General features: G+C 72.8%; 51 protein-coding genes and 2 pseudogenes (1 of these 53 running past the window's edge). 39 read left to right on the forward strand and 14 right to left on the reverse strand.

The window, feature by feature from the left end:
- Window positions 1-63 precede the first annotated feature (63 nt).
- The gene (locus tag ACWD6N_RS19165) at window positions 64-1,029 is read right to left on the reverse strand and encodes a glutathione S-transferase family protein (RefSeq protein WP_354963264.1); all 966 of its coding nucleotides are present in this window, start codon (window positions 1,027-1,029) and stop codon (window positions 64-66) included.
- 106 nt (window positions 1,030-1,135) lie between these two features.
- On the opposite strand from ACWD6N_RS19165, the gene pcaF reads away from it, so the two are divergent.
- From pcaF to ACWD6N_RS19220, 11 genes and pseudogenes are all read left to right on the forward strand, one after another.
- The gene (gene pcaF / locus ACWD6N_RS19170) at window positions 1,136-2,341 is read left to right on the forward strand and encodes a 3-oxoadipyl-CoA thiolase (RefSeq protein WP_354963263.1); all 1,206 of its coding nucleotides are present in this window, start codon (window positions 1,136-1,138) and stop codon (window positions 2,339-2,341) included.
- A gap of 152 nt (window positions 2,342-2,493) precedes the next feature.
- Window positions 2,494-3,307: pseudogene (locus ACWD6N_RS19175) on the forward strand (SAM-dependent methyltransferase).
- Window positions 3,308-3,311: 4 nt separating this feature from the next.
- A complete protein-coding gene (locus ACWD6N_RS19180; protein WP_450005004.1) occupies window positions 3,312-5,477 on the forward strand; it encodes a putative bifunctional diguanylate cyclase/phosphodiesterase in 2,166 nt (721 codons plus the stop codon).
- A 55-nt stretch (window positions 5,478-5,532) separates the two neighbouring features.
- Window positions 5,533-6,033, forward strand: a complete 501-nt coding sequence (locus tag ACWD6N_RS19185; protein WP_354963260.1) for a DUF456 domain-containing protein — start codon at window positions 5,533-5,535, stop codon at window positions 6,031-6,033.
- A 287-nt stretch (window positions 6,034-6,320) separates the two neighbouring features.
- A complete protein-coding gene (locus tag ACWD6N_RS19190) occupies window positions 6,321-7,907 on the forward strand; it encodes an amino acid permease (protein ID WP_387325472.1) in 1,587 nt (528 codons plus the stop codon).
- A gap of 115 nt (window positions 7,908-8,022) precedes the next feature.
- Window positions 8,023-9,387 carry a glutamine synthetase family protein gene (locus tag ACWD6N_RS19195; RefSeq protein WP_354963258.1) on the forward strand — a complete coding sequence of 455 codons (1,365 nt, stop codon included), beginning with the start codon at window positions 8,023-8,025 and terminating at the stop codon, window positions 9,385-9,387.
- A gap of 24 nt (window positions 9,388-9,411) precedes the next feature.
- Complete coding sequence (locus ACWD6N_RS19200; protein WP_354963257.1) at window positions 9,412-10,767, forward strand: aldehyde dehydrogenase family protein; 1,356 nt, start codon at window positions 9,412-9,414, stop codon at window positions 10,765-10,767.
- Window positions 10,768-10,772: 5 nt separating this feature from the next.
- The gene (locus ACWD6N_RS19205; protein ID WP_354963256.1) at window positions 10,773-11,540 is read left to right on the forward strand and encodes a 3-oxoacyl-ACP reductase; all 768 of its coding nucleotides are present in this window, start codon (window positions 10,773-10,775) and stop codon (window positions 11,538-11,540) included.
- Entirely contained in the window at window positions 11,537-12,283 is a 747-nt protein-coding gene (locus ACWD6N_RS19210; protein WP_354963255.1) for a gamma-glutamyl-gamma-aminobutyrate hydrolase family protein, read from the forward strand. The genes ACWD6N_RS19205 and ACWD6N_RS19210 overlap by 4 nt, the downstream gene beginning before the upstream one ends.
- A 47-nt stretch (window positions 12,284-12,330) precedes the next feature.
- Complete coding sequence (locus ACWD6N_RS19215; RefSeq protein ID WP_354963254.1) at window positions 12,331-12,882, forward strand: pyridoxamine 5'-phosphate oxidase family protein; 552 nt, start codon at window positions 12,331-12,333, stop codon at window positions 12,880-12,882.
- Between the two features lie 192 nt (window positions 12,883-13,074).
- Window positions 13,075-16,732 (forward strand): annotated as a pseudogene (locus tag ACWD6N_RS19220) (SpoIIE family protein phosphatase).
- 60 nt (window positions 16,733-16,792) lie between these two features.
- Here the strand turns inward: ACWD6N_RS19220 and ACWD6N_RS19225 are convergent.
- Window positions 16,793-17,107: an STAS domain-containing protein gene (locus tag ACWD6N_RS19225; protein WP_354963252.1), complete on the reverse strand. Its 315-nt coding sequence runs from the start codon at window positions 17,105-17,107 to the stop codon at window positions 16,793-16,795.
- A gap of 95 nt (window positions 17,108-17,202) precedes the next feature.
- Here ACWD6N_RS19225 and map point away from each other — a divergent pair, with 95 nt between their 5' ends.
- Together map and ACWD6N_RS19235 are read left to right on the forward strand one after the other, a co-directional pair.
- On the forward strand, window positions 17,203-18,060 hold the full coding sequence (gene map / locus ACWD6N_RS19230; protein ID WP_354963251.1) for a type I methionyl aminopeptidase: 858 nt from the start codon (window positions 17,203-17,205) through the stop codon (window positions 18,058-18,060).
- A complete protein-coding gene (locus ACWD6N_RS19235) occupies window positions 18,057-18,770 on the forward strand; it encodes a VIT1/CCC1 transporter family protein (RefSeq protein ID WP_354963250.1) in 714 nt (237 codons plus the stop codon). The genes map and ACWD6N_RS19235 overlap by 4 nt, the downstream gene beginning before the upstream one ends.
- Window positions 18,771-18,776: 6 nt before the next feature.
- Here ACWD6N_RS19235 and ACWD6N_RS19240 read toward each other — a convergent pair whose 3' ends face one another.
- From ACWD6N_RS19240 to ACWD6N_RS19270, 7 genes are all read right to left on the reverse strand, one after another.
- Window positions 18,777-19,514, reverse strand: a complete 738-nt coding sequence (locus ACWD6N_RS19240) for a nucleotidyltransferase domain-containing protein (RefSeq protein WP_354963249.1) — start codon at window positions 19,512-19,514, stop codon at window positions 18,777-18,779.
- Window positions 19,515-19,630: 116 nt separating this feature from the next.
- Complete coding sequence (locus ACWD6N_RS19245; RefSeq protein ID WP_354963248.1) at window positions 19,631-20,131, reverse strand: nitroreductase/quinone reductase family protein; 501 nt, start codon at window positions 20,129-20,131, stop codon at window positions 19,631-19,633.
- Between the two features lie 64 nt (window positions 20,132-20,195).
- Window positions 20,196-22,997 (reverse strand): FtsX-like permease family protein, encoded by a 2,802-nt coding sequence (locus tag ACWD6N_RS19250; RefSeq protein WP_354963247.1) that lies wholly within the window; start codon window positions 22,995-22,997, stop codon window positions 20,196-20,198.
- A complete protein-coding gene (locus tag ACWD6N_RS19255; RefSeq protein WP_387325455.1) occupies window positions 22,994-23,728 on the reverse strand; it encodes an ABC transporter ATP-binding protein in 735 nt (244 codons plus the stop codon). The genes ACWD6N_RS19250 and ACWD6N_RS19255 overlap by 4 nt, the downstream gene beginning before the upstream one ends.
- Window positions 23,725-24,327, reverse strand: coding sequence for a PadR family transcriptional regulator (locus ACWD6N_RS19260; protein WP_354963246.1), 603 nt, complete (start codon window positions 24,325-24,327; stop codon window positions 23,725-23,727). The genes ACWD6N_RS19255 and ACWD6N_RS19260 overlap by 4 nt, the downstream gene beginning before the upstream one ends.
- Window positions 24,328-24,379: 52 nt before the next feature.
- On the reverse strand, window positions 24,380-24,817 hold the full coding sequence (locus ACWD6N_RS19265) for a ferritin-like domain-containing protein (protein WP_354963245.1): 438 nt from the start codon (window positions 24,815-24,817) through the stop codon (window positions 24,380-24,382).
- Complete coding sequence (locus ACWD6N_RS19270; protein WP_354963244.1) at window positions 24,814-25,341, reverse strand: hypothetical protein; 528 nt, start codon at window positions 25,339-25,341, stop codon at window positions 24,814-24,816. The genes ACWD6N_RS19265 and ACWD6N_RS19270 overlap by 4 nt, the downstream gene beginning before the upstream one ends.
- 154 nt (window positions 25,342-25,495) lie before the next feature.
- On the opposite strand from ACWD6N_RS19270, the gene rimP reads away from it, so the two are divergent.
- The 17 genes from rimP (at window position 25,496) to ACWD6N_RS19355 (ending at window position 43,296) form a co-directional block, all read left to right on the forward strand.
- Complete coding sequence (gene rimP, locus ACWD6N_RS19275; protein ID WP_354963243.1) at window positions 25,496-26,182, forward strand: ribosome maturation factor RimP; 687 nt, start codon at window positions 25,496-25,498, stop codon at window positions 26,180-26,182.
- Entirely contained in the window at window positions 26,179-27,222 is a 1,044-nt protein-coding gene (gene nusA / locus ACWD6N_RS19280) for a transcription termination factor NusA (protein WP_089017218.1), read from the forward strand. Before rimP ends, nusA begins: the two co-directional genes overlap by 4 nt.
- 16 nt (window positions 27,223-27,238) lie before the next feature.
- Window positions 27,239-27,571 carry a YlxR family protein gene (locus ACWD6N_RS19285; RefSeq protein WP_354963242.1) on the forward strand — a complete coding sequence of 111 codons (333 nt, stop codon included), beginning with the start codon at window positions 27,239-27,241 and terminating at the stop codon, window positions 27,569-27,571.
- Window positions 27,572-27,664: 93 nt separating this feature from the next.
- Entirely contained in the window at window positions 27,665-30,679 is a 3,015-nt protein-coding gene (gene infB, locus ACWD6N_RS19290) for a translation initiation factor IF-2 (RefSeq protein WP_354963241.1), read from the forward strand.
- 90 nt (window positions 30,680-30,769) lie between these two features.
- Complete coding sequence (locus ACWD6N_RS19295) at window positions 30,770-31,066, forward strand: DUF503 domain-containing protein (RefSeq protein WP_354963240.1); 297 nt, start codon at window positions 30,770-30,772, stop codon at window positions 31,064-31,066.
- 126 nt (window positions 31,067-31,192) lie between these two features.
- Entirely contained in the window at window positions 31,193-31,678 is a 486-nt protein-coding gene (rbfA, locus tag ACWD6N_RS19300) for a 30S ribosome-binding factor RbfA (RefSeq protein WP_354963239.1), read from the forward strand.
- Window positions 31,675-32,733, forward strand: a complete 1,059-nt coding sequence (locus tag ACWD6N_RS19305) for a DHH family phosphoesterase (protein WP_450005005.1) — start codon at window positions 31,675-31,677, stop codon at window positions 32,731-32,733. Before rbfA ends, ACWD6N_RS19305 begins: the two co-directional genes overlap by 4 nt.
- A gap of 135 nt (window positions 32,734-32,868) precedes the next feature.
- Entirely contained in the window at window positions 32,869-33,276 is a 408-nt protein-coding gene (locus ACWD6N_RS19310; RefSeq protein ID WP_387325442.1) for a hypothetical protein, read from the forward strand.
- A complete protein-coding gene (locus tag ACWD6N_RS19315) occupies window positions 33,276-33,485 on the forward strand; it encodes a DUF6186 family protein (RefSeq protein WP_199723267.1) in 210 nt (69 codons plus the stop codon). Before ACWD6N_RS19310 ends, ACWD6N_RS19315 begins: the two co-directional genes overlap by 1 nt.
- A 544-nt stretch (window positions 33,486-34,029) precedes the next feature.
- Entirely contained in the window at window positions 34,030-35,343 is a 1,314-nt protein-coding gene (locus tag ACWD6N_RS19320) for an MATE family efflux transporter (protein WP_354963236.1), read from the forward strand.
- A 55-nt stretch (window positions 35,344-35,398) separates the two neighbouring features.
- Window positions 35,399-36,283 (forward strand): tRNA pseudouridine(55) synthase TruB, encoded by an 885-nt coding sequence (gene truB, locus ACWD6N_RS19325; RefSeq protein ID WP_387325438.1) that lies wholly within the window; start codon window positions 35,399-35,401, stop codon window positions 36,281-36,283.
- Window positions 36,284-36,410: 127 nt separating this feature from the next.
- Entirely contained in the window at window positions 36,411-37,340 is a 930-nt protein-coding gene (locus tag ACWD6N_RS19330; protein ID WP_354963234.1) for a bifunctional riboflavin kinase/FAD synthetase, read from the forward strand.
- Window positions 37,341-37,541: 201 nt separating this feature from the next.
- Entirely contained in the window at window positions 37,542-37,811 is a 270-nt protein-coding gene (rpsO, locus tag ACWD6N_RS19335; protein WP_074317913.1) for a 30S ribosomal protein S15, read from the forward strand.
- Between the two features lie 226 nt (window positions 37,812-38,037).
- Entirely contained in the window at window positions 38,038-40,431 is a 2,394-nt protein-coding gene (locus ACWD6N_RS19340; protein ID WP_387325434.1) for a polyribonucleotide nucleotidyltransferase, read from the forward strand.
- A 47-nt stretch (window positions 40,432-40,478) separates the two neighbouring features.
- A complete protein-coding gene (locus tag ACWD6N_RS19345; RefSeq protein WP_387325431.1) occupies window positions 40,479-41,876 on the forward strand; it encodes a M16 family metallopeptidase in 1,398 nt (465 codons plus the stop codon).
- 107 nt (window positions 41,877-41,983) lie between these two features.
- Window positions 41,984-42,757, forward strand: coding sequence for a 4-hydroxy-tetrahydrodipicolinate reductase (gene dapB / locus ACWD6N_RS19350; RefSeq protein ID WP_387325428.1), 774 nt, complete (start codon window positions 41,984-41,986; stop codon window positions 42,755-42,757).
- A 233-nt stretch (window positions 42,758-42,990) separates the two neighbouring features.
- Entirely contained in the window at window positions 42,991-43,296 is a 306-nt protein-coding gene (locus ACWD6N_RS19355) for a GNAT family N-acetyltransferase (protein ID WP_450005006.1), read from the forward strand.
- Between the two features lie 117 nt (window positions 43,297-43,413).
- Here ACWD6N_RS19355 and ACWD6N_RS19360 read toward each other — a convergent pair whose 3' ends face one another.
- Entirely contained in the window at window positions 43,414-45,522 is a 2,109-nt protein-coding gene (locus ACWD6N_RS19360; RefSeq protein WP_387325422.1) for an amylo-alpha-1,6-glucosidase, read from the reverse strand.
- A 145-nt stretch (window positions 45,523-45,667) separates the two neighbouring features.
- Here ACWD6N_RS19360 and ACWD6N_RS19365 point away from each other — a divergent pair, with 145 nt between their 5' ends.
- From ACWD6N_RS19365 to ACWD6N_RS19380, 4 genes are all read left to right on the forward strand, one after another.
- On the forward strand, window positions 45,668-46,657 hold the full coding sequence (locus ACWD6N_RS19365; protein ID WP_354963228.1) for a LacI family DNA-binding transcriptional regulator: 990 nt from the start codon (window positions 45,668-45,670) through the stop codon (window positions 46,655-46,657).
- A 25-nt stretch (window positions 46,658-46,682) separates the two neighbouring features.
- The gene (locus tag ACWD6N_RS19370) at window positions 46,683-47,933 is read left to right on the forward strand and encodes a sugar ABC transporter substrate-binding protein (RefSeq protein ID WP_354963227.1); all 1,251 of its coding nucleotides are present in this window, start codon (window positions 46,683-46,685) and stop codon (window positions 47,931-47,933) included.
- An 87-nt stretch (window positions 47,934-48,020) separates the two neighbouring features.
- Window positions 48,021-49,142 (forward strand): carbohydrate ABC transporter permease, encoded by a 1,122-nt coding sequence (locus ACWD6N_RS19375; protein ID WP_354963226.1) that lies wholly within the window; start codon window positions 48,021-48,023, stop codon window positions 49,140-49,142.
- 1 nt (window position 49,143) lies between these two features.
- On the forward strand, window positions 49,144-50,031 hold the full coding sequence (locus ACWD6N_RS19380; RefSeq protein WP_387325418.1) for a carbohydrate ABC transporter permease: 888 nt from the start codon (window positions 49,144-49,146) through the stop codon (window positions 50,029-50,031).
- Window positions 50,032-50,076: 45 nt separating this feature from the next.
- Here ACWD6N_RS19380 and ACWD6N_RS19385 read toward each other — a convergent pair whose 3' ends face one another.
- From ACWD6N_RS19385 to ACWD6N_RS19395, 3 genes are all read right to left on the reverse strand, one after another.
- Window positions 50,077-50,457, reverse strand: coding sequence for a VOC family protein (locus tag ACWD6N_RS19385; protein WP_354963224.1), 381 nt, complete (start codon window positions 50,455-50,457; stop codon window positions 50,077-50,079).
- Between the two features lie 78 nt (window positions 50,458-50,535).
- Complete coding sequence (locus ACWD6N_RS19390) at window positions 50,536-51,510, reverse strand: sigma-70 family RNA polymerase sigma factor (RefSeq protein ID WP_387325414.1); 975 nt, start codon at window positions 51,508-51,510, stop codon at window positions 50,536-50,538.
- An 80-nt stretch (window positions 51,511-51,590) separates the two neighbouring features.
- Window positions 51,591-52,187: a GNAT family N-acetyltransferase gene (locus ACWD6N_RS19395; protein WP_387325411.1), complete on the reverse strand. Its 597-nt coding sequence runs from the start codon at window positions 52,185-52,187 to the stop codon at window positions 51,591-51,593.
- A 35-nt stretch (window positions 52,188-52,222) separates the two neighbouring features.
- Between ACWD6N_RS19395 and ACWD6N_RS19400 the strand changes: the two genes are divergently transcribed.
- The gene (locus ACWD6N_RS19400) at window positions 52,223-53,497 is read left to right on the forward strand and encodes a glycosyltransferase 87 family protein (RefSeq protein WP_387325408.1); all 1,275 of its coding nucleotides are present in this window, start codon (window positions 52,223-52,225) and stop codon (window positions 53,495-53,497) included.
- On the opposite strand, the gene ACWD6N_RS19405 is transcribed toward ACWD6N_RS19400, so the two are convergent.
- Entirely contained in the window at window positions 53,396-53,947 is a 552-nt protein-coding gene (locus tag ACWD6N_RS19405; RefSeq protein WP_387325405.1) for a GNAT family N-acetyltransferase, read from the reverse strand. The genes ACWD6N_RS19400 and ACWD6N_RS19405 overlap by 102 nt on opposite strands.
- An 80-nt stretch (window positions 53,948-54,027) precedes the next feature.
- Between ACWD6N_RS19405 and ACWD6N_RS19410 the strand changes: the two genes are divergently transcribed.
- The 4 genes from ACWD6N_RS19410 to dapA form a co-directional block, all read left to right on the forward strand.
- Entirely contained in the window at window positions 54,028-55,257 is a 1,230-nt protein-coding gene (locus ACWD6N_RS19410; RefSeq protein ID WP_387325402.1) for a winged helix-turn-helix domain-containing protein, read from the forward strand.
- Complete coding sequence (locus tag ACWD6N_RS19415; RefSeq protein ID WP_450005007.1) at window positions 55,247-55,891, forward strand: DUF2752 domain-containing protein; 645 nt, start codon at window positions 55,247-55,249, stop codon at window positions 55,889-55,891. Before ACWD6N_RS19410 ends, ACWD6N_RS19415 begins: the two co-directional genes overlap by 11 nt.
- A gap of 301 nt (window positions 55,892-56,192) precedes the next feature.
- A complete protein-coding gene (thyX, locus tag ACWD6N_RS19420; protein WP_354963319.1) occupies window positions 56,193-56,933 on the forward strand; it encodes an FAD-dependent thymidylate synthase in 741 nt (246 codons plus the stop codon).
- A 47-nt stretch (window positions 56,934-56,980) separates the two neighbouring features.
- A protein-coding gene (dapA, locus tag ACWD6N_RS19425; protein WP_387325396.1) for a 4-hydroxy-tetrahydrodipicolinate synthase crosses the window boundary here: on the forward strand, window positions 56,981-57,671 show its 5' portion. Its footprint extends 236 nt past the window's final position; the window shows 691 of its 927 coding nt (coding positions 1-691); it begins with the start codon at window positions 56,981-56,983; its stop codon lies beyond the right edge, outside the window.

Raw genomic sequence — 57,671 nt, forward strand, 5'->3', positions numbered from 1 at the left:
GCGACGCGGCGCGCGACGTCCGCCCGGGCCGCCGGCGCGGTCGAGGTGCCGCGCCGACCCGGCTCAGCCACGCCCGTGCGGCGTGGTCCAGCCGGACTCGTCGGGCCCGAGCGGCACGATGCCGCTCGGATTGATCTGCCGGTGGGTGCCGTAGTAGTGCCGCTTGATGTGGTCGAAGTCCACCGTCTCGCCGAAGCCCGGGGTCTGGAACAGGTCCCGGGCGTACGCCCAGAGCACCGGCATCTCGGTCAGCTTGTGCCGGTTGCACTTGAAGTGCCCGTGGTACGCGGCGTCGAAGCGGACCAGCGTGGTGAACAGCCGTACGTCGGCCTCGGTGATCGCGTCGCCCATCAGGTAGCGCTGCCCGGCCAGCCGCTCGGAGAGCGCGTCCAGCCGGGCGAAGAGTGCCCGGAACGCCTCGTCGTACGCCTCCTGCGAGGTGGCGAAGCCGCACCGGTAGACGCCGTTGTTGACGTCGGTGTGGATCTCGGCCATCAGCGCGTCCATCTCGGGGCGCAGCTCGACCGGGTACAGATCCGGCGCGCCGGGGGCGTGCAGCCGCCGCCACTCGGTGGAGAGGTCGAGGGTGAGCTGCGGGTAGTCGTTGGTGACCACCCGACCGGTCAGCGTGTCGACCAGCGCCGGCACGGTCACCCGGCCGGTGTAGTCGGGGTCGGTGGCCAGGTACGCCCCGGAGAGGAAGCCGACGCCGAGGACCGGGTCGAAGCCGTCCGGGTCGAGGGCGAACGCCCAGCCCCGCTCGTCCCGGATCGGGTCGACGGTGCCCAGCGAGATCGCGTCGTCCAGCCCGAGCAGGCCGCGCACGATCCGGGCCCGGTGCGCCCACGGGCAGGCGCGGCACCAGATCAGCCGGTAGCGGCCGGCCTCCAGCGGCCAGCGGTCCTGCTCGTCCGGGCCGCCGCCGGGCGGGGAGGTCGAGTCCGGGGTGACCCGGCCGGTGAACCGGTTGGGCTGGCGGACGAACGCGCCGCCGCCGCTGGTCTCTGCGCTGAACTGGGCCCGAGCCATGCCGTCAACCTATCGGCTGGGGGGCGCGGATATCCTGGCGGCTGGCAGCCCGCACGACCCCGGTGGGCGCCCCCACCCCCGCCGTCTCCACCCCGAAGGACTCGCGATGACCGTGGCATACCTGGTGGCCGGTGTCCGCACCCCGATCGGCCGGTACGCCGGCGCGCTGGCCGGTGTGCGTCCCGACGACCTGGCCGCGCACGTGATCCGTGAGCTGGTCGCCCGGCACCCTTCGGTGGACTGGGCCCGGGTGGACGACGTCGTGCTCGGCTGCGCCAACCAGGCCGGCGAGGACAACCGCAACGTGGCCCGGATGGCGGCGCTGCTGGCCGGCCTGCCCGAAGAGGTGCCGGGCAGTACGGTCAACCGGCTCTGCGGCTCCGGGCTGGACGCCCTCGCCACCGCCGCCCGTTCCATCGTGGCCGGGGACGCGGAGCTGGTGGTCGCCGGCGGGGTCGAGAGCATGAGCCGGGCGCCGTTCGTCATGCCGAAGGCGACGTCGGCGTACTCCCGCTCGGCCGAGGTGTACGACACCACCCTGGGCTGGCGGCTGGTCAACCCGCTGATGCGGGACGGCTGGGGCGTCGACTCGATGCCGGAGACGGCGGAGAACGTGGCCGCCGAGTACGGCGTCAGCCGGGCCGAACAGGACGCGTTCGCGTACCGCTCGCAGCAGCGCGCGGCCAAGGCACAGGCCGACGGCCGGTTCGCCGAGGAGATCGTGCCGGTCTCGGTGCCGGCCGGCCGCCGGGAGACCCGGCTGGTCGAGGTCGACGAGCACCCCCGGGAGACCTCGCTGGAGAAGCTTGCCGCGCTGCCCACCCCGTTCCGGGAGGGCGGCACGGTGACCGCCGGCAACTCGTCCGGCGTCAACGACGGTGCGGTCGCGCTGCTGGTGGCCAGTGAGGCCGCGGTGGCCCGGTACGGACTCACCCCACTGGCCCGCATCGGCGGCGCGGCGGCGGCCGGCGTGCCACCCCGGATCATGGGGATCGGCCCGGTGCCGGCCACCCGCAAGCTGCTCGACCGTGCCGGCGTCGAGTTGAGCGCGGTGGACGTGGTGGAGCTGAACGAGGCGTTCGCCGCGCAGTCCGTGGCGGTGCTGCGCGAGCTGGGGCTGCCCGTGGACGCCGAGCACGTCAATCCGAATGGCGGCGCCATCGCGTTGGGGCACCCGTTGGGCGCGAGCGGCGCTCGGCTGGCGTTGACCGCCGCCCTGGAGCTGCGCCGTCGCGGCGGCCGCCGCGCCCTGGCCACCATGTGCATCGGCGTCGGGCAGGGCATCTCGCTGCTGCTCGAGTCGGCCGACTGAGCACGGAAAGAGCGCGAAGGGATCTCCCGGACGCGGGAGTCGGCGGCCTAGAGTGGTCCACACCACACGACCCGCGGGTCGACCGGTGGTCGCGCGTGCCAGCCGACGCCGGTGCCGTCCCGCGCCGCGGCGATGAACTGGGGAGCACGCTGATGCCGGACGGGATTCCGACCGAGATCGATCTGACCAGGCCGAGCGCGGCCCGGGTGTACGACTACTTCCTGGGCGGGGCGCACAACTTCGAGATCGACCGTCGGCTGGCCGAGCAGATCGCCAGCATGACGCCGAATCTCGCCGCCACCATGCGTTCGGGTCGGGAGTTCCTGCGCCGGGCCGTCCGGGCTCTGCTCGACGCCGGCATCGACCAGTTCCTCGACATCGGCTCCGGAATTCCCACCGTGGGCAACGTGCACGAGGTGGCCCAGGGGGCGAACCCCAAGGCCCGGGTGGTCTACGTCGACATCGACCCGGTGGCCGTCGCGCACAGCCGGGAACTGCTCGCCGGCAACGACCTGACCGGGGTGATCCACGCCGATCTGCGCGACCCGGAGCGGATCCTCGCCGAGACCCGCCAGCTGGGGCTGATCGACTTCAGCCGGCCGATGGGCATCCTGCTGGCCGGGGTCGTGCACTTCGTCCCCGGACGCCGACCGGCCCGAGGCCATTCTGGCCACCCTGCGGGCGGCCGCCGCACCCGGCAGCTTCCTGGTCATCTCGCACTCCACCTTCGAGGATCAGCCGCAGGAGATGCTGGACGCCCAGCGGCTCTCCGCGCGGACGGACACCGAGATCACGCTGCGTTCCCGCGCTCAGGTCACCGGCTTCTTCGGCGACTGGACCGTCCTCGACCCGGGCGTCGTGCACATGCCGCTCTGGCGTCCCGACTCGCCCTCCGATGTGGACGAGCACCCGGAGCGGTTCGGCGCCTTCGGGGGCGTCGCCCGGTACGACCAGCCCGCCGGCTGATCCCGTGGCCGCCGTCCCGGACCCGACCGGGGTCGACGCCGGCCGGGGCGACGCCCAGGGCTACGCCGCCAACTGGGCCCGCGCGGTACGCCGTCTCGGTTTCGTGCCGCTCAGCGCGGCCGAGACCGAGCGGCTGCTGCTGGTGCACACCGTCCGGCTGGCTCAGGCGGTACGGGCCGAGCCGTTCTCGGCCCGCCCCGCCGAGGAGGTGGGGCGGGCGCTGGTGGAGGCGCACCTCACCGAGCCCCGGGCGCTCGAGTGGTCACTGCGCGCCCTCGGTCAGGACTTCCCCCGCCAGGTGCTGGGCGCGGACGACCAGCCGGCGGACCTGACCGAGCGGATCGCGGCGGTGCAGGGCGGCCTGGCCGCCGGGTTCGCCCGTGCGCTGCGCGACCGCACCTTCATCCAGCAGGAGCGGATCGCCCGGTCGGCCTGGCAGGCGCGGGACGAGGTCGAGCAGGCCCTGCGCGACAGCGAGGCACGCTTTCGGGCGGTCTTCACCGGCGCCGCGATCGGGATCGGCATCGCCAGGGTGGACGGCCAGATCATCGACGTCAACCAGGCGTTCGCCGACATGCTCGGCTACTCGATCAGCGAGCTGTGTGCGACCAACGTGTCCGCCCTGTTCCACGCCGACGACGCCGCCGGGATGTGGGAGCTGTACCAGGAGATGATCGAGGGCAAGCAGGACTCGGCCCGGTTGGAGAAGCGCTACCACCGCAAGGACGGCAGCGTGGTCTGGACCGATCTGGCCGTCTCGCTGATCCGGCACGACGACGGCCGGCCCCGGTTCACCGTCGCGATGATCGAGGACATCACCGAGCGGTACGAACTCCAGCGGCGGCTTCGCTTCCAGGCGCTGCACGACCCGCTGACCGGGCTACCCAACCGGACGCTGTTCTTCGAGACGCTGGGCCGGGTCCTCGACACCGCCGGAACCGGGCGGCGGGTCGGGGTGTGCTTCCTCGACCTGGACGGCTTCAAGGCGATCAACGACAGCCTGGGTCACGACCTCGGTGACCGGCTGTTGGTGATGATCGCCCGGCGGCTGGCCGCGTGCGTGGCGGACCACGGCCACCTGGTCGCCCGGATGGGTGGCGACGAGTTCGTCATCCTGGTCGACGGCGGGAACGACCTCGACGACGCGGTGGCCGTGGCGGAGGCCGCGTTGGCCGCCGTCGCAGCCCCGGTGCACGTCGGTGACCAGCAACTGGCCGTCTCGGCCAGCGTGGGCATCGTGGAGTGCCCCGCCGCCGAGACCACCGCCTCGGAGCTGATGAAGGCCGCGGACACCACGCTCTACTGGGCCAAGGCCGCCGGCCGGGGCCGGTGGGCGGTCTACGACCCGGAGCGCAGCGCCCGGGACATCGCCCGGTCGGCGCTGGTCGCCGGGCTGCCGGCGGCGCTGGACCGGGGCGAGTTCGTGCTGCACTACCAGCCGATCGTGTCGCTGCTGGAGGGCACCATGCTCGCGGTGGAGGCGCTGGTCCGGTGGGAGCACCCGGAGCTGGGCCTGATCGGGCCGGACCGGTTCATCGCCCTGGCCGAGGAGACCGGCCTGATCGTCCGGCTCGGCGAGTGGGTGCTGCGGCGGGCCTGCCGCGACGCCGAGCGGTGGTGGCGGGAGTTCCCCGACGCCCGGTTGGTGGTCAGCGTGAACCTGGCCGCCCGGCAGGCCGACGACCCGGCGATCGTGGAGACGGTGGCCGACGCGTTGGCCACCAGCGGGCTGCCGGCGGAGCTGCTGCAGCTGGAGCTGACCGAGAGCGCCGTGATGGGTAGCGCGGGCGAGCCGCTGCGCAGCCTGCACCGGCTCGCCGGGCTGGGCGTCCGGCTGGCGGTGGACGACTTCGGCACCGGGTATTCCAATTTGGCGTACCTGCGGCGGCTGCCGATCCACTGCCTGAAGCTGGCCGGCCCGTTCGTCGAGGGCATCCGCGCCGACGGAACGGACGCCGTGGCCGACCACCGCGACGAGCGGATCGTCGACGCGCTGGTCCGGCTGGCGCACGCGCTGGAGCTGTGGGTCACCGCCGAGGCGTTGGAGACCGGTGTGCAGGCCGAGCGGCTGCGGGCGCTGCGCTGCGACACCGGGCAGGGCCGGCACTTCGGGGCTCCGGCGCCAGCCGAGGCGATCACTCTCCGGCTGCGCGGCGGGGCGGTGGGGTGAGCGGGGGATCCGTCCGGACCGGCCGGTTCCGGGTGTGGCGACGGAGGGCGACGGCGTGAGCCTGAACGACTCGCAGACGGTGGTGACGGTGGTGGCCGCGCTGGCCATCCTGGCCGGGCTGGCGGGCGTGGTGGTGCCCGGCCTGCCGGCGCTGCCGCTGTGCTGGGGCGGGGTGCTGGTCTGGGCGATCTTCGGCGGCGCGGGCCCGGGTGGTTGGGCGGTGTTCGCCGCCGCGACGCTGGTTGCCGCCGGGGGCACCGTGATCAAGTACGCGTGGCCTGGTCGCAACCTGAAGCGCACCGGCGTGCCGACCTCCACGCTGCTCGCCGGCGCGGTGCTGGGCATCGTCGGCTTCTTCGTGGTGCCGGTGGTGGGGCTGGTGCTGGGCTTCGTCGCTGGGGTGTGGGCGGCGGAACGGCTGAGGCTGGGCAGCAACCAGTTGGCCTGGCCGTCCACGGTGCAGGCGCTCAAGGCCGCCGGCCTGTCCATGCTGGTGGAGTTCACCGCCGGTCTGCTGATCGCCGCCACCTGGCTGATCGGACTCCTCCTGACCTGACCGACGCCCGGGGGCGCGGGGCACTGTCGGGTACGGCGGAACGCCGCACGTGAGAGAGAGTGTGCCCCGCGCCGCCGCGGTCCGGGCGGTCCGAGTGCCCGGGGAGGGTGGGTCAGTGGGCCCGATCGGGCCTGGTCACGGGGTCAAGGATGGCGTCCGGGGTGGGGTCACGGCAACGCAATTAGCCCGACGGCGGTGAGATTCCCACGGTCATCGTATTGACCACCTTGATCAGCGGGACGACACTTTGCGCACTCGTACGCGGAATCACCTCAGGGAGGTGTGCAGTGGCCACGACGCCTGTGCCGACCGCCGAGCATCCGATGGACGACGACGCCCGACGGCTCGCCGAACTCGGCTACAAACAGGAGCTGCGCCGCAAGTGGAGCGGCTTCTCCAACTTCGCCATCTCGTTCTCCATCATCTCGATCCTGGCCGGCTGTTTCACCACCTTCGGCCAGGCCTGGAACAACGGCGGGCCGGTCGCCATCTCCTGGGGCTGGCCGCTGATCTCGCTGTTCATCCTGATCATCGGCTTCTGCATGGCGGAGCTGGTGTCGGCGTACCCGACCGCCGGCGGGATCTACTGGTGGGCCGCGACGATGGGCCGCCCGGTGCACGGCTGGTTCACCGGCTGGTTGAACCTGATCGGCCTGGTCGCGGTCACCGCCTCGGTCGACTACGGCTGCGCGACCTTCCTCAACCTGACCCTGTCGGCGCTCTTCGACGGCTGGGCCGGCACGCTGCGCCAGGCGTTCGTCCTCTTCGTGATCATCCTGGTGCTGCACGGGCTGATCAACATCTTCGGGCACCGGATCATCGACGTGCTGCAGAACGTCTCCGTCTGGTGGCACGTGGCAGGGGCGGCAGCCGTGGTGGCCATCCTGGTCCTCGTTCCGGACAACCACCAGAGCTTCCAGTTCGTGTTCACCGAGCGGTTCAACAACTCCGGCTTCGGTGACGGGGACACCGGCGGGCTGACCTTCTGGTTCTACGTGCTGCCGCTGGGCTTCCTGCTCACCCAGTACACGATCACCGGCTTCGACGCCTGCGCGCACGTGTCCGAGGAGACCCGGGGCGCCTCGCAGGCCGCCGCCCGCGGGCTCTGGCAGTCCATCTTCTACTCGGCGGTCGGCGGCTGGATCCTGCTGCTGGCGTTCCTCTTCGCGGCCACCGACGTCGAGGCGGTCAACGCAGCCGGCGGCTTCTCCGGCGCCATCTTCGAGTCCGCGCTCACCCCGGTCTTCTTCAAGATCGTCATCATCATCTCCACCATCGGGCAGTTCTTCTGCGGGATGAGCTGCGTGACCTCGATGAGCCGGATGGCGTACGCGTTCAGCCGCGACCGCGCCGTGCCGGGCTGGCGGCTCTGGTCCCGGGTGGACCGCAACGGCACCCCGGTCAACGCGATCATCGGTGCCACCCTGGCCGGCCTGGTGCTCACCCTGCCGGCGCTCTACGAGAGCTCCGCCGGCATCCCGATCGCCTTCTACGCCGTGGTCTCCGTCGCGGTGCTCGGGCTCTACCTGTCCTTCCTCATCCCGATCGCGCTGCGCCTGCGGATGGGCGACCGGTTCGTCCCCGGCCCGTGGACGCTCGGACGGAAGTACAAGCTGCTCGGCTGGATCGCGGTGATCGAGATCGCGGTCATCGCCGTCTACTTCGTGCTGCCGATCGTGCCCGCCGGGGTGCCCGGCAACGACGGGTTCACCTGGTCGGCGGTGAACTACGCGCCGCTGGCCGTGGGCGGGGTGCTGCTGGTGGTCGCCGTCTGGTGGTACGTCTCGGCCCGGAAATGGTTCGCGGGCCCGGTTCGTACCGTCGAGGAGCCTGCTCCGGCGGCCGACCCGGCGCCGGTCGACGGCCCGGCCTGACCCGCGCCCGGCGGGACGGGCGCCACTGCCGTCCCGCCGGGTTTGCCACCCTCGCCGCCGGGGGCATTGACGGTGATCCGGTTTGCCAGTAGACCTTGGTGATGGAGGCCCGTGAATGAGGAGAGCTCCGCTCACGCTGGAACAACTGCGGGTCGCTGTCGCCGAGGGTGAGATCGACACCGTCGTGCTGGCCCTGGTCGACATGCAGGGTCGCCTGCAGGGAAAACGGTTCCACGCGCCCTTCTTCCTCGATCAGGTCGTCGAGCACGGCAGCGAGGGGTGCAACTACCTGCTCGCCGTCGACGTGGACATGAACACCGTCGACGGGTACGCGATGTCGAGCTGGGAACGCGGCTACGGCGACTTCGCGATGGTGCCGGATCTCGGCACGTTGCGCCGGATGCCGTGGCAGCCGGGCTCCGCGCTGCTGCTGGCCGACCTGACCTGGCTGGATGGCTCCGGTGACGTGGTCGCCTCGCCCCGGCAGATCCTGCGCCGGCAGCTGGGCCGGCTGGCCGAGCACGGGCTGACCGCGTACGCCGGCACCGAGCTGGAGTTCGTGCTGTACCGCGACTCGTACGAGGACGCCTGGCGGCGCGGCTACCGTGACCTCACCCCGGCCAACCAGTACAACGTGGACTACTCGCTGCTCGGCACCGCCCGGGTGGAGCCGCTGCTGCGCCGGATCCGCAGCGAGATGGCCGGCGCCGGGCTGACCCCGGAGAGCGCCAAGGGTGAGTGCAACCTCGGCCAGCACGAGATCGCCTTCCGGTACGACGAGGCGGTCGCCTGCGCCGACCACCACGTGATCTACAAGAACGGGGCCAAGGAGATCGCCGCCCAGGAGGGCATGGCGATCACCTTCATGGCCAAGCCGAACGCACGGGAGGGCAACTCCTGCCACATCCACTTCTCGCTGCGCGACACCACCGGCGCCTCGGCGATGCTCGGCGACGGGCCCGCGCACCTGTCGGAGACCGGGCAGCGGGTGCTCGCCGGGCTGCTGGCCACGATGCGGGAGTTCAGCCTGCTCTTCGCCCCGAACATCAACTCCTACAAGCGCTACCAGCCGGGGTCGTTCGCCCCGACGGCGCTGCGCTGGGGGGTGGACAACCGCACCTGTGCGCTGCGGGTGGTCGGGCACGGGCAGGGCATGCGGGTGGAGAACCGGGTGCCGGGCGCCGACGTCAACCCGTACCTGGCGATCGCCGGGCTGGTCGCCGGCGCGCTGCACGGCATCGAACGGGAGCTGGAGCTGGGCCCGGAGTGCACCGGCAACGCGTACGACGACCCGGAGGCCGAGCGCGTGCCCGGCACCCTGCGCGACGCCCTGACCCTCTGGGAGCAGTCGACGGCCGCCCAGGACGCCTTCGGTCCCGAGGTGGTCGCTCACTACGCCAATCAGGCCCGGGTGGAGCTGGCAGCCTTCGACGCGGCGGTAACCGACTGGGAGCTGACCCGTGGCTTCGAACGCCTCTGACGACGCAGGAATGGGGGTGCCGGCGTGACGCAGGTGGTGGATCCGGCGTCCGGGGAGAGTTTCCGGGACGTACCCGGGGCTTCGGTTGGGGAGGTCGACGCCGCGATCTCTCGGGCGGACCGGGCGTTCGACGGGTGGCGGGGGGTGGCGCCGGGGGACCGGGCCCGGATGTTGCGGCGGTTCGCCGCTGTTGTCGACGCGCATCTGGACGAGCTGGCCACGCTGGAGGTTCGCAACTCCGGGCACACCATCGGCAACGCCCGCTGGGAGGCCGGCAACGTCCGCGACGTGCTGGACTACTACGCGGGCGCGCCGGAGCGGCTGACCGGGCGGCAGATCCCGGTGCCCGGCGGGCTGGACGTCACCTTCCACGAGCCGCTCGGCGTGGTCGGCGTGATCGTGCCGTGGAACTTCCCGATGCCGATCGCCGCCTGGGGGTTCGTCCCGGCCCTCGCCGCCGGCAACACCGTGGTGCTCAAGCCCGCCGAACTGACCCCGCTCACCGCGCTGCGCCTGGCCGAGCTGGCCCGCGAGGCCGGCCTGCCCGACGACGTGTTCACGGTTGTCCCCGGCGAGGGCGCCGTGGTGGGGGAGCGGTTCGTCAGCCACCCGGCGGTCCGCAAGATCTGCTTCACCGGCTCCACCGAGGTCGGCACGCGGATCATGGCCGGCTGTGCCACGCAGGTGAAGCGGCTGACCCTGGAGCTGGGCGGCAAGAGCGCCAACATCATCTTCGCCGACGCCGACCTGGAACGCGCCGCCGCGACCGCTCCTGGCGCGGTGTTCGACAACGCCGGCCAGGACTGCTGCGCCCGGTCCCGGATCCTGGTCCAGCGCCCGGTGTACGACCGCTTCCTGGAACTGCTCGAACCGGCGGTCCGCGCCGTGCGGGTCGAGGACCCGGCCCGGGACACCGCCGAGATGGGCCCGCTGATCTCCGCCGGCCAGCGCGACCGGGCCGCCGGCTACCTGGCCGGGTCCCGGGTGGCGTTCACCGGCTCCTGCCCCGACGGTCCCGGCTTCTGGCACGCCCCGACGGTGCTGCTGGCCGACTCGCCAGCCGACCGGCACTGGCGGGAGGAGATCTTCGGCCCGGTGGTCTCGGTGCTCCCGTTCGACGACGAGGCCGACGCGGTCCGGCTCGCCAACGACACCGAGTACGGCCTCTCCGGCTCGATCTGGACCCGGGACGTGGGCCGCGCGCTCCGGCTCGCCCGCGCCGTCGACGCGGGGAACCTCAGCGTCAACTCGCACTCCTCGGTGCGCTACTGGACCCCGTTCGGCGGGATGAAGCGCTCCGGCCTGGGCCGGGAGCTCGGTCCGGATGCGCTGCACGCCTTCACCGATGTCAAGAACGTGTTCATCGCGACAGAGGGGTGACGCCAGTGCAGGGTCGGTTGCAGGACCGGGTGGCCGTGATCACCGGTGCGGGCAGTGGGATCGGGTTGGCCACCGTCCGTCGGTTCGCCGCGGAGGGGGCCCGGGTGGTCTGCGTGGACATCGACGCGGCGGCCGGGAAGCGGGCCGCCGAGGAGTGTGGCGGCGAGTTCGTGGCCACCGACGTCGCCGACGAGTCAGCGGTGCGTGACCTCTTCGACGGGGTGGTCGACCGGCACGGGCGGGTCGACATCGCGTTCAACAACGCCGGCATCTCGCCGCCGGACGACGACTCCATCCTGACCACCGGCCTGGACGCCTGGGAACGGGTGCTGCGGGTCAACACCACGAGCGTCTACCTCTGCTGCAAGTACGCCATCGGGCACATGCGCCGCCAGGGCAGGGGCTCGATCATCAACACGGCCTCGTTCGTGGCGCTGATGGGCGCGGCGACGTCGCAGATCGCGTACACCGCGAGCAAGGGCGGGGTGCTGGCGATGACCCGGGAGCTGGGTGTGCAGTTCGCCCGCGAGGGCATCCGCGTCAACGCGCTGTGCCCCGGCCCGGTGGCCACCCCGCTGCTGCTGGAACTCTTCGCCGCCGACCCGGAGCGGGCCGCCCGCCGGCTGGTGCACGTGCCGATGGGCCGGTTCGGGCAACCGGAGGAGATCGCCGCCGCCGTGGCGTTCCTGGCCAGCGACGACGCCTCGTTCATGACCGCCGCGCAGTTCGTGGTGGACGGGGGCATCACCGGCGCGTATGTCACTCCACTATGACCAGGCCACTGATCGGGATCAGCGCGTACGTCGAGCCCGCCGACTGGGCCATATGGCGGGGCGTGCGCGCCGTGCTGGTGCCCGAGGCGTACGTGCGGGCGGTGACCGTCGCCGGCGGCCGGGCGGTGGTGCTGCCGCCGGACGACGGGGACGGCGACGTGCTGGCGGTCCTGGACGGATTGCTGCTGGCCGGTGGTGCCGATGTCGGCCCGGGGCGGTACGGCCAGCTGCCCGACCCCAGGACCGAGGACCGGCCGGACCGGGACGACGGCGAGCTGACCCTGCTGTCCGCGGCGCTCGCCGCGGAGCTGCCGGTGCTGGGCGTCTGCCGGGGGATGCAGCTGCTCGCCGTCGCGTACGGCGGCACCCTGCACCAGCACCTGCCGGACGTGGTCGGTCACCAGGCGCACCGCCCGGCGCCCGGCGTCTACGGTGAGCATCCGGTGCGGTTCGCGCCGGGCAGCCTGGCCGCGACGGTGTTGGCCGGGGTGGACCGGGTCAACTCGTACCACCACCAGGCGGTTGCCGACCCTGGGCGGCTCGCGGTCAGCGGCTGGGCGGCGGACGGTGTGATCGAGGCGGTCGAGGATCCGGGCCGGCCGTTCGTGCTCGGGGTGCAGTGGCATCCGGAGAACGAGCCGGATCCCCGTCCGATCACCGCGCTGGTCCGGGCCGCCCGCCAGCGACCGCCCGGCACCGCGCCCGACGACGCCGGGCGGTCGGTGCGACCCCGGGGTACGTGACGCACATCGCACCCGCCGGCCGTGGTGGCCGGTGGGAGGATCAGCGCATGGGCAAGGTCTATCCGGAGATCGACGGTCGGCTGCGCGACTTCATCGCGGCCCAGCCGGTCTTCTTCGTGGCCACCGCGCCGTCGGGCGCCGACGGGCACGTCAACGTCTCGCCGAAGGGCATGCGGGGCACCTTCGTGATCCTCGGCCCACACCGGGTGTCCTACCTGGACTATCACGGCAGCGGCGCGGAGACCATCGCCCACCTGCGGGACAACGGCCGGATCACGCTGATGTTCTGCGCCTTCGACGGGCCACCGAAGATCGTCCGGTTGCACGGTCGGGGCAGCAGCGTCGCGGTGACCGAGGAGGCGTTCGCCGACCGGCTCGCCGAGTTCCCCGAGCCACCGGACGTGCACGCCGTGCGGGCCGTGATCACCGTCGAGGTGGACCGGGTCAGCGACTCCTGCGGGTACGCGGTGCCGCTCATGGACTACCGCGCCGAACGCGACCTGTTGCTCACCGCGCACTCGCGCCGTACCGCCGACGACCTGGTGGTCTACCGGGCCACCAGGAACGCGGCGAGCATCGACGGGCTGCCCGTCTTCTGAGCCGTCGAGGGCGCTCCACCAGGGGTTGCCCGGACGCCGCGTCCGCCCCGGTGTCGGATGGCCGACGGGCCCGGCGCACGTAACCAGCGTCCGAGGGGCGTCACGCGTTACGTTGCTGGTCCGCCGGGGTACAGGTCGGGACACGGCAGGCGGAGATCAACGGCTGGGGGCACAGCCGGAGCGGGAGGCTGTATGAGCTCGGCCCAGGGGGGCGCGGACGCGGAGGGTTCCTCGGCGGTCGGCGCGGAGCTCCCCCCGATGCTGGCGGCCGCGTTCGCGGCCGGTGGCGAGTTGGGCGAACGGCTGCGTCGCTTCGACTGGTCCTCGACACCGGTGGGCGCCCCGGCCTGCTGGCCGTCGGCGCTCTCCAACGCGGTCGGCATGATGCTCGCCTCCAGCGCGCAGATCGTCATGTTCTGGGGCGACAACCAGCTCGCCTTCTACAACGACGCCTACCGCCCGACCATCGGCGGCAAGCACCCCGGCGTGCTCGGTCAACCGGCAGCGCAGCACTGGGCGGAGACCTGGGAGGTGCTCGGCCCCCTGCTGGAGGGCGTACGGCGCACCGGGCGCTCGTACCGCGGCGAGGACCATCCCTTCCTGCTGGACCGGCACGGCTTTCTCGAACAGACCTACTTCGACGTCTCGTACGACCCGATCCGAGGGGCCGACGGCTCGGTCAGCGGCGTCTACTGCATCGTCAACGAGACCACCGGCCGTGTTCTCGGCGAGCGCCGGCTTCGGGCGCTGGCCGAGTTGGGCGCCGAGTTGGCCGAGGTGGGCAGCGCCGCCGAGCTCGGCCGGACCGCCGCCGAGGTGCTGGGTCGGCACCGGGCCGACGTACCGTTCGCGCTGATCAACCTGGCCGACGACACCGGCCGGTTCGTCCTGGCCGGCTCCGACGGCACCGGCCAGGCCGCCGTCGACGTCGACCCCGGGGTGCTCGCCCGGGTGACCGCCGACGGCGTGCCCGCCACGATCGACGTGGCCGGGCTGCTCGACGCGCCGCCGGCCGACGCGGCCGATGAGGCGCTCGTGCTGCCCGTCACGGCGACCCACGAGAGGGTCGGCGCGCTCGTCGTCGGCGTGGCCCGCCGGCTGCCGCTCAACGATGAGTACCGAAATTTCCTCGACCTGGTCGCCGCCCAGATCTCCCGGGCGGTGGGCAGGCAGCGGGCGTACGAGCAGGAGCAGGCCCGCGCCGCGGAGCTGGCCGCGCTGGACCGGGCGAAGACCAACTTCTTCGCCAACGTCAGCCATGAGTTCCGGACCCCACTGACCCTGGTGCTCGGCCCGCTGGAGGACCTGCTGGCCGACCGGGCGCTGCCTTCCGACTACACCGACCGGCTCACCATGATGCACCGCAACGCGCTGCGCCTGCTCAAGCTGGTCAACACCGTGCTGGACTTCTCCCGGCTGGAATCTGGTCGGCTGGCCGCCCGCTACCAGCCCACCGACCTGGCCGGCTACACGGCCCGGCTGGCCAGCACCTTCCGCTCGGCCACCGACCGGGCCGGGTTGGAGCTGGTGGTGGACTGCCCGCCGCTGCCCGCGCCGGTCATCGTCGACCGGGACATGTGGGAAAAGATCGTCCTCAACCTGGTGTCGAACGCGGTCAAGTTCACCTTCGGCGGCGAGATCCGGGTCCGGGTCCGGGCCGTGGACGGCGCCGCCCGGCTGGAGGTCAGCGACACCGGCGTGGGGATCGCGCCGGCCGAGCTGCCGCACGTCTTCGAACGGTTCCACCGGGTGCCAGGGGTGCGCGCCCGCACCCACGAGGGCACCGGGATCGGCCTGGCGCTGGTCCGGGAGCTGGTCGAGATGCACGGTGGCGAGGTCGGGCTGACCAGCCGGGTCGACGAGGGCAGCACGTTCACGGTGACGGTCCCGTTCGGGTCGGCGCACCTGCCCGGCGACCGGGTGGTGGCGTTCGCCCCCCTTCCGACGGGCGAGCCCGAGCAGGCCCGGCTCTACGTGGCGGAGACCGCGCTGTGGACCGGCACCGAGCCGACGCCCGATTTCGGCGGCCAGCCCGCGGAGATCGCCCCGGCCGGCCGGATCCTGGTCGTCGACGACAACGTGGACCTGCGCGAGCACGTCACCCGGTTGCTCTCCCCGACCTGGGAGGTGGTCACCGCGAGCGATGGCCTGGCGGCCCTGCCGCTGACCCGCGACGGTGGGTTCGACCTCGTGCTCGCCGACGTGATGATGCCCCGGCTGGACGGGTTCGGCCTGGTCGGCGCGCTGCGCGCGGACCCGCGTACCCGGCACGTGCCGATCGTGCTGCTCTCCGCCCGGGCGGGCTCCGCGGAGGCGGTGGCCGGCCTCTCCGCCGGCGCCGACGACTACCTCACCAAGCCGTTCTCCGGGCAGGAGCTGATCGCCCGCGTCCGGGCGAACGTCGAACTGGGCCAGCTGCGCGGGCAGATCATCCGCCGGCTCCGGGCGCTGGCCGACGCCGCCGTGGCGGTGAACACCGCCCGGTCCACCGCCGAGGTGCTCCAGGTCGCCGCCCGGCACGCGCTCACCCTCGCCGAGGCCGCCCGGGTGGTGGTCACCGCGAGCGGAGCCCGTTCCGAGGCGGACGCCGGGGGTGTCACCGCCACCGACCCGTCCTTCGTGAGCGAGCTGACCGGCACCACCGGCGAGCAGCTCGGCGAGTTGCGGGTCTGGCGGCCGCCCGGTGACGACGCCCGGGCCGACGAGGCCGCTCTCACCCAGCTGGCCCGGTTGGTCGGGGTGCGGCTGGAGAACGCCCAGCTGTACGAGGCCGATCACCGCATCGCCACCACGTTGCAGCACAGCCTGCTGCCCCGGTCGTTGCCACAGCTGCCCGGCGCGGTGGTGGCCAGCCGCTACCTGCCCGGCACCGCCGACGTCGAGGTCGGCGGCGACTGGTACGACGTGATTCCGCTGGAGAGCGACGAGCTGGTGCTGGTCATCGGCGACGTCGTCGGCAAGGGCGTCCAGGCCGCCGCGGCGATGGGGCAACTGCGCAACGCGCTGCGGGCGTACGTCCTGGAGGGCTTCGACCCGGGTGAGTCGCTGACCCGGCTCAACCGGCTGGTCGGCTCCACCGAGGGCCGCTCCTTCGCGACCGTGGTCTGCCTGCTGTTCAGCTCGCGGGCCGGCCGGCTGCGGTACGCCAGCGCCGGCCACCCGTCGCCACTGCTGATCCGGGGAGGCGACGCGGCGTTCCTGCACGACCGTGCGCTCGGCCCACCGGTCGGCGCCATCCCCGACACGACGTACCGGACGGTCGAGGGGGAGCTGCCCGTCGGCAGCCGGCTGCTGCTCTACACCGACGGGTTGATCGAGGACCGTCAGATCGGCATCGACGAGGCGCTGGCCCAACTGCGCGTCGACGCGGCCATCCCCGGCGAGCACGTGGACGACCTGATCGACGCGGTGGTCGAGCGGGTCGCCGGGCGGCCGCGCCGCGACGACGTGGCGGTGCTGGCCCTGGAGGCGGCCGAGCTGAACCGCTTCGTGCTGCGACTGCCGGCGGACCCGACCCGGCTGAGCGTGCTGCGCAAGCGCCTGGAGGATTTCCTGGTCGCGCACGGGGTCGGCGAGACGGACCTGTTCGACCTGACGGTGGCGGTCTCCGAGGCCGCCGCGAACGCCATCGAGCACCCGGTGCACCCCGCCGAGGATGATCACCGTGGAGGTGGCCATCGAGGACGGCACGGTGACCGCCACCGTGCGCGACAGCGGGCAGTGGCGGGAGTCGACCGGCTCCGGGTTCCGGGGGCGCGGGCTGACTCTGATCAAGGCGTTGGGTGACCTGTCGGTGCGGCGTACCGCCGAGGGCACCGAGGTGACGCTGCGCCGGCAGTTGCAGGCCTGACCACGCGCTCCGGTCGCCGCGTACCGCATGCGCTGCCCAGGGGTGCGGAGCGTGAGCCGCTCAGGCCGGGCTCAGCCAGCTCTGCTCGCCCAGGCCGGAGATGTCCAGCACCCGACGGACCTGCCGGGACGGCAGCACGGTGAGCGTGCCGGGAAACTGCTGGGCGAGCCGGACCAGGGCGTGGATGGCGGCCGAGTCGAAGAAGGTGACCGCGTTCAGGTCGAGGGTGATCCGCTCGGCGGGCTCGCGGAGCGCCGTCTGGAGCATCGTGTCGGCGGTCGCCATGTCGACCTCGCCGGCCACCACCACGTGGAGGTGGCCACCGTCGATCTCCGCGCTGGCAGAGAAGACGGGTGGTGCTCCCCCTTGATCCACGCAGACACCATGGCACAGCCGACCTGACTGGGCAACAACCGGTCCGGAGCGGCCGTGGCACGAGTCACCGGCGGCTCCGGCGATAGGCTTGCGGCATGACCGTCCGTCCGCCGCTGACCCCAGGCACGCTCTCCCCGATGCGACCGGTGCCCGCCCACATTCCCCGACCGGAGTACGTGGGCAAGAAGCGCCCCCAGGAGTGGCGTGGCTCGCACGTGCAGACGCCGGAGACCATCGAGAAGATGCGGATCGCCAGCCGGCTGGCCGCCCAGGCGACCCAGCTCGCCGGTGAGCACTGCAAGCCGGGCGTGACCACCGACGAGATCGACCGCGTGGTGCACGAGTTCCTCTGCGACCATGACGCGTACCCGTCGACGCTCGGCTACAGGGGCTTCCCCAAGTCCTGCTGCACCAGCCTCAACGAGGTCATCTGCCACGGCATCCCGGACTCCACCGTCCTCAAGGACGGCGACATCATCAACGTCGACGTGACCGCGTACATCAACGGGGTGCACGGCGACACCGACGCCACCTTCTGCGTCGGCGAGGTCAGCGAGGAGGCCCGGCTGCTGGTCGAGCGGACCCACGAGGCGATGATGCGCGGCATCCGCGCGGTCGCCCCGGGCCGGCAGATCAACGTGGTGGGCCGGGTCATCGAGTCGTACGCCAAGCGGTTCGGCTACGGCGTGGTCCGTGACTTCACCGGCCACGGCATCGGCGAATCCTTCCACAGCGGGCTCTACGTGCCGCACTACGACAGCCCACGGCCCACCGACATCATGGAGCCGGGGATGACGTTCACCATCGAGCCGATGATCACGCTGGGCACCTACCAGTACGACATGTGGGACGACGGGTGGACCGTGGTCACCAAGGACCGGAAGTGGACGGCGCAGTTCGAGCACACCATCGTGGTGACCGACAACGGCCACGAGATCCTGACCCTGCCGTGACCGACACCCCAGCGGCGTTGCGCGAAGCGCACCACGCGGACGTCTCCGGCGGCTGGCTGCGCCCAGCCGTCTTCGGCGCGATGGACGGGCTGGTCACCAACATCGCCCTGATCGCCGGAGTCGGCGGCGGCGGGGTCTCGCCGCGCAGCATCGTGCTGACCGGCTCCGCCGGCCTGGTGGCCGGCGCGATCTCGATGGGGCTCGGCGAGTACACCAGCGTGCGCTCGGCCAACGAGCAGGTCGCCGCCGAGGTGGCCAAGGAGCGGCGGGAGCTGGAGCGGCACCCCGAGGCGGAGGCCCGCGAGCTGGCCGACGCGTGGGTGGCCCGCGGCCTGCCGCGGGACCTGGCCACCCAGGTCGCCGAAGCGGTGCGGCGCGATCCCGAGGAGGCGCTGCGGGTGCACGTCCGCGAGGAGCTGGGTGTCGATCCCGACGACCAGCCCAGCCCGTGGGCGGCTGCCATCTCCTCGTTCCTGTTCTTCTCGCTGGGTGCGCTCGTGCCGCTGCTGACGTACCTGTTCGGCGCCACCGAGCTCTGGCTGGCACTCGCCGTCGGCGGGCTCGGGCTGTTCGCCGCCGGAGCGGTGGTGGCCCGGTTCACCAACCGGCCCTGGTGGACCGGCGGCCTGCGCCAACTCCTGCTGGGTGCCGCGGCCGCCGGCGCCACCTACCTGATCGGCTCGCTGATCGGCGTACAGGGCGGGCTGTGACGCCGGTCAGCCGCTGAGCAGCTCGTCGACCGTGCCGTCGACCGGGCGGCCACGGGCGGTGAGTTCCTCGGCCTGCCGGGCCAGCACCACCCCCACCTCGGTCATGTCCGCGCCGGCCAGCCCGGTGCGGCGCACCGCGTCCCCCGGGTCCCGGAAGTAGGTGCGGCTCAGCAGCCCCGTCACCGTGGCCGCGGCCAGCCGTGCCTCGCCGAGCATCAGCAGCGCCTGGTCCGTCTCGTACCACTCGGCCAGCCGGGCAGCCCGGGCATGCGCCGCGCTGCCCCGGTACCAGGCCTGCCGGGCCGCCGTGCTGAACTCCGCCGGCCGGGCCCGGGCCAGCCGACCGAGGTGCTCGTCGCGCAGCGTCGGCAGCCAACCGGTCGGGTCGTGCAGAGCCCGGGTGGTGACGTACCGGTCGGCGGTCAGCGGCCACAGGGGGGAGAGCACCCGGGCCTGCCCGAGGTAGTCGTCGGCGGCGGCCACGGTCAGGTCGACCAGCACCCCGTCCACCCGCCGGGTCGCCGGTGGTGGGCCGGTGCCGGGTCGGTAGGTGACCACCAGCATCCCCACCTCGCGGTCCCCGCCGCCGTCGTCGTCGCCGTGCGCCAGCGGCCCGTGCACCGCGACCGCGAGCACGTCGGCCGGGAAACGCCGCCGGGCCGCCTCGGCGACCTGCTCCGCCACCGTCCACCGCCGATCGTCGCGGCCCCGGTCGGTTACGGTCTTTTCGCTGCTCGCGCTCACCGGGCCGCCTTTGTTCGCGACTGCGGGGCTCGCAACAGCGGCTCACTCCTCGCGCTCACCGGGCCACCTCTCGTTCCCGACTGCGGACCAACCCCGCCTGGCGACTGAGTGTCAGCCTAGCCAGCCGGTGGCGGCCCGGCCGGCGCGCCGCGCCCGGCCGGCACCAGCCGGAAGATGCGGATCTCCCGCCCGCCGGCCCGCTGCACGTACGTGCGATACGCCGGCCACTCGGTCACCAGGAGCTGCCACAGCCGGTCCCGTTCCGCGCCGGTGGCCGGCTCGGCCCGGACCGGCACCCGACGGCCCTTCACGTCCACCTCGGCGGCCGGCTCGGCGAGCAGGTTCATCGCCCAGCCGGGCTGGTGGGTCTGACCCCAGTTGGAGCCGATCACCACGTACGCGTCGCCGTCGGGCACATAGAGCAGCGGATTGCTGCGCGGCCTGCCGGAGCGGCGGCCGGTGGTGGTGATCACCAGGGACGGGATCAGGCCGAGCGCGACCACCCGGCCCCGGGTGAGCCGGCCGACGATCCGGTCGGCGGGCACCAGCAGGCGGGCGGCGGCGCCGAACCAGCGGTGGTGCCCGACTCGGCGGGTGAGGGTTCCCAGCACTGACACGCCGACAGTCTGCCGGCTGCCAGGCCCCGGCGGCACCCCCCGAATGCCCGCCGGAGCGCCCCGGTCAGTCCAGTCGCCGCTCGATCGGCAGCCGGGCGCGGGTGAACAGGCCCGCGCCGAGCATCGCCACCACCGGCACCAGCACCAGGACGCCGAGCGCCGGCCACGGCACCAGGAACGGGTACGGCTCGCGTACCGGCCAGGCGGTGGCGTACTGCCGGTTGACCGAGAGCAGCACGATCGCGGCGGTGCCCAGCCCGGCCACGATGCCGAGCACCGAGCCGAGGCCGGCGATGATCCCGGCCTGGCAGATCGCGAGCAGCCGGCGTACCGCCGGGGCTGCGCCGACCGCCGCGAGGGTGGACAGCTCGGCGCGGCCCTCGGCGGCGGCGAGCGCGGTCGCTATCCCCGCCGCGCCCACCGTGATCAGCCCGGCCGCCGCCGCGAGCAACAGGAGCAGCGGTGAGTTGTCGCGTGGCGCGGCCCCCTGCTCCACGCTCAACGAGAACGTCCCGAAGGATTGCAGGGCGGCGGTGAAGCGCTTCTGCCGGTGCACGTCCGGCGGTTTCGGCGTGCCGATCACCCAGCCGCTCGGGGACCCGATCAGGCCGAGGCGTCGGGCCGCGGGTGGGGACAGCAGCAGGCTGGGCTGGCCGACCGCCGCGCTCAGCGCGTACGCGGGCAGTTCGCCGGTGGTGACGGCCGGCCTGTCGGCCTCCATTTCCACCCGGTTGACCCGCACGGTCACCCGGCCATCGTGCAGATAGCGTGGGTCGGTCACCACGGCACCCCCGGCGCGCAGCACCGCGGTGGCGGCGGCGGTCTCCGCCGGATCCGCGCCGGTGAGGAGCGGCAGCGCGCTGCCGTCGTCCACCAGTGGCTGCACGTAGCTGCCGTAGTGGTCCCCGGGCGGGGCCACGCAGCGCGGGTCCGCCCGGGCCTGCCGGCGCTCCGCCTCTGAGAGGGCGTCCCCGGGTCGCCAGGGGCAGGCCCGCTCCGGTGGTAGCTCCGGCTCGACGTAGCAGTAGCCGCCGGGGGTCGCCGCCGGTTGGCAGGCCGCCATCTGCACCGGAGCCACCGCCGCGGCGTCCAACTGCGCCCGGGCGGCCGTGGTGACCTGGGCCAGCGTGGGCCCGGATTCGCGGGTCGGCTCGGCCGGGCTGACCAGCACGTGACCGGTCGGCAGCATCGGCTGGTAGGCGCGCGCCTCGCGGGCCCCGTCGCTGGCCAGGTACCCGCCGAGCGCGACGCTGCTGGCCACCGCCGCCATCACGGCGCAGATGGCCGGCGCGGCGGCCGCCCGGTTGCGGCTGGCGTCGCGCAGCGCGATCCGGGGCGCCAGCGGCAGCACCCGGCCGAGGCGGGCGAGCGCGCCGATCAGGGTGGGCGTGCAGCAGACCAGGCCCAGTTCGCCGAGGATCAGGCCGGTCAGGATCACCGCCGGCGAGGTCTGGGTGGCCCCGAACGCCGCGAGCGCCGCCCCGCCGACCACCAGCGTGAGACCGAGGACCAGCCACCGTGCCCGGGTCGCGGGCGGGGTGCGTCGCCCGGCGAGCCCGGCGATGACGTCCTGCCGGGCGGCGGTCCAGGCCGGTGCGAGCGCGGCGAGCACCCCGGCCAGCACCGCGACCCCACCGAGCACGACCAGCGCCGACGGCCAGCACCGGTACCCGCCGAAGCGGGCACCGAAGACGTACTGCTCGACCAGCGGGCGGCCGGCGAACGCGGCGCCGACGCCGAGCAGCAGGCCGGCGGCAGCGCCCAGCACGCCCAGCACCACGCCGTCGGCGAGCACGACCCGGCGAAGCTGGGCCGCGTCCCCTCCGGCCACCGCGACCAGTGCGAGGTCACGTCGTCGGCGGCGGACGCCGACCGCGAAGGCCGGCCCGACCAGCAGCACGACCTCCAGCAGCCCGAGGCCGGCGATCAGTACGCCGGTGCTCAGGTCGGCCGCGTCGGCCGGACCGATGAACCCGGGCCAGCCTCGGGACGGCTGCGTCGTCGGGCCGGTCGGGTGATGGGGGACGACCAGGAAACCGCGCTCGTTGAGCCGGGAAACCATCGCGGCATCAGCGGCGCCGGGCACGTCCACCAGCCAGGTGCTGGGCGGTCCCGGCTCGGTACGCGGCACGGCGGCGGGATGCAGCGCCACCACCGGGCCGAGGTCGTCGGGAAACTCGACCACCCCGACCACGGTGTACACCCTGGTTCCGTCGGCCGTGGCCATCGCGGCGCCGAGGCGCAGGTCCAGACGGCGGAACGCGGCCGGACTCACCGCGACCTCGCCGGGCTGCCGCGGCGTACGCCCCGCCTGGAACCGCACCAGACCTCGGGCCAACGGGTCGGTGAGGTCCAGCACCCGACCTTCCACGTCCTCGTCGCGCACCGGGCCGCGCACGGTGAGCGACAGGGGGCCGCGCATCTCGGTGACCCGGCTGCCCGGGCCGAGCAGCGCGGCCACCTCGGAGGTGGTGGCGACGCGGCGACCCGACGTGTGCTCACTCTCGTGGGCGGACCAGTTGTCGCCCCACGCGTCCTGCTCGATCGAGGTGTCGGCGAGCCAGCGCAGCTCCGCGTCGGCGACGCCGAGCCGGCGGTCGACCCGCTCCTGGGGAGTCAGCTCGGCCATGTCGTAGCTGACCGCCAGGAAGGTCAGCACCAGCACCGGCAGGGCGATCATCGCGAGCACCAGGGCGGTTCGCCGGCGGGCCCGGCGCGACTCCCGCCGGGCGATCCGCAGCGCCGCCCGCCAGGAGCCGATCAGCTCGGCCGTCCGCCGTCGGCCCGGTGGCGCGGGTGGCGCGACCGGCGGGGCCGCCGGGACGTCGGCGCGGGCGGGGGCCCGCAGCGCCCGGCGGATGGTCACCGGTCGCTGCCGGACAGCAGTTGCTCGACGCTGCCCAGCGGCGCCGTCGTGTCGACCAGCACCCCGTCGCGCAGGAACACCACCCGGTCGGCCCAGCCGGCGTGCCGCGCCTCGTGGGTGACCAGGATGCCGGCGGCGCCCGCGTCGACCCGGCGGCGCAGCAGGTGCAGCACGGCCTCGCCGGTCTGCGAGTCCAACGCCCCGGTCGGCTCGTCGGCGAGCACCAGTCGCCGCTCGCCGACCAGTGCCCGGGCGATGGCCACCCGCTGCTGCTGGCCGCCGGAGAGCTGGTCGGGGAACCGGTCACCCAACGCCGGGAGGCCCACCTCGGCCAGCGCGGCCAGGGCCGCCGCGCGGGCCTTGCGCCCGCCGGTGCCGTCGAGCTCCAGCGGCAGCGCTACGTTCTCCACCGCGCTGAGGCTGCCCAGCAGGTTGAGCTGCTGGAAGATGTAGCCGATCCGGCGGCGGCGCAGCTGGGCCAGCCCCCTGCGGTCCAAGGCGCCCAACGGCTGGCCCTCGACCCGTACCTCGCCGCCGGTCGGGCGGTCCAGCCCACCGGCGAGGGAGAGCAGCGTCGACTTGCCGGAGCCGGACGGACCCATCACGGCGACCAGCTCGCCCGGCCGGACGACCAGGCTGACGCCGCGCAGGGCGTGCACCGCCGCGGGGCCGACCCCGTGGGTGCGGTGGACGGCGCGTAACTCCAGCACCGCGTCGTCCGCCCCGCTCACCGTCGCGCCTCCTCGTCGGCCCACCGCGCCGCGTCGGACGCGTCGGCGTCGCCCGGCCTGGGCACGGGTGGCCCGGGGGCCCCGGGTTGATGCCGCACCAGACTCGTCTCGCAGTGGTCCAGCCAGCGCACCTCCGCCTCGGCCTGGAACACCATCGAGTCCAGCACCAGCCGCCAGGGCAGGTCCTCCGGCCGGTCGCTGCCGTACTTCAACCGGGTCAACTCCTGCAACGCCCGCATCGTCGCGCTGCGCTGGGCCTGCACCACCGAGCGGACGTCCACGCCGGGGGTGGTCAGCGCCAGCGCCAGCTTGATCGCCAGCTCGTCACGCGGACGGTCGGTACGGCTGACCGGGGTGGCGAACCACAGCGCCAGGTCCGCCCGGCCGGCATCGGTGATCTCGTACGGCCGTTGCCCGGCCTCGCTCTCCGGCAGCGGGCGCACCAGACCGTCCCGTTCCAACCGGGACAGCGTGGTGTAGACCTGCCCGATGTTCAGCGGCCAGGTCGAGCCGGTCGACTCCTCGAACGCGGCCCGCAGTTGGTAGCCGTACATCTGGCCGCGTTCGAGCAGGGCGAGCAACCCGTGACGGATGGACATGGCAACGGAGTATGCATACCTGGTATGCGCACCGCAACCGCGGCGAACCCGTTCAGGTCGGGCGGCCGGGAAACGCGACAGTCGACGGGGTCACCCCGGCGGTCTTTCGCCACCTCGTGGCGCGCACGGCGTACTCGACCAGGGCGGCCAGCGCCTGGTCCCGGTCGGCGCCGGTGGTGGAGGCCAGCGCGGCCCGCCAGTGCGCCGCGGTGCGCTCCTCGACCTCCACGGCCAGGCGCAACGCGCTCGCCCGGTCGGTGACCGGGAACGGAAGCGCGTAGCCAGCCAGGTCCGGCGGCACGGTGCTGCCGGCGGTGCTGAGCTGCACCACCAGCGCGTCGCGCCGGCGTCGGTGCGCGGCCTCGGCCTGGTGCGCGGCGTCCCGGGCCGCCCCGCTGAGCCGGACGCCGATCCGCCCGTAGGCGTAGATGGCCGCGTACTCGGCGGAGAGGGCGGCGGCGAGCGCCTCGCCGACGGACGGCTGCCTCACTTCAGTGCCTCCTGATGGGTTGCCCGGGCGGCGGCGATCGACCCGAGCAGCGCCGCGCGTTCCGCCGGGGCGGCGGCGCAGGCGAGGGTGGCGGATCGCTGGCCGGTCTTCTCCAGCGTCCGCAGGGCGGCCAGCGCGCCGGCCGGGTCGGTCGCCGGGGCGGTGGTCGGGTCCGCGGCGGGCGCCGACGGCAACGCGACCCCGATCACCCGGGCCAGCTCGGTGGCGTGCGCGGTGTGCGCCTCGGCGATGGGGTCCAGCCGGCCGGCCAGCTCCGGGTGCGCCGCGGCGCTCGCCCGGTGCGCCGCGGCCAGCCCGAGTGACTCGTCCACCATCGGCCGCAGCGGGTCCGGTGGCGGCGCCGGCTCGTCGTCACGGTCGAAAAGATCACAGCCGGTCAGCGGCGCCGCGGCGCCGCTGAGCGCCAGCAGCACCCCGGTACGCAGGAGCTTTCGCCGGGAATGCCCGGATGCCTGGTCGCGCTGTGTCGTTCTGCCGATCCCCACCGGCCAAGTCAACACCATCCGCGCCGCTCCGGGGGCCACCGGCGTCGGTGCGCCGCCCGGTCCACCGACGGGCTGGCGCGTTACGCTCTGCGCAGCCACCGGCGCGTCCGCTCCGGTGGCGTGCCGGCATGGCGGGACAACCCGGACCGTCGACCAGGGAAAGGGTGCGGAGATGACGCAGCGTGGCCGTGCCACCAGGTCGACAGGTCGACCCCGCGACGGCGCGGGTCCCCGCGGCGGTGATCTCGCCGCGCGGCGTACCCGGTTGCGGACTGTGATCGAGCCGGTGGTCAACGGCGTCGGCTACGACCTGGAGGACCTTTCGGTCTCCCGGGCCGGCCGGCGACACGTGGTCCGAGTGATCGTGGACGCCGACGGCGGGATCGACCTGGACGCCGTCGCGGACGTCTCACGCGCCGTCTCGGCCGCGCTGGACGCCGCCGAGGAGACCGGCGGCGACATTGTCGCCGGGGAGTACCAGCTGGAGGTCAGCTCGCCGGGCGTGGACCGGCCGCTCACCCTGCCCCGCCACTGGCGGCGCAACGTGGGCCGGCTGGTCAAGGTCACCGCCCGGGGCGCGGCCGGGCTGCCCGGCCAGCGCGGCGAGCAGCCCGCCGGGGACCGCCAGCTGACCGGCCGGGTCGTCGCCGCCGACGACGAGGGCGTGCAGCTGGAGACCGACGACGGCCGCGCCCTCCTCCCGTACGCCCAGCTGGGCCCGGGCCGGGTGCAGGTCGAGTTCACCAGGCTCGCCGAGTTGGGCGAGCCGGACGAGTTCGACGACGCGGACGAGACCGACGAGATCGACGATTCAGACGACATCGACGACGAAGATGATGTGGAGGACGAGGAGAGGTGAACATCGACCTCGCGGCGCTGCGCGCACTCGAGCGCGAGCGGGAGATCCCGTTCGACACGATTCTCGCGGCGATCGAGACCGCGTTGCTGACCGCCTACCGGCACACCGACGGTGCCGAGCCGCACGCCCGGGTGGAGATCGACCGCAAGTCCGGCGCCGCCCTGGTGTACGCGCAGGAGATGGACGAGGACGGCACCCTGGTGCGGGAGTGGGACGACACCCCGCACGACTTCGGCCGGATCGCCGCCATGACCGCCAAGCAGGTGATCCTCCAGCGGCTGCGGGAGGCCACCGACGAGGTGCACTTCGGCGAGTACGTCGGCCGCGAGGGCGACCTGGTCACCGGCGTGGTGCAGGCGCACGAGACGCGGACCGAGAAGGGCATCGTCAGCGTCGACCTGGGCAAGCTGGAGGGTGTGCTGCCGCAGTCCGAGCAGGTGCCCGGCGAGCGGTACGCGCACGGCGAGCGGATCCGCTGCGTGGTGGTGCACGTGGCCAAGGGCATGCGCGGACCGCAGATCACCCTGTCCCGGTCGCACCCGGCGCTGGTCAAGAAGCTGTTCGCGCTGGAAGTGCCGGAGATCGCCGACGGCACGGTGGAGATCGGCGCGATCGCCCGTGAGGCAGGTCACCGTACGAAGATCGCCGTACGCTCCACCACCCCCGGGGTGAACGCCAAGGGCGCCTGCATCGGCCCGATGGGCCAGCGGGTGCGCGCGGTGATGAGCGAGCTGCACGGTGAGAAGATCGACATTATCGACTGGTCGGACGACCCGGCGACCTTCGTCGGCAACGCGTTGTCGCCGGCCAAGGCGTTGCGGGTCGAGGTGGTGGACCTTGCCGCCCGGGCCGCCCGGGTGACCGTTCCGGACTTCCAGCTCTCTCTCGCCATCGGGCGGGAGGGGCAGAATGCCCGCCTCGCGGCCCGATTGACCGGTTGGCGGATCGACATTCGGTCCGACGCGGAGCAGACCAGCCCGGCCGCGCGTGGGGCAGCTGATCACGTGCCGGAACCGGGCGGCGCGATCTCGGGCAGCTAGGGGTAGACTTCCTCCAGTGGTACGACGCGCGCAGCCGGAGCGCACCTGTGTGGGTTGCCGGCAACGTGCGCCGGCCAGCGAATTGCTGCGGATCGTCGCGATCGGAGACGAGGCTGGTTACAGCCTCCGGCCTGATCCGCTCCGCAGGCTGCCGGGTCGGGGAGCGAACATGCACCCGGATCCGGCCTGCTTCGCGCTGGCGGTGCGGCGCCGCGCCTTCGGGCGTGCGTTGCGCATCACCGAGGTCCTTGACCACGGTGTGCTGGCGGAGCACGTCGATGCGCCAACCACTACGTCCGGTCAGCCCGACCGGGCGAGGGTCGCTAGCAGGGTAGGACGACCGACATGAGCACACGATGAAGTCCCTGAAATGACCAGGCTTCAAGTGCACGAGTGAGGTCGCTGCGGGTGCTGCCCGCACGACCTCGGAGTGAGGAGTGCAGTGGCAGGCAAGGCCCGCGTACACGAGCTTGCAAAAGAGCTCGGGGTCGAGAGTAAGACCGTTCTCGCCAAGCTGAAGGAAATGGGCGAGTTCGTGAAGTCCGCGTCCAGCACCGTCGAGGCGCCCGTCGCCCGGCGGCTGCGTAACGCATTAGTGGCGTCCGCCGGTGCTCCGGCGCCGGCCGCCCCGTCGGCGCCCGCGCCGGCGCCGGCTTCGACCCCGACGCCGTCCCCGACCCCGGGCGCGCCCCGGGTCTCGGCCAAGCCGATGCCGCCTCGGCGGCCGGCCGCGCCGGCCCCGGGTCCGAAGCCGAAGGGTCCGGTGCCTGGTGCGCCGCAGCCCGCGGCCCCGGCCCCGGTCGCCAAGCCGGCGAGTGCCCACGACATCGAGGTGGCGGCCGCGGAGGCGCGTGCCGCCGCGCTGAAGGCTGAGCAGGAGGCCGCGGTCAAGGCCGCGCAGGCCGCCCGTCAGCAGCAGCGGGACAACCCCGTTCGCCGGGAGCCTCCGGCAGACGGCGGCAACCGCCCCGGCCCTCGGCCGGGTCCCGCCGCGATGCCGCCCCGTCCCGGTTCGCCGGCAGCTCGTCCGAGCACGCCGGCACCGGGTCCCGGTGCCCGGCCCGGCGGTCGTCCGCCGGCGCGCGGCCCCGGTAACAACCCGTTCGGCATTCAGGGTGGCCAGCAGCAGCGGCCGCCGGCGGCGGGCGCGGGTGGCCCCCGGCCCAACACCCCGGCGGGCATGCCGCCGCGTCCGAGCCCGAACTCCATGCCGCCGCGGCCCAGCCCGGCGTCCATGCCGAGTCAGCGTCCGGCCGCCGGTCGTCCCGGCCCCGGTGGCGCTGGTCGTCCCGGTGGCGGCGCTGGTCGTCCCGGTGGCGGTGGCGGTGGCTTCCGTGGCGGTCCCGGCGGTGGCGCCGGTGGCGGTGGCGGTTACCGCGGCGGCCCCGGTGGCGGCGCGGGTGCCGGCGGTGGCGGTGGCTACCGTGGCGGTCCCGGCGGCGGCGGTGCTCCCGGTGGCGGTTTCCGTCCGGGTGCTCCGGCCGGTGGTGGCGGTCGTCCGGGTGCGGGCGGTCGTGGCCGTGGCGGTGGCGCCGCGGGTGCCTTCGGGCGTCCGGGTGGCCGGCCGACGCGCGGTCGCAAGTCCAAGAAGCAGCGCAGACAGGAGTTCGACAACCTGTCGGCCCCGACCATGAGCTCGGGTGCTCCCCGGGGTCAGGGTCAGGTCGTCCGGCTCTCCCGTGGCGCGTCGCTGTCGGACTTCGCCGACAGGATCAACGCCAACCCGGGTTCGCTGGTCCAGGAGATGTTCAACCTGGGCGAGATGGTCACCGCGACCCAGTCCTGCTCTGACGACACCCTGCAGTTGCTGGGTGAGCACCTCGGATTCGACATCCAGATCGTCAGCCCGGAGGACGAGGACCGCGAGCTGCTCGCGCAGTTCAACATCGACCTCGACGCGGAGGTGGCCGAGGAGCGTCTGGTCAGCCGTGCGCCGGTGGTGACCGTCATGGGTCACGTCGACCACGGTAAGACCAAGCTGCTCGACGCGATCCGCAAGGCGAACGTCGTGGCCGGCGAGGCCGGTGGCATCACCCAGCACATCGGTGCCTACCAGGTCCACGTGCCGCACGACGGCATGGACCGCGCGGTGACCTTCATCGACACCCCGGGTCACGAGGCGTTCACCGCCATGCGTGCTCGTGGTGCCCAGGTGACGGACATCGTGATCCTGGTGGTCGCGGCCGACGACGGCGTGATGCCGCAGACGATCGAGGCGTTGAACCACGCCAAGGCGGCTGACGTGCCGATCGTGGTCGCGGTCAACAAGGTCGACAAGCCGGAGGCCAACCCGGACAAGGTTCGCCAGCAGCTGACCGAGTACGGCCTGGTCGCTGAGGAGTACGGCGGCGAGACCATGTTCGTCAACGTGGCCGCGAAGCCGGGCATCGGCATCGAGGAGCTGCTCGAGGCTGTCCTGCTGACCGCCGACGCGTCGCTGGAGCTGACCGCTCCGATCGACGGGCCGGCGCAGGGTGTGGCCATCGAGGCGCACCTGGACAAGGGCCGCGGTGCGGTGGCGACGGTGCTGGTGCAGAAGGGCACCCTGCGGGCGGGCGACTCGATCGTCGCCGGTGGGGCGCACGGCCGGGTCCGGGCCATGCTCGACGAGAACGGCAACCAGGTCTCCGAGGCCGGGCCGGCGCGTCCGGTCATGGTCCTGGGTCTGACCGCGCCGCCCGGCGCGGGTGACACGTTCCTCGCCGCGGCGGACGACCGTACGGTGCGGCAGATCGCCGAGCAGCGCCAGGCGCGGCGGCGGGCGGCGGCATTCGCCAACTCCCGTGGCCGGGCCACCCTCGAGACGCTCATGGAGCAGCTCAAGGAGGGCGAGAAGACGTCGCTCAACCTCATCCTCAAGGGCGATGGCTCCGGTTCGGTGGAGGCCCTGGAGGACGCGCTGTTCAACCTCGACATTCCCGAGGAGGTCCAGCTCAAGGTCCTCGACCGGGGCGTCGGCGCGATCACCGAGAGCAACGTCATGCTCGCGAGCGCCTCGTCCGAGCCGGTCACGATCATCGGCTTCAACGTGCGGGCCTCGAACAAGGTCCGCGAGATGGCCGACCGCGAGGGCGTGGAGATCCGGTACTACACCGTCATCTACCAGGCCATCGAGGAGATCGAGGCGGCGCTCAAGGGCCTGCTCAAGCCGGAGTACGAGGAGGTCGAGCTGGGCAGCGCGGAGATCCGCGACGTCTTCCGCTCGTCCAAGATCGGCAACATCTCCGGTTGTATCGTCCGGTCCGGTGTCATCCGGCGCAACGCGAAGGCGCGCCTGCTGCGGGACGGGGCGGTCGTGGCGGACAACCTCACGATCAGCTCCCTGAAGCGGTTCAAGGACGACGCCACGGAGGTCCGCGAGGGCTTCGAGTGTGGTCTGACCCTGGGTGGTTACAACAACGTCCAGGTCGGCGACATCATCGAGACCTTCGAGATGCGGGAGAAGGTTCGCGCCTGATCCGGCGGTGACAAGCTGATCAAGGGGTTTACGCCGCTCGGCGTAAACCCCTTGATCATGTGGGGCGGGTTGGCGGTATCGTCCGGGGCGATGTTCACCGGAACCGCGGTCTTCGACCTGCTGCTGCCGGGCGACTCCAGGTCGCTCAAAGCCAAGAGATCATATGTACGGCCGATCGTGGCGGCGCTGCGCCGCTTCGAGGTGTCGGCCGCCGAGGTGGGAGCGCTCGACCTGCACGGTCGAGCGCAGATAGCGGTGGCCGTGGTGGCCGCCGAGGCGGCCCACGTCCGCGAGGTGCTGGACTCCTGCGAGCGCCTGGTGGTCGGTCGCCCCGAGGTGGAGCTGCTGTCGGTTCGGCGCCGGTTGTACGGCGCGGAGGACGACTGAGCAGGGTGCCGACGGTGCCGGGCGACCCGGCCGGTCGCGAAGGTAGTGTTCGAGATGTTGGCCGGTCGGCCGGCGGCCCGCGGGTCGCCGTGTCGGCCGGGAGCAGGACGCCGTGGAGGTGGCGAGATGTCTGATCCGGCCAAGGTACGCCGGCACGCGGAACGGGTGCGTGAGCTGGTCGCGTCGGTGGTGCGGAGCCAGATCAAGGACCCGCGGCTCGGCATGATCACGATCACCGACGCCCGGATCACTGCCGACCTGCGCGACGCGACGGTCTTCTACACCGTGCTCGGCGACGCGGTGGCCCAGGCGGACACCGCGGCGGCGCTGGAGAGCGCCAAGGGGCTGCTGCGCAGCACCGTCGGCAAGGCGCTCGGGCTGCGGCACTCGCCGACCCTCACCTTCGTCCTCGACGACGTGCAGGATCAGGTCAAGCACATCGACGACCTGCTCGCCGCGGCCCGCAATGCGGACGCCGAGGTGCAGCGGCTCGCCGCCCAGGCGAAGTACGCGGGCGAGGCACAGCCGTACCGGGTCGACGAGGAGACGGACGAGACCGACGGCGAGGGCGCCGAGGTCCCGGAGAACCCCCGGGGTGGGGAAGCGCGGTGACCGGCACCGCCGGCCCCCAGCTAGCGACGGCGGTCGGTGCCGGCCCCACCCAGGCGGACTGGGTGGCGGCCGAGGCGCTGGTGCGCGCCCTTCCGCCGACCGGCCGGGTGCTGCTGATCTGTCACGTCAACCCGGACGGCGACGCGCTGGGCAGCATGCTCGGCTTCGGCTTGGGCCTGCGTCAGCTCGGCGTACGCCACCTGCAGGCGACCTTTCCCGGGCCGCCGGAGGTGCCTGAGCCGTTCCGGGGGATGCCCGGGCTGGACCTGCTGGTCCCGGCCGGCGCAGCGGATCCCGACCCGGACCTGGTGATCTGCTTCGACGCGGCGAGCGAGTCGCGCCTCGGTGAGCTGGTCGGGCGGTTGTCGTCCGCGGGGACGGCGCTGGTGCTCGACCACCACGCCTCGAACACCGGCTTCGGCACGGTCAACCTGGTCGACCCGGCGGCCGCGGCGACCTCGGTGGTGGCCGAGCAGCTGCTGGCCCGGCTCGGTGTGGCGTTGGACCGGGCCATCGCGGAGTGCCTCTACGTGGCACTGACCACGGACACGGGCTCGTTCCGGTTCGAGGCGACCACCCCGGCCGTGCACCAGCTGGCCGCCCGGCTGCTGGCCACCGGCATCTCACCCGGTGACATCTCCCGGCGCGTCTTCGACACCCGCCCCTTCGGCGCGGTCCGGCTCTTCGGCGAGGTGCTGGGCCGGGCCCGGCTGGAGCCGGCCGAGGCCGACGGTCGGGGCCTGGTGTGGACCTTCGCGACCCTGGACGACCTGGCCCGGCACGACCAGCGCCCGTACGTGCTGGAGGCGTTGATCGACTCGGTGCGGTGCACCGCCGAGGCGGACGTGAGCTGCGTGCTGAAGCAGACCACGCCCGGCGACTGGGCCGTGTCGATGCGCAGCAAGGGCGCGGTCGACGTCAGCCGGGTGGCGGTCGCGCTGGGCGGTGGTGGCCACAAGTTCGCGGCCGGGTTCACCGGTCGGGGCACCGTCGAGCAGGTGGTCGAGGCGATCCGCGGCCAGTTGGACGCGGCACTGATCCGCCCCGGCGACTGATCGAGGCACTCGCGCCGCCGGGTGTCGCACACCCGGTGCGCGGACCAGCCACACGCTCTGCCGAGGGGGAGATCAGGGTCAACTCCGGGGAGTGTTGGTCTTCCCGCGTTCGGTGAGACCGGGAAGAATTGCGGGATGGAGCAGCCGCACGACCTCACCATGGAGGCCCCCCGCGCCTGGGACCGGCCTGCCGTCTCCGTACCGGTCCTCGTCTGCCTGTCGCTCGTCGGTGGCCGGTTCGCGTCATTCTCCACCGAGGCCAACCTGTACACCCTCGGCACCGGCGGGGTGCTGATCTGGCTCGGTCTGAGCAACCGGGTGCCCCGTCGTCCGGCGCCGCGTCGGCTGGGTGTGGGAGCGGCCTGGTGGGCGCTGCCGGTCGTGATCTTCGGCGTCTTCGAAGGCGTCACCTTCGTGCTGGCGGTGGGCGACGACTTCCCCACCTTCTCCCGGCTGGCCGATCCCCTGCTGGAGGACCAGCTGACCCGGTCGGCGGCCTGGTTCGCCTGGCTGGGCGCGTTCTGGGGGTTGGTGCGGCGATGATGCGGGCGCTCGCGATCGGCGGCTTCCTCACCGCGCTGGCCCTCTTCGGCGTGGTCGAGTGGTTGGCCCGGCGGGAGGGCTCCCGGATCCCCACGCTGGGCGAGGTCTGCGCGTACGTGATGCGCTACGAGGTCGGCCCGGTGCCGGTGGGCCGGATCGGTCTGTTCGGCTTCTGGTGGTGGCTGGGCTGGCACTTCCTGGCCCGCTGAACCGGGTACCGGCCTGTCCAGATAGCGGGAACCGTGGGCAGCATGTGGACCTGAACGATAGCTTGGGAGACGGCCGGCGCCGCGCCGCGGTGCAGGTCGTGGGCGGTGGTGCCACACCTCGTGCCGCCTCCCTCCAGGGTCGGACCGACCCGGGCTTACGCCGCCCAGCCGGCTGCTCCGGTAACCCCGGACCGCCGTGGGGCGCTCAGCACGACCGCCCGTGAGGGCCGCCGCGTGCCGGTGGCTCGCACCCTGGAAGGAGCGCCACCATGCCGAACAAGCCCAAGCCGGAGACCACCGACGACGCCCGCGAGCAGGCCCGCCGCGCGCTGCAGACGTCGATGGACACCCGTCAGTGACCCGACCCGTCCGGCGGTGACGCCGCCGACGATTTCCGTCCACGGCGTCACCGCCCGACCGGCCTGGTCCCGTCCGGGCTGCGCCACGCACTGATCCCGCACCGCGGGGTAGCCCCGCCGGTTCTCACCGGTAAGTGCTGGCCCTCCTTGCGATCCTTACCGTGCTCGTGACAGGATCGCCGGCGATGGACACCAGCACGCTTGCCGCGTCCCCCCGGCGGATCGCCGGCCTCGCCCTGCCAGCCCTCGTGGTGCTGGCCGCCGAACCGCTCTACGTGCTGGTCGACACCGCCGTGGTCGGTCACCTCGGCCGGGTGCCGCTGGCCGCGCTCGCCGTCGGCGGCACGGTCATGACGCTCACCGCGTGGCTCGGCACCGTGGTCGCGTACGGCACCACCGGGCGTTCGGCCCGCCGCTTCGGCGCCGGCGACCGGGCAGCGGCGGTGGCCGAGGGTGTTCAGTCGTCCTGGCTGGCGTTCGGCGTCGGGCTGCTGGTCGCCGTCGGCATGCAGATCGGCGGGGGCGCGCTGGCACGTACCCTCGCCGGAGGCGGCGGGGAGGTGGCCGACGCCGCCGCGCAATGGCTTCGGATCGCGGCGCTCGGCGCTCCCGGCCTGCTGCTCGCCGCCGCCGGCAACGGCTGGCTGCGTGGAGTGCAGGACACCCGCCGCCCGCTGGTCTTCGTGCTCGGCCCCAACCTGCTCTCCGCACTGCTCTGCCCGCTGCTGGTCTACCCCGCCGGGCTCGGCCTGGTGGGGTCGGCCGTGGCGAACGTGATCGCGCAGACGCTCGCCGGGGTGCTCTTCGCCGCCGCGCTGGTCGCCGAGCGGGTGTCGCTGCGACCCCGACCCCGGCTGATCCGCCAGCAGTTGGTGCTCAGCCGGGACCTGCTGATCCGGGGCGTGGCGTTCCAGGCCAGCTTCCTCTCCGCGACCGCCGTCGCCGCCCGCTTCGGCGCCGCCGCCGTCGGCGCCCACCAGATCGCGCTCCAACTCTGGTTCTTCACCGCGCTGGTGCTCGACGCCCTCGCCATCGCCGCGCAGTCCCTGGTGGGCGCCGCGCTCGGGGCCGGCGACGCGGCGGGCGCCCGGGCGCTGGCCCGCCGGATCGGGCTGCTCGGCGGCGTCTGCGGCGTCGGGTTCGCGCTGCTGATCGCCGCCGGCGCCGGCGTGGTGCCGTCGTTGTTCAGCTCCGACCCCGAGGTACGCGAGCAGGCCATGGTGGCCTGGCCCTGGTTCGTCGCCATGCAGCCGCTGGCCGGAGTGGTGTTCGCGCTCGACGGCGTGCTGATCGGCGCCGGCGACGTGCGCTACCTGCGCAACCTCACCATCGTGGCGGCGCTCGGCGGCTTCCTGCCGGCCATCTGGCTGGCGTACGGGCTCAAGCTGGGGCTGGGCGGCATCTGGGCCGGGCTCACCCTGTTCGTGGTGATCCGGCTGGTCGCCCTGCTGCTACGACTGCGCGACGGCCGCTGGGCCGTCGTCGGCGCGATTCGTTGAGGCGGCGCCTGCCCACACACGTCGGCATCCGGGGCATCTGGCAGGCTTGGGCGACGTGAGCACCGATGGTCTGATCGTGGTCGACAAATCCGGCGGCATGACGTCGCACGACGTGGTGGCGCGGATCCGCCGGCTGGCGAAGACCCGGCGGGTCGGGCACGGCGGCACGCTCGACCCGATGGCGACCGGCGTGCTGGTGATCGGCGTGGGCCGGGCCACCCGGTTGCTGACCTACGTGATCGGCGCGGGCAAGAGCTACACCGGCACCATCCGGCTCGGCCAGGCCACCGTCACCGATGACGCCGAGGGCGACGTGATCGCCACCACCCCGGCCGGTCAGGTCACCGACGACGCGATCCGGGCTGCGCTGAGCGCGTCGACGGGGGAGATCGACCAGGTGCCGAGCGCGGTCAGCGCCATCAAGATCGACGGGCAGCGGGCGTACAAGCGGGTGCGCGACGGGGAGAACGTCGAGCTGCCGGCGCGGCGAGTCACCATCTCCCACCTGGAGGTGCTGGCGATCCGCCGCACCGAGCCGGACGTGGTGGACGTGGACATCGACGTCACCTGCTCCTCCGGCACGTACATCCGCGCCATCGCCCGGGACGCGGGCCTGGCGCTCGGAGTCGGTGGCCACCTGACCGCGCTGCGCCGCACCGCGGTGGGCGGCTTCACCCTCGCCGAGGCGACCACCCTCGACGAGCTGGAGCAGCGCGCCCCGGACGTGGTCAACCTGCCGCTCGACGCGGCGGCCGACCGGTTCTTCCCCCGTCGGGAGGCCACGCCCGACGAGGCGCGGGTGCTCGCCCACGGCGGGCCGCTGGACCCGGCCGGCCTGGCCGGGCCGTACGCCGTCTTCGGCCCGGCCGGCGGGCTGATCGCTATCGTCAGCGAGCGGGACGGGCGGGCCCGCGCGGAGATCGTGCTCGCCCCGGCCTAGACGGCGAGGCCGCCGGTACGCGCCGGGTGGCGCCCGGCGGCGCGGATCCGCCCGGCGAGTGTTAACAAGGGGCCCTTCCTCTGCACGAGGCGTTAAGAAGGGGCCCTTCCTTACGGAGGGGAGCGGCATGCAGCGGTGGCGGGGGTACGACGCGGCACCCGGCGGGTGGGGGCGTTCGGTCGTCACCATCGGCGTCTTCGACGGCGTGCACAAGGGGCACCAGGCGACCATCGGGCACGCCGTGGCCCGGGCCCGAGAGCTGGGCGTGCAGTCCGTCGTGGTCACGTTCGACCCGCACCCGGCCGAGGTGGTCCGCCCCGGCTCGCATCCGGCTGTGCTCACCGAGCCCGCCCGCAAGGCTGAGCTGATCGAGGCGCTCGGCGTGGACGTGCTCTGCGTGGTGCCGTTCACACCGGAGTTCTCCCGGCTGCCCGCCGAGCAGTTCGTGCACGACATCCTGGTCGAGCACCTGCACGCGGCGCTGGTGGTGGTCGGCAGCAACTTCCGTTTCGGGCACCGGGCGGCCGGCGACGTGGCGCTGCTCGAGCGGCTGGGTCAGACCTTCGGCTTCGCGGTGGAGGGCGGCCCGCTGGTCGCCGAGGACGGCACCGTCTTCTCCTCGACGTACATCCGCTCCTGCGTCGACGCGGGCGACGTGGGCGCGGCGGCGGCCGCGCTGGGCCGTTCGCACCGGCTGGAGGGCGTGGTGGTCCGCGGTGACCAGCGTGGGCGGGAACTGGGCTTTCCCACCGCCAACCTGCTCTGCCACCGGTACGCGGCGGTGCCCGCCGACGGGGTGTACGCGGCCCGGCTGATCCGCCGCGGGCAGCGCGAGCCGCTGATGGCGGCGGTGTCGGTGGGCACCAACCCGACCTTCTCCGGCCGGGAGCGGCGGGTGGAGGCGTATGCGCTGGACTTCGACGGTGACCTCTACGGCGAGCGGCTGGCCCTGGACTTCGTGGCGCACCTGCGGGGGCAGATCCGGTACGACTCGATCGAGCCGTTGATCGCCCAGATGGAACAGGACGTCGAACGCACCCGGCGCGCTCTGGGCTGATCCTCCCGGGCGACGCAGCTGCCTGCCCGAGGCCCTTGACCGGGTGCTACCGGCGGGTGCTGGTAGTCTGGCGGAAACGTCGGGTGACCGGCGTGGGGCCTCGCGTGCCTGCTCGACGCCGCGGGTGCGAGGTACCAGTCCGTTCCCGGTCCATCGGGACGACGGACACCTACTTGATCAACCCACTGAAACAGGGAGAACATGGCGCTCGATCAGGAAGCCAAGGCCACGATCCGCGCGGAGTACGCGACCGCCGAGGGCGACACCGGTTCGCCGGAGGTCCAGGTCGCGGTCCTCACCAAGCGGATCGCTGAGCTGACCGAGCACCTGAAGGTGCACAAGCACGACCACCACAGCCGCCGTGGGCTGCTGCTGCTGGTCGGCCGGCGCCGTCGGCTGCTCAACTACGTCCAGAAGAAGGACATTGCCCGCTACCGGTCGCTCATCGAGCGGCTCGGCCTGCGCCGGTGACGTGACGGGGGAGTGGCCGACCGGCCGCTCCCCCGATCGGCGTCCCACCTGAAGAACACGGGCCGCGCGACCACCCGACAGGGAGCCGGTCAGCGTACCGGTCTCCGGTAGTGGCCCCCGGGAATCCCGGCATCATGCCGGCCACCCGGGCGCTTCGATCGAAGACCGGCCGGCTGAGCAGTTCCCCGTGTCGTGGGGCCCACGACGCGAAGGAGCACTACAGCACATGACCGAGACCAACCTCGGCACCGAATCCCGAACCGCCGTGATCGACAACGGGTCCTTCGGCACCCGTGAGATCACCTTCTCCACCGGTCGGCTGGCTCGCCAGGCCGCCGGTTCCGTCGTCGCCCAGCTGGGCGAGACGGTCGTTCTCTCCGCCACCACCGCCGGTAAGCACCCGAAGGAGCAGTTCGACTTCTTCCCGCTGACCGTCGACGTCGAGGAGCGGATGTACGCCGCGGGCCGGATCCCCGGCTCGTTCTTCCGCCGTGAGGGCCGGCCCAGCGAGGACGCCATCCTCACCTGCCGGCTGATCGACCGGCCGCTGCGCCCGTCGTTCGTCAAGGGCCTGCGCAACGAGGTCCAGGTCGTCGAGACCATCCTCGCGCTCGACCCGCAGCACCCGTACGACGTCGTGGCGATCAACGCGGCCTCGATGTCGACCAAGCTCTCCGGCCTGCCGTTCTCCGGCCCGATCGGTGCCACCCGGGTCGCGCACATCGACGGCCAGTGGGTCGCCTTCCCGACCCTGGAGGAGCTGGCCCGCGCCACCTTCGACATGGTCGTGGCCGGCCGCACGCTCGAGGACGGCGACGTCGCGATCATGATGGTCGAGGCCGAGGCCACGCCGAACGCCGTCGCCCTGATCTCGGCCGGTGCCACCGCCCCGACCGAGGAGATCGTGGCCAGCGGCCTGGAGGCCGCGAAGCCGGCGATCCGTGAGCTGTGCCGCGCGCAGAGCGAGCTGGCCGAGGTCGCTGCCAAGCCGGTCACCGAGTTCCCCGTCTTCCTGGACTACCAGGACGACGTGTACGACGCGGTCGCCGGGCTGGCCCGCACCGAGGTGGCCGAGGCGATCACCATCGCCGGCAAGGCCGACCGCGAGGAGGCCCTGGACCGGGTCAAGGCCCGGGTCGCCGAGGAGCTGGGTGGTCGGTTCGAGGGTCGGGAGAAGGAGCTCAGCGCCGCCTTCCGCTCGCTGACCAAGTCCGAGGTGCGCAACCGCGTGCTGCGTGAGCAGGTCCGCATGGACGGGCGTGGCCCGCGGGACATCCGCCCGCTGACCGCCGAGGTCGGCGTGCTGCCCCGGGTGCACGGTTCGGCGCTGTTCGAGCGGGGCGAGACCCAGATCCTGGGCGTCACCACGCTCAACATGCTCCGCATGGAGCAGATGGTGGACACGCTGTCCCCCGAGAACCGCAAGCGCTACATGCACAACTACAACTTCCCGCCGTACTCGACCGGTGAGACCGGCCGGGTCGGCTCGCCGAAGCGGCGCGAGATCGGCCACGGCGCGCTCGCCGAGCGGGCGCTGATCCCGGTGCTGCCGGCGCGCGAGGAGTTCCCGTACGCCATCCGGCAGGTCTCCGAGGCGCTCGGCTCCAACGGCTCCACCTCGATGGGTTCGGTCTGCGCCTCGACGCTGGGCCTGCTCAGCGCCGGTGTGCCGCTGAAGGCGCCGGTCGCCGGCATCGCGATGGGGCTCATCTCCGACGAGGTGGACGGCAAGACCCAGTACGTGACGCTGACCGACATCCTCGGTGCCGAGGACGCGTTCGGTGACATGGACTTCAAGGTCGCCGGCACGCCGGAGTTCGTCACCGCGCTCCAGCTCGACACCAAGCTCAACGGCATCCCGTCGGACGTGCTGGCCGCCGCGCTGCAGCAGGCGAACGAGGCCCGGCAGGTCATCCTCGGTGTCATGAAGGCGGCGATCGAGGCTCCGGCCGAGATGTCGGACTACGCGCCGCGGGTCACCACCGTCAAGATCCCGGTGGACAAGATCGGCATGGTGATCGGCCCGAAGGGGCAGACCATCAACGCGATCCAGGACGAGACCGGCGCCGAGATCTCCATCGAGGACGACGGCACGATCTACGTCGGCGCCACCAACGGCCCGTCGGCCCAGGCGGCCGTCGACCGGATCAACGGGATCGCCAACCCGACCCTGCCCAAGCAGGGCGAGCGGTTCCTCGGCACGGTGGTCAAGACCGCCGCGTTCGGTGCGTTCATCTCGCTGCTGCCGGGTCGTGACGGCCTGCTGCACATCTCCAAGGTGGGCGACGGCAAGCGGGTCGAGCGCGTTGAGGACTTCCTCAACGTCGGCGACCGGGTCGAGGTCGAGATCGCGGACATCGACGCCCGCGGCAAGATCTACCTGGACAAGGTCCGCCCGGAGGGCGCCGAGGCGCCGGCCGCTGGTGAGGCCGCCGGTGGCGACCGGCCGGCCAGCCGCGACCGTGGCGACCGTGGGCCGCGTGACCGGGGCGACCGCGAGCGTGGCGGCGACAAGGGCGGCCGTGGCCCGGAGCGCGGCGACCGTGGCGAGGGCGGCAACGGCGGCGGCGAGGGTGGTGAGGGCGGCGAGCGTCCGCGCCGCCGGACCCGGCACAGCTGATCGTCGTACATCGCATCACCCACCCCTCGTCGAACCGGGAGCAGTACGTGAGTCGGGCCTTCAGTGCGCCGTTTCCACCGGATCGACGGGGGGTGGCCGCGTCCCGGGACACCGGGGCGGGCCGCTCCGGCGGCACCGCCCGGGCGGTGACCCGGACGCTCAGCGACGACCCGCTGGGCGGCACGGTACGTCGTACCGTGCTGCCCGGCGGCCTGCGCGTGCTCACCGAGGCGATTCCGGCGATGCGCAGCGTCTCGTTCGGCATCTGGGTGGCGGTCGGCTCGCGGGACGAGACCGGCCCACAGGCCGGTGCCGCACACTTTCTCGAGCACCTGCTCTTCAAGGGCACCCACAAGCGCACCGCCCTGGAGATCTCCTCGCAGATCGAGGCGGTGGGTGGCGAGACCAACGCCTTCACCACGAAGGAATACACCTGCTACTACGCCCGCGTGCTGGACGAGGACCTGCCGCTGGCGATCGACGTGATGTGCGACCTGGTCGCCGACTCGCTGCTGGAGCCGGCCGACGTGGAGACCGAGCGCGGCGTGATCCTCGAAGAGATCGCCATGCACGACGACGAGCCCGGTGACGAGGTGCACGACCTCTTCGCCCGCGCCGTCTACGGCGACCACCCGCTGGGCCGACTGATCTCCGGCACCGAGGAGACCGTCACGCCGATGACCCGGCGGCAGATCCAGAGCTTCTACCGGCGCCGTTACACCGCGCCGCAGATCGTCATCGCCGCCGCCGGCAACCTCGACCACGCCGCGGTGGTCAAGCTGGTCCGCCAGGCGGTGCGCGGCACCCCGCTGGACAGCGACCCGGCGACCCCGGCGCCGTACCGCAAGGCCACCCCGGCGGTACGGACCCGGCCCGCCACCACTCTGGTGGAGCCGAAGGAGACCGAGCAGGCGCACATCATCCTCGGCTGCCCCGGCATCGATCGCATCGACGATCGGCGCTTCGCCCTCGGGGTGCTCAACAACGTGCTCGGCGGCGGCATGTCCAGCCGGCTGTTTCAGGAGATCCGCGAGCAGCGCGGCCTGGCGTACTCGGTCTACTCGTACGCCAGCCAGTACGCCGACAGCGGCCTGTTCGCCGTCTACGCCGGCTGCGCGCCGGGCAAGGTGGACGAGGTGCTGGCCCTGACCCGCGCCGAGCTGGCCCGGGTGGCCGCCGAGGGGCTGACCGAGGCCGAGGTGGCCCGGGGCAAGGGGATGAGCAAGGGCTCGTTCGTGCTCGGCCTGGAGGACACCGGTTCCCGGATGAGCCGGCTGGCCAAGGGGGAGCTGCTCTACGGCGACCTGATGCCGGTGGACGAGCTGCTCCGGCGGGTCGACGAGGTCACCGTGGCGGACGTGAACGCCCTCGCCGCGGAGCTGCTCGGCCGGCCGATGTCGCTGGCCGTGGTCGGCCCGTTCGGCGCCTCCGACTTCGTCGGCTGAGGGCGCTGCCGCCCCGGTGGGGCAGTCGGGCCGGGTGACCTCCCGGACAGTGGCGTGGATCCGGTCCGGCCGGGAGCCAGCGTCCCGATTGGGATAGGTTGTGCCCCGTGACTGACGAGCAGGAGAGAACTCCCGCCGACCCGGTGCGGGTCGGTGTCCTGGGTGCCCGGGGCCGGATGGGCATCGAGGTGTGCAAGGCGGTCGACGCCGCCGACGACCTTGAGCTCGTGGCGATGGTCGACCAGGGTGACGGCCTCTTCGCCGCGTCCGACGCCGGCGCCGAGGTGGTCGTCGACTTCACCACGCCGGACGTCGTCATGGACAACCTGCACTGGTGCATCGACCAGGGCATCAACGCGGTGGTCGGCACCACGGGCTTCACCGAGCAGCGGCTGGACCGGGTGCGCGGCTGGCTTGCCCGCAAGCCGGGGGTGGGCGTGGTGATCGCGCCGAACTTCGGCATCGGCGCGGTGCTGATGATGCAGTTCGCCGCGCGGGCCGCCCGGCACTTCGAGTCCGTCGAGATCATCGAGCAGCACCACCCGCGCAAGTTGGACGCCCCGAGCGGCACGGCCACGCACACGGCGCGGCAGATCGCCCGGGCCCGCGCCGAGGCTGGGCTCGGCCCGGTCCCGGACGCCACCAAGGACGAGGTGCCGGGCGCGCGGGGCGCCGAGATCGACGGGGTACGCGTACACGCCGTGCGCGCCACCGGGCTCGTCGCCCACCAGGAGGTGCTGTTCGGCACCACCGGCGAGACGCTGACCATTCGGCACGACTCGTACGACCGGGCCTCGTTCATGCCGGGTGTGCTGCTGGCCGTGCGCGCGGTGCGCAACCGCCCCGGTCTCACCGTCGGCCTGGACGCCCTGCTCGACTGACCGCGCCGCAGTGTCGAGGGTGGGCGGAAACCGGATCGCGGGGAGTCGGGCCGGTCCTAGGCTGCCGCCATGATCAATGGTGGACATCTGGACCAGGTCGGACGCCGGGTCACCCTGCGCCCGGTGGACGACGACAACTGGCGTGCCGTGGCCGACGTCGCCCCGCGCGACGACCAGCGCCGGTTCGTCGCCGCGCTGGGCGCCCGCTACCTGCTGGTCAGCATCCGATCCAGGTGTGGAACTCGCTCGCGGTCTACGCCGACGAGGCCGTCGTCGGCCATGTCATGTGGGGCGTGGACGATGACGGCTCGCACTGGATCGGCGGGATGCTGATCGACGCCGCCGAGCAGAACCGGGGTGTCGGTCGAGCCACCGTGCGGACCCTGGCCGCCTGGCTGGCCGCCAAGGAGGGCAATCCTCCGGTCCGCCTCTCGTACCACCCCGACAACACCCAGGCGGCATCCCTCTACACGGCCCTGGGCTTCCACCCCACCGGCGCCCTGGACGACGACGAACTAATCGCCGAACGAACCCGGTAACGCCCCCACCCACCCCACCCCACCCCCGTTGATCATGAAGTTATTGCCACGACACGCCGCGGCGGGTGACAACAACTTCGTGATCAGTGGGTCGGGACGGGGTGCGGCGGGGGTGGGTTAGAGGGGGGTTGAGGTGGTGGGGCGGCGTTGGATGGGTAGGGCTGGGGTTGGGGTCAGGGGGGTGGGTAGGCCGGTGATGGTGGGGTGGCCGGTTTGGTCGACGGTGATGTCCACTGGGGTGCCGGCCAGGCGGAAGCCGCTGACCGTGACCGCGCCGAGCTCGGCTCCGGCCAGCGGCGCCAGCCGGACCGTGCCGCCCGGCACGTCGGGGTAGAGCCCGGTGGCGGCCTGGAGCAGCAGCACCGCGCTGGCCGCGGCCCAGGCCTGCGGCCGGCACGCCGCCGGGTACGGCACCGGGCGGTTCACCAGTGATCGGTCGTCGCCGCCGTACAGCTCGGGCAGCCGGTAGTCGAACGCCTCGGCCGCGGCGAGCAACCCTTCGGCCAGGCCGAGCGCGGCGTCCCGGTGCCCGGCGCGGGCCAGCCCGGCGAGCACGATCGCGGTGTCGTGGGTCCAGATCGAACCGCAGTGGTACGACAGCGGGCTGAATCCGGCGTCGTCGGTGGACATGGTCCGCAGCCCGAAGCCACCGGCCAGCGTGTCGGTGGTGAGCAGGCGGGCGACCTGGTCCTCCTCGTCGCCGGTGAGCAGGCCGGTGCCGAGCAGGTGACCGATGTTGCTGGTCAGTGAGTCGACTGGCCGCTTGTCCCGGTCCAGGGCCAGCGCGGGCTGCGGGCCGTACCGGCCGTCGACCCAGAAGCTGTCCCGGAACCGGCGGGCGAGCGCGGCCGCGTGCGCACGCCAGCGGTCCCCACCCGGGCGGCCGAAGGCGTCGAGCAGCGCGGCGCCGTTCACCGCCGCCTCGTGCGCGTACCCCTGCACCTCGGCCAGCACGATCGGCGCGCTGGCCAGCGAGCCGTCGTGGAACCGGACGGCGTCGCCGGAGTCCTTCCAGCCCTGGTTGGACAGCCCGTGCCCGGTGGTGTCGATGTACTCGACCAGACCGTCGCCGTCCGGGTCGGCGTGCTCGCCGAGCCAGCGCAGCGCCGCCTCCAGGTGCGGCAGCAGCGGTTCGATCTGCTCGACCGGGAGACCCCAACGCCAGGCGTCGTGCAGCAGGTTTACCCAGAGCATGGTGGCGTCGACGGTGCCGTAGTAGACCGGTGGCAGGCGGAGCCCGTCGTCGGGCAGCGCGAACTCGTGCCGGCGCAGCTCGTGCAGGATCTTGCCGGGGGCCTCGCCGGTGGCCGGATCGACGCGGGTGCCCTGTCGCCGGGCGAGCACCCGCAGGGTGCCGGCGGCCAGGTCGGTGCCGAGCGGCAGCATCATCCGGGCTGCCCAGAGGCTGTCCCGGCCGAACAGGGTGAGGAACCAGGGCACCCCGGCGCCGAGGAAGACGTCGCGGGGTGCGCCGGTCTCGGCCAGTCGCAGCCCGCGCAGGTCGTCGAGGCTGCGGTCGAGCAGCCGGACCAGCCGCCGGTCGTCGGCGGTCACCTGGGGCCGGGACCAGTCCGGCTCGCCGGCCGGGCCGATGACCACGGCGCGCGGGTCCTCGACGGTCAGGTGCCAGCGCAGCACCGTCTCGCCGCCGGGGGGCAGCTCGACCGGCCAGGCCAGCCGGGGGGCCGTGATCCGTTCGCCGGTGGCGAGGACGTCGGCGCCCGCGCCGGTGACGGTGACGGTGATGCCCTCCGCCGCCCAGGTGAGCACGCCGGGCTGGCCGGTCTTGGCTTCCAGCGGCGGCGCGGCGCCGCCGGACTTGACCACCTCGATGGGTGCCAGATCGCAGGCGAGGTCGATGCTGACGGTGGCGCGTACCGGCACGGTGGCGGTGGAGACGACCCGCAGCTCCTCGGTGAGGCCGTCACGGGTGGCCCGGCGGAGCCGGTCGACCCGGACGGTGGGGTCGGGCACGGCGTCGCCGAGCCAGCGCGCCAGGCTCACGAAGCGGGCGCCGTGCGGGCCGTCGTCGCCGCGGGTCAGCCCTTCCAGCTCCCGGTCGTCGACCCGTAGCTCGGCCCGGGAGAGCACCCTGGCGTCGGCGTGGAAGACGCCCTGGACGCCGGTCGGGCGGATCTGCCCGGTCGCGTCCCCCAGTGCGCTGGTCGGGGCGAGGACCACCCCCACCAACTCGTGCAGGAGGGGTTGCAGCTGGCGTTCGATCACGGTGTGGCTCCAGATCCTCAGGGTGCGGGACGGACGTCTTGACAACGCGCCCCTGGCGGTGCAAAGTGCGAAACATTCCAGAAACTTGAACGATCTAATCCTGCCTTATCCAGATTGGATCGTTCAAGATGGCGAGAGGGATTAAGTGGCCGAAAAGGTGACCATCGCGACGGTGGCCCGGCACGCCCGAGTGAGCCGCCAGACGGTGTCCAACGTGCTCAACGCCCCGCACATCGTGCGGGAGGAGACCCGGCTACGGGTCCAGGACGCCATCAGCGCGCTCGGCTACCGGGCCAACCAGGCCGCCCGGCAGATGCGTACCGGCCGGTCCCGGCTGATCGCCGCACGGATCGAGCCGACCCGTGACGGCATCAATGGATCGGTGCTCGACCGCTTCCTGCACGGCCTCACCGAGACCGCCGACGCCGCCGGCTACCGGGTGCTGCTCTACACGGCCACCGACGACGAGCGGGAGATCGCCACCTACGACGACCTGCTGGGCACGTACGAGCTGGACGCGTTCGTGCTCGTCGGCACGAAGTACGGCGACCCGCGTACCGCCTGGCTCGCCGGCCGGGACGTGCCGTTCGTGACCTTCGGCCGGCCGTGGGACGCGCTCGACGCCCATCCCTGGGTCGACGTCGACGGCGCGGCCGGCACGGCCCAGGCCACCCGGCACCTGCTGGCGTCCGGGCACCGGCGGATCGCGTTCATCGGTTGGCCGCTCGGCTCCGGCGTCGGCGACGACCGCCGGGCCGGTTGGCGCGACGCGCTGCGCGCCGCCGGCATCGACCCGACCGGGCTGCACCGGGAGACCGAGGACGGCATCGCCGAGGGGGAGCGGCTGATGCGCGACCTGCTCGTCACCGTGGCACCGACCGCCGTGGTCTGTGCCAGCGACTCGCTCGCCCTCGGCGCCCTCCAGGCGATCCGCGGCGTCGACCCGCCCGTGTCGGTGATCGGCTTCGACGACACCCCGGTGGCCGCCGCGGTCGGGCTGGCCAGCGTCAGCCAACCGCTCGGCGAGGCCGCCGCCCGCTGCGTGGACCTGCTCACCGGGGTCCTCGACGGTAACCACGAGACCCCCGCCCACGTGCTGCTCCAGCCCGCGCTGGCGCTTCGGCACACCGCGTAGTCCCTTCCCCCACCAGGAGAAACCCATGGCACCTCGAACCCTCACCCGGGCGGCGGTGGCCGGCCTGGCCGCCGTCGCCCTCCTCGGCTCTGCGGCCTGCGGCAGTGGCTTCGACGACTCCTCCGGCGACGCCACCCAGTCCAGCGGCCCGGCCAGCCTGCAGATCCTGATCGGCTCCTCGGGCGAGGCTGAGACCAAGGCCGTCCAGGACGCCGCGGCGAAGTGGGCCGGCAGTTCCGGCAACACCGCCACGGTCACCCCGGCGCAGGACCTCACCCAGCAGCTCGGTCAGGCCCTCGCCGGTGGCACCCCACCGGACGTCTTCTACGTCGACGCGGCGCGGTTCGCCGACTACGCCAGCGTCGGGGCCCTGGAGCCGTACGGCGACAAGGTGAGCAACACGAGCGACTTCTACGAGAGCCTGCGCACCGCCTTCACCTACGACGGCAAGCTCTACTGCGCGCCCAAGGACTTCTCCACCCTGGCCCTGCAGATCAACACGGACCTGTGGACCAAGGCCGGGCTGACCGACGCCGACGTGCCGACCACCTGGGACCAGCTCACCGCGACCGCCCAGAAGATCAAGGCCAAGGGGCAGGTCCCGCTGGCCCTCGGTGACACCCGCGACCGGATCGGCGCCTTCATGGTGCAGAACGGCGGGTGGCTGATGAGCAAGGACGGCAAGCAGGCCACCGCCGACACCCCGGAGAACCTGGCGGCCCTCCAGTACGTCAAGACCATGCTGACCACGGGCCTCGCCAAGTACCCGAAGCAGCTTGACGCCGGTTGGTCCGGTGAGGCGTTCGGCAAGGGCAAGGCCGTGATGACCATCGAGGGCAACTGGATCAAGGGCGCCCTCCAGAACGACTTCCCGAACATCAAGTACAAGGTCGTCCCGCTGCCGGCCGGCGCGAAGGGCCAGGGCACGCTCTCCTTCACCCAGTGCTGGGGCATCGCGGCCAAGAGCAAGTACAAGGACCAGGCGATCAAGTTCGTCGAGGCGATGACCAGCGGCGAGCAGCAGATGGCCTTCGCCAAGGCGTTCGGCGTGATGCCGTCCCGGCAGTCGGTGCGCGACCAGTACACCAGCGCCTTCCCGGCGGACAAGCCGTTCATCGACGGCGCCGCGTACGCCCAGGGCCCGGTGAACGCCCCGAAGATGGACAGCGTCCTCGGCGACCTCGACACCGGTCTGCAGGGCCTGGTCAACGGTGACCCAAAGACCGTGCTGCAGAACTTCGACAAGAACGCCAAGGCGGCGCTCGGCGCCAGCTGAGGTGTTAGGAAGGGCCCTTTTTATGCACCAGGCGATAACAAGGGGCCCTTCCTTACACCGTCGGCCCGAGACAGGGAGGGAGGGGAGATGGCAACCGAAACATTGAGCGCCGTGGCGACCGCGTCCGGCGAGAGCCCCCGCCGACGCCGAGGCGGCATCCGCAGCAACGAGACCGTCGCCGGCTGGCTCTTCGTCGCGCCGGTGATCGTCATCCTGGGGCTGTTCCTACTGCTGCCGATCCTGATGGCGCTCTGGGTCAGCCTGACCGACTGGAACGGCCAGGGCAGCCCGTTCACCGGCGACGTGCCGTTCGTCGGCGGGCACAACTACACCCAGTTGTTCACCGAGGACGGGCTGGCCCGCCGCGACTTCATGACCAGCATCCGCAACAACATCTACTACGTGGCGATCGTGGTGCCGGCGCAGACCGTGCTCGCGCTCGGGCTGGCGCTGGTCGTCAACAACCGGATGCTCAAGGGCAAGAGCTTCTTCCGCAGCGCCTTCTACTTCCCCTCGGTCACCAGCTCGGTCGCGATCAGCGTGGTGTTCCTGTTCCTGTTCGCCAACTCCGGCGCGGTCAACGCGCTGCTCAACGTCCTCGGCATCGACGGACCGGAGTGGTTCGCCGACTCGCGGGGCGTGCTGCACCTGCTGTTCAAAGCGGTCGGCGTCGACTCGCCCCCGGCGGCGCTGGCCGACGGCGGCCCGTTCGGGCTGAGCTGGTGGGACTGGCTGGCCGGTCCCAGCGTGGCGATGATGTCGATCATCACTCTTGTCATCTGGACCACCTCCGGCACCTTCATGCTGATGTTCCTGGCCGGCCTGCAGAACGTGCCGGTCACGCTGGACGAGGCGAGCACCCTCGACGGCGCGTCCCGGTGGCAGCGGTTCCGGCACGTCACCCTGCCGCTGATCAGGCCGACCATGTTCCTGGTGCTCACCCTCGGCCTGATCGGCTCCTGGCAGGTCTTCGACCAGGTGTACGTGATGAGCCAGGGCGGCCCGGCCAAGACCACGCTCACCCCGGCCTACCTGTCGTACCGGACCGCCTTCCGGGACTTCGACTACGGCTCCGGAGCCGCGATCTCGTTCGTGCTGTTCCTGATCATCATCGTGCTCACGCTGATCCAGCGCCGAGTGCTCGCCGAGCGGGACACCGACCGGCCGCGACGCGGCTGGCGGCGTCGGCGCGTACCGGGGAGGTCCTGAGATGGCCGTGCTGACCGACCGGCCGCCGGTGGCGCCCGCGCGGCGCGACCAGCGCGCGGCGCGCACCCTGGCCACCCGCTTCCTGGGGTACGCGACGCTGATCTTCTTCGGGCTGGTGTTCCTCTACCCGTTCGTCATCCAGATCAGCAGTTCGCTAAAGACCGAGCCCGACGCGGCGGCCAACCCGCTCTCCCCGTTCCCGGACCCGCTCACGCTGGCCGGCTTCGAGCGGATCTTCGGCGGCACGAACTTCCCGCTCTGGCTGGGCAACTCACTGCTGGTGACGGTGCTCGTCACCCTCGGTCGGGTGTTCTTCGACTCGCTCGCGGGGTACGCGCTGGCCCGGCTGCGGTTCCGGGGACGCGGCGGGCTGTTCGCCGCCGTCATCGCGGTGATGGCGGTGCCCGGAGTGGTGCTGCTGATCCCGAAGTTCCTGGTGCTCAACCAGCTCGGCATCTACAACAGCTACGCGGGTCTGGTGGTGCCGCTGCTGGCCGACGCGGCGGGCGTGTTCATCATGAAGCAGTTCTTCGAATCGATCCCGTTGAGCGTGGAGGAGGCCGCCCGGATCGACGGGGCGAGCATCTTCCGCACCTTCTGGTCGGTGGTGCTGCCGATGGCGAAACCGGCGCTGATTACCCTGACCATTTTGTCGTTCCAGGGCTCCTGGAACGAGTTCCCGCACAGCCTCGTGTCGGTGCAGGACCCGGACCTGTTCACCCTGCCGCGTGGGCTGGCCGACCTGGTCAGCGGCTCACTCGGCAGCGGCACCCAGTATCCGCTCAAGCTGGGCGCGGCGCTGCTGGCCACCATCCCCGTCGCGATCATCTTCGTGGTGTTCCAGCGGTACTTCGTCCGGGATGCCAACGACGGCTCGGACAAGGGCTGACCTGCCCCGGTGGGGCGGCCCCGACGTGCGGAGCCGCCCCACCGGTCAGCTCTGCTGGAGGACGGACAGGATGTTGCCGGCCGGATCGGTGAACCAGGCGATGGCCGGCCCCTGCCCGCGCATGACCCCCTTCTCGTCCTGCGGCATCCCGTCGTAGCGGGCGAAGTGGACCCCCCGCGCGATCAGCCCGTCGACCGCACGGTCGATGTCGTCGACCGGGAAGTTGAGCACCGTGTAGGTCGCCGGGGTGTGGTCGTTCTTCGGATAGACCAGGACGGGCCGGTCCCCGGCGATGTGCAGGGTCAGCAACCCGCCCATCGCGTCGTCCCGGGTGACCCGCAGGCCGAGCGTCTCGCCGTAGAACCGTTCGGCGCGCCCGGTGTCGTCCACCGAGAATCCGCTGAACGCCTTGGTGTCTGTGAACACGGTGGTCTCCTCGTTGTCGGCGTACGAGGGGTGGACGATGTCGCCGGCCGGAACTCATCGCCCGGCCGGCCCGGACGGTCAGGGGTCGAGACGGGCGGGCAGGCCGAAGCGCGGAAAGAGCCCCGGGTCGAGGTAGTGGGTGAGGCGGGTGATCCGGCCACCGGCGACCTCCGGCAGCTGGATCGAGAACGGTCGGTGCCCGCCCGCCGGGTCGGGCCGGTACTGGGCGAAGGCGGGGCCGCCGTTGGCCGTCACCCGGATGAGCCGGGAGCCCCGGCAGCCCGCCCCCGGCCCGACCAGCCAACGACCGATGTCGCCCGCGCCACGCAGCCACATCCGGTACGGCGGCATGCTCTGGACGGCGTCGGCGCGTAGCAGGCCCACCAGAGCGTCGACGTCGTAGCGCTCGAAGACCTGCACGTAGCGGTCGAGCAGGTCGCGGTGCTCCCGATCCAGCGGCCGGCCCGGAGGGTCACCGACCCGGTCGGCCAGCGTGGCCCGGGCTCGTTGCAGCGCGCTGTTGACCGCGGGCACGGTGGTGTCGAGCAGACCGGCGACCTCCTCGGCCCGCCAACGCAGCACGTCCCGCAGGATCAGCACCGCGCGCTGCCGGGCCGGCAGGTGCTGGAGCGCGGCCACGAACGCCAACCGGACCGACTCCCGAACCACCGTCAGCTCGGCCGGATCGGCCGCCGCCGGCAGCACTGCCGCGTCCGGGGCGGGCTCCACCCAGCCGGTCTCGGGACCGCCCAGCGCCGCGGCCACCGGTGACGACGGATCGCCGAGGTCCATCGGCAGGGCCCGGCGCCGACGACCGCGCAGCAGGTCCAGGCAGACGTTGGTGGCGATCCGGTAGAGCCAGGTGCGCGGGCTGGACCGGCCGTCGAAGCCGTCCCACCCGCGCCAGGCCCGCAGCAGCGTCTCCTGCACCGCGTCCTCGGCGTCGTACAGCGAGCCGAGCATCCGGTAGCAGTAGCCGGTCAGCTCGACCCGGAACTCCTCCAGCCGGCCGTCCGCGGTCGGCGCCGGCACCGGCGCGGTCGCTGCGCTCATGGGGCCGACGTTAGGCGACCCGTGTGACATCGGCCGCCGTAACGGCCCGGACGCGCCGCGCGACCCGGCTGGATCGCGTGTCAGGCGCCGGGCTGCTCGTCGGTTGGAACCTTCTCGGCCGGGACGGCCACGTGCAGGCGCACCTGGGGCACCAGCATGTCGTCGACGTCCAGCGCGCGGGCCGCGCCGTCGGGCTCCCAGCCGGTGCTGGTGAGGAACTTGCGGGTCGATTCGTCACCCTCGAACGCCCAGGCCACCGCCCGGCTCAACCCGTCCTCCCGCCACAGGTCGACGGCGGCGGCGAGCAGCCGGCTGCCGTGCCCACGCCGACCCCAGCGCGGCTCGACCAGCAGGTCGGTCACCGCGGCCACGTCCGGGCCGAGCGCCTCGGCCGGCTCGCCCGGGGCCAGCGCCTCGGCGTCGGCCGGGCCGGAAGCGGCGAACCCCACCAGATACGATTGCTCGGCCTGTTCGACGGCGACCAGCACCCGGTGCGCGCCCGAGGGCGGCTCCTGCACCGCGGCGCTCCACTGCCGGGCGAGGAACGCCTCGTCCAGGTTGTCGAGCACGTGCCGAGGCAGGATCCGGCGGTACGCGACCCGCCAGGTTGCGAGTTGGATGCGTGCGATCTCGCCGGCGTCCTCGGGACGCGCCGGGCGGACGTACCCGAGAGCCATGGGACGGAAGCCTACGCAGGGCGAGGGAGGCGACGGTGGCGCAGGGTGCCAACAGGACGACCGCGCAGGTCGTCGGGGTGGTGGTGCTCGCCGCGGCGGTCACCGCGTTCCTCGCCGTCGCGGCCGTCCGACACGGTTTCTTCGACCTGAAGGTCTACTACGGCGCGTTGACGTGGTGGGTGCACGACGGCGGGGAGATCTACGACTACCTCAAGCCGGGTACCCAGTACGGCTTCACGTACCCGCCGTTCGCCGCGCTGGTCATGCTGCCGATGGCGTACCTGCCGTGGACGGCCGCGATCGTGGTGAGCGTGCTCGCCAGCGTGGTCACCACCACGGTGGTGATCTGGTGGCTGGTCGACCCGATCGCCCGCCGCGCCGGCTGGACCCGGTGGTTCGCGCTCGCCGTGGCGCTGTGCCTGGCCGCCGCGTTCGAGCCGATGCGGGAGACGGTCAACTTCGGCCAGGTCAACACCCTGCTGCTCTTCCTGGTGGCGGTGGACCTGCTGCGGCTGCTGCCCGCCGGCAACCGGTGGGCGGGGGTCGGCATCGGGTTGGCGACCGCGATCAAGCTGACCCCGGGCATCTTCATCGTCTACCTGCTGGTCACGGGGCGCTGGCGGGCGGCGCTCACCGCCAGCGGCACCGCCGCCGGGGTGTCGCTGCTGGCCGGCGCGCTCTTCCCGGACGCCTCCCGGGAGTTCTGGACCGAGGCGCTGTGGAACACCGGCCGGGTGGGCGAGTTGGCGTTCGTGTCCAACCAGTCGCTGCGCGGGGTGGTCGCCCGGCTCGACCCGGAGCACCCGAGCACCCTGCTCTGGCTGCTGCTGGTGCTCGGCACCCTGGCGCTGTGGGCCTGGCGGTCCCGGACGGCCGTCGCGACGGGCGACGAAGCGACCGGTCTGGCGCTGACCGGCGCGGTGATGTGTCTGGTCAGCCCGGTCACCTGGGTGCATCACCTGGTCTGGCTGCTGCCCGCGCTGATCCTGCTGGTCGACAACGCGATGGCGGCGCCGGCCGGCCGCCGGCGGTGGGTCCTGCTGGTCGCCGCGACCATCGGGTACGCGTTGCTGATCAGCCGGACCGTCTGGTTCTGGGAGAAGGACTTCACGGGGGTCGACGGATTCCTGGGCAGCAACGCCTACGTCTGGATCAGCCTGGCGCTGCTGGCCTTCCTGCCGATCCGCCGGTGGCTGACCCCGGGCGGATCAGTCGTCGAGGCGGCCGGCGTACCGCAGCTCGACCAGCCCGACCGGCGGGCACCCACCGGCGAGGGGCACCTGGTAGGTCGACCGCTCACCGTCCGGTGACAACCCGGCCCGCTCGTAGAACCGGCGGGCCCGCCGGTTGTCCGTCAGCACCCACAGCCGGTAGCCGGTCCAGCCCCGCTCGACGAGCCCGGCACGAGCAGCGGCCAGCAGCGCGGCGGCGGTGCCGTCGCCCCAGCACGCCGGCTCCACGTAGAGGGCCAGCACCTCCCCGACCGCCGGGTCCAGGTCGTCGCGGTCCTGGTTGCGGCGGTACGGCCCGAAGGTGGCGAAGCCGACGACCAGCCCGTCCACCTCACCGAGCAGGGTGGTGAACGGATGCTCGGGGTCGGCCGTGCCGATGTCGCGGCGGCGCTGCGCCCAGGCCACCACGTTGAGCCGTCCGAGCACCTCGTCCGGCATGAAGCCGGCGTAGCCCGCCTGCCAGCCGTGCACGTGCACCCGGGCGACCGCTTCGGCGTCGTCCGGCTCCTCCCGGCGGATGGTCAGCATTGCACCGTTCTATGCCTCGGTGACGGTCGGAGTCCAGCTTCCCGCACCGGCGTCGTACCGATGATTTAAGGTCGCCGACGATGGCCGCACCGGAATCACTCTCGCTCGCCCAGGCCCGGCGGGTGGCGCTCGCCGCCCAGGGCTTCGCCGACCCGGCGCCGACCGGGGTGCCCACCCGTCGGCATCTGCGCCGGGTGCTCGACCGGGTCGGGCTGATCCAGATGGATTCGGTCAACGTGCTGCAACGCGCGCACTACCTGCCGCTCTACAGCCGCCTCGGGCCCTATCCGACCACGCTGCTCGACCAGGCCGCCTACCGCCGCCCACGGGAGCTGTTCGAATACTGGGGCCACGAGGCGTCGCTGGTCCCGGTCGGGCTGCACCCGATGCTGCGCTGGCGGATGGCCCGGGCGCACAGCGAGTCCTGGGGTGGCATGCGGCGGATCGCCCAGGATCGGCCGGAGCTGGTCGCCTGGGTGCGCGACGAGGTGGCCGCCCGTGGTCCGCTGACCGCCGCCGAGATCGAGCACGAAGCGCCCCGCGAGACCGGCAACTGGGGGTGGAACTGGTCGGCGGTGAAGCGCGCCCTGGAATATCTGTTCTGGGCCGGCGAGGTGGCCGCCGCGGAGCGCAGCACCTCCTTCGCCCGCCGCTACGACCTGCCCGAGCGGGTGCTGCCGGCCGCCGTGCTGGCCGCGCCGACCCCGACCGACGCCGAGGCGTACCGCACCCTGGTGGCCCTCGCCGCCCAGTCGCTCGGGGTGGCCGCCGAGCCGGAGCTGCGCGACTACTTCCGGCTGCCGCTGGCCGGTGCCCGCCAGGCCGTCGCGGAGCTGGCCGAGGCGGGTGAGCTGGTGCCGGTCACCGTGCCGGGCTGGCGGCAGCCGGCCTGGCTGCACGCGAGCGCCCGGCTGCCGCGCTGGATCCGGGGCAACACGCTGGTCAGCCCGTTCGACCCGCTGGTCTGGGAGCGTGGCCGCACCGAGCGGCTCTTCGACTTCACCTACCGGATCGAGATCTACGTCCCGGCGCCGCAGCGGGTGTACGGCTACTACGTGCTGCCCTTCCTCCAGGGCGACCGGTTCACCGCGCGGGTCGACCTGAAGGCCGACCGCAGGGAGGGGGTGCTGCTGGTGCCGGCCGCGTGGGTCGAGCCCGGCGCCGACCCGGGGGAGACCGCGGTGGCGCTCGCCGCCGAGCTGTACCGGCTCGCCGGCTGGCTCGGGTTGGACGCGGTGGCGCCGCCCGCGGCCGGCGACCTGGCCGGTCCGCTCACCGCCGCGTTGGCCGGCGTGTCCGGTGTACCGTGAGCGCGTGACGAGCGCTCCCGGACCGGCCGACCAGCCACAGCCCGCGCCCGGTGCGGTCGAGCCGTGGCCGGACGCCCAGCCGTTCGCGTCGACCCCGACGGTCACCGCCGACCCGTCCGCCGGTGCCGCCGGCACCGGTCCGGCCGGCTGGCCGACGAGCCCGCCGGGTGGCTACCCGGTCCCCGAGCCGGACCGGCTCACCCGGTTCGTGCTGCGGCTCTACGAGCGCTCGCCGCGCTGGGCGGTGCCGCTGGCCGCGGTCGGCTGCGTCGCCGCCGGCATGGGCTACGCGCTGCTCAGCGACCCGACCCACGCCGCCCCGGACGCCGCGCCGACCTGCCTGCTCAAGCTGACCACGGGGCTCGACTGTCCGGGCTGCGGCGGCACCCGCGCGCTCTGGTACGTGCTGCACGGCGACCTGCCGGCCGCCGCCCGGCACCACTTCCTGTTCGTCTTCGCGCTGCCGTTCCTGGCGTACCTCTTCGTGGCCTGGGCGGGCAACCAGGCGTTCGGCTGGCGGCTGCCCGAGCTGCGGATCAGCTCCAAGGTCATCGGTGGCTTCCTGGCGGCGTGGCTCGCCTTCTCGGTGTTGCGCAACCTGCCCTGGGCGCCGTTCACCTCGCTCTACGTCTGACCCGTCCGCCAGGCTCCCGTCCGCCGGTGGCGCGGCTGAAAGCCCGTGCGGGTTCGCCCAGGGCGAGGTAGGACCGTGTCGTGCCCCTGTAGAGCTGCCCCAGATCCGGGGCAGCTCTACAGGCAACCGGAGAGGTGCCCGGGACTGGCGGGCGTGAGCCAGCTTGTCGAGACGTTGGACACCCGTGCGGCCACGATGACCGCGACGTGTCGGCGATTTGGCTGCCGCCAGGCGCTTTCGCCACCGCGAGCCCGAGTTGGGTGAGCGGCCGGGGACCACTACAGTCCCAGGCATGCCGGAGATGGTGCAGCCCCAGGTCAAGTTGATCGCGTGGACCCAGTTCGCGGCCCCGGACGACGTGCCGTGGTCGACGGACGCGGAGGGTGGCCAGGCGCTCGCCGAGTTCGCCGGCCGGGCCTGCTACCAGTCGTGGAAGAAGCCGAACCCGGCGACCGCCACCAACGCCGGCTACCTCGCGCACATCCTGGAGGTCGGGCACCTCTCGGTGCTGGAGCACGGCTCGGTCACCTTCTACTTCACCGGCGTGTCCCGCTCCTTCACGCATGAGCTGATCCGGCACCGGCACTTCTCGTACTCGCAGCTCTCCCAGCGGTACGTCCCGGAGCGGGACGCGGCCATGGTCGAGCCGACGGTGATCGCCGACGACCCGGAGCTGCACAAGCGCTTCGTGGAGGCCGCCGAAGCGAGCGTGCGGGCGTACAACGAGCTGCTGGAGGGGCTGGAGCAGCGGTTCTCCGACGAGCCGAACCCGACGCTGCGCCGCAAGCAGGCCCGGCAGGCGGCCCGCGCGGTGCTGCCCAACGCCACCGAGACCCGGATCGTGGTCACCGGCAACTACCGGGCGTGGCGGCACTTCATCGCGATGCGGGCCACCGAGCAGGCTGACGTCGAGATCCGTGAGTTGGCCGTGGAGTGCCTGCGCCAGCTGCAGGGGGTCGCGCCGAACGTGTTCGCCGACTTGGAGATCTCCACCCTGCCGGACGGCACCGAGGTGGCGGCCAGCCCGCACGAGGCGTCCTGAGGCCTTCCCCGGCAGGCCCCGGCTGGTCGTCCGCTAGGTTGGAGGGTATGACGCACGACCGCCCTGCCGCCGCTGCCCGACCGGTGTCCCGCCCCTTCGGGCGGCTGCTCACGGCCATGGTGAGCCCGTTCACCCCCGACGGTTCGCTCGACCTCGACGGCGCCGCCCGGCTGGCGAGCCACCTGGTCGACGAGCAGGGCAACGACGCGCTGGTGGTCAACGGCACCACCGGTGAGTCGCCCACCACCACCGACGCGGAGAAGGAGCGCCTGATCCGGGCCGTGGCGGAGGCCGTCGGTGACCGGGCGAAGGTGGTCGCCGGCGTCGGCACCAACGACACCCGGCACACCATCGAGCTGGCCGCCGCCGCCGAGAAGGCTGGTGCGCACGGCCTGCTGGTGGTCACCCCGTACTACAACAAGCCGCCGCAGAGCGGGCTGCTGCGGCACTTCACGGCGGTGGCCGACGCGACCGGCCTGCCCGTGATGCTGTACGACATCCCGCACCGCGCCGGCGTGCCCATCGAGACCGAGACGCTCGTCCGGCTCGCCGAGCACGGCCGGATCGTCGCGGTGAAGGACGCCAAGGGTGACCTGACCGCCACCAGCTGGGTGACCAGCCGCACGGCCCTCGCCTTCTACAGCGGCGAGGACGCGCTCACCCTGCCGGCGCTGGCCGTCGGCAGCGTTGGCCTGGTCGGCACCTCCACGCACTTCACCGGGGCGCTGACCGCACAGA

The sequence above is a fragment of the Micromonospora sp. NPDC005163 genome (assembly GCF_053599835.1).

Coding starts and splice junctions, on each gene's coding strand:
- ACWD6N_RS19330 (WP_354963234.1), top strand. CDS start 36,411: ATGCAGCGGTGGCGGGGGTACGACGCGGCACCCGGCGGGTGGGGGCGT.
- ACWD6N_RS19410 (WP_387325402.1), top strand. CDS start 54,028: ATGGCCGCACCGGAATCACTCTCGCTCGCCCAGGCCCGGCGGGTGGCG.
- ACWD6N_RS19380 (WP_387325418.1), top strand. CDS start 49,144: ATGGCCGTGCTGACCGACCGGCCGCCGGTGGCGCCCGCGCGGCGCGAC.
- ACWD6N_RS19165 (WP_354963264.1), bottom strand. CDS start 1,029: ATGGCTCGGGCCCAGTTCAGCGCAGAGACCAGCGGCGGCGGCGCGTTC.
- ACWD6N_RS19210 (WP_354963255.1), top strand. CDS start 11,537: ATGACCAGGCCACTGATCGGGATCAGCGCGTACGTCGAGCCCGCCGAC.
- pcaF (WP_354963263.1), top strand. CDS start 1,136: ATGACCGTGGCATACCTGGTGGCCGGTGTCCGCACCCCGATCGGCCGG.
- ACWD6N_RS19370 (WP_354963227.1), top strand. CDS start 46,683: ATGGCACCTCGAACCCTCACCCGGGCGGCGGTGGCCGGCCTGGCCGCC.
- ACWD6N_RS19340 (WP_387325434.1), top strand. CDS start 38,038: ATGACCGAGACCAACCTCGGCACCGAATCCCGAACCGCCGTGATCGAC.
- rbfA (WP_354963239.1), top strand. CDS start 31,193: ATGTCTGATCCGGCCAAGGTACGCCGGCACGCGGAACGGGTGCGTGAG.
- ACWD6N_RS19270 (WP_354963244.1), bottom strand. CDS start 25,341: ATGGTGTTGACTTGGCCGGTGGGGATCGGCAGAACGACACAGCGCGAC.
- ACWD6N_RS19395 (WP_387325411.1), bottom strand. CDS start 52,187: ATGGCTCTCGGGTACGTCCGCCCGGCGCGTCCCGAGGACGCCGGCGAG.
- ACWD6N_RS19315 (WP_199723267.1), top strand. CDS start 33,276: ATGCGGGCGCTCGCGATCGGCGGCTTCCTCACCGCGCTGGCCCTCTTC.
- rimP (WP_354963243.1), top strand. CDS start 25,496: ATGACGCAGCGTGGCCGTGCCACCAGGTCGACAGGTCGACCCCGCGAC.
- ACWD6N_RS19320 (WP_354963236.1), top strand. CDS start 34,030: ATGGACACCAGCACGCTTGCCGCGTCCCCCCGGCGGATCGCCGGCCTC.
- ACWD6N_RS19215 (WP_354963254.1), top strand. CDS start 12,331: ATGGGCAAGGTCTATCCGGAGATCGACGGTCGGCTGCGCGACTTCATC.
- ACWD6N_RS19405 (WP_387325405.1), bottom strand. CDS start 53,947: ATGCTGACCATCCGCCGGGAGGAGCCGGACGACGCCGAAGCGGTCGCC.
- ACWD6N_RS19295 (WP_354963240.1), top strand. CDS start 30,770: ATGTTCACCGGAACCGCGGTCTTCGACCTGCTGCTGCCGGGCGACTCC.
- ACWD6N_RS19390 (WP_387325414.1), bottom strand. CDS start 51,510: ATGAGCGCAGCGACCGCGCCGGTGCCGGCGCCGACCGCGGACGGCCGG.
- ACWD6N_RS19310 (WP_387325442.1), top strand. CDS start 32,869: ATGGAGCAGCCGCACGACCTCACCATGGAGGCCCCCCGCGCCTGGGAC.
- rpsO (WP_074317913.1), top strand. CDS start 37,542: ATGGCGCTCGATCAGGAAGCCAAGGCCACGATCCGCGCGGAGTACGCG.
- ACWD6N_RS19375 (WP_354963226.1), top strand. CDS start 48,021: ATGGCAACCGAAACATTGAGCGCCGTGGCGACCGCGTCCGGCGAGAGC.
- map (WP_354963251.1), top strand. CDS start 17,203: ATGACCGTCCGTCCGCCGCTGACCCCAGGCACGCTCTCCCCGATGCGA.
- thyX (WP_354963319.1), top strand. CDS start 56,193: ATGGTGCAGCCCCAGGTCAAGTTGATCGCGTGGACCCAGTTCGCGGCC.
- ACWD6N_RS19195 (WP_354963258.1), top strand. CDS start 8,023: ATGAGGAGAGCTCCGCTCACGCTGGAACAACTGCGGGTCGCTGTCGCC.
- ACWD6N_RS19260 (WP_354963246.1), bottom strand. CDS start 24,327: ATGTCCATCCGTCACGGGTTGCTCGCCCTGCTCGAACGCGGCCAGATG.